We start from the raw sequence: 56,250 nt of genomic DNA, 5'->3' as shown, positions 1-56,250 counted from the left end.
GAACCTGGAAGCATACAGAAAGCAGATGGTCCAGCTGGAACATCTGGTCGACACCCAGCTCAAACAGCTGCCCAACACCCACGAAGTCGCCGGTTTGCTGGATGACATCAGCTTCATTGCCACCGACAACGGTTTGACATTGAACAGGATCAACTGGGAGCCAGAGGTGAAACACGAGTTCTCCACCGAGCTGCCCATGCGCATCGAGGTCGTGGGCACCTATCACGAACTTGGCAAGTTCACGGCGGACATGGCTGCTTTGCCGCGCATCGTGATCCTGGATTCTTTCCAGCTCAGCCAGGGGAAGGGTGGTGAGCTGATCGGTATGTCCATGCAGGCCAAGACCTACAAGTACAACGGCAAAACCGTGGAGAAAAAGCCATGAGCATGAGAGCGGGCGTACTTCTCTTGTCGGCGCTGCTGTTGACGGCCTGTGGGGGACAGGAGGACATGGATGAGTATGTCAAACAGACCAAGGCCAGAAAGCCGGTACCGATCGAATCTTTGCCGGAGATAAAGCCCTTCTCTCCCATGGTCTATCAACGCAGCGATCAACGCAGTCCGTTCATTGCACCCCAGCCGGAAACCAGTTCCAGGCTGGATGCCAAGGCCAAGCCGGACTGTGCCCAGATAGTGGCCAATCGGGAAAAGGAGGTGCTGGAACGCTACTCGCTTGCCAGCCTGAGCATGAAAGGCTCCATCGGCAAGCAGGGGCAGTTGTGGGCATTGATCAAAACCCCGGACGGGCAAGCCGTGCGCGTCGGGCTCAACCAGCACATGGGGCTGGATCAGGGCAGGGTCATCAAGATAACGAACACGCATGTTGACTTGATGGAGACGGTACCGGATGGCAAAGGATGCTGGGTCACCCGAGAAACCCAGCTGGCCATGGCCAATCTCGACGCAAAACTATGATCAGGGATGAGCAGAGATGAGAACAACAATAAGAAGGATGACCGGTGTGGCGCTGCTGTGGCTGGGCGGATGCACTCAGGTGTGGGCAGTACCCGCGTTGCAGGAGGTCAAGGTGAATCCCCTGCTGGCCGATCAACTCCTGCTGGAGCTCAGCTTCAGCGAACCGGTCAGCGGTTTTACGGACAGGTTGACCTATGAACCCAATCAGCTTCTGCTGCACGTACCCGGGGCCATCGGTGCCCTGACGGTCAATCCCCTGCCCATCAAGCAGCAAGGGGTGAACAACCTCCTGGTGGAGGGGAAGGGGCAGGGGCTCGACATCAAGATCGCCCTCGATCAGCTCACCCCCTATCAGGTCCATCAGCAGGGCAATAAATTGCTGGTGGCGCTGGGAGACAAGGCAGGGCAGCCGGTCGCTTCCTCGGCGGCGCCTGTTGCAGCCAGCCAGTCTGCGCTCGTCAGAAGCCAGCCGGTGACTCAGTCTGCGCTGATTGACACCCAGCGAGTTGCCCAGAACCAGTCCCAGTATCAGGCTCAGCCTGCCGTGGCTGCCACGCCTACTGTGGCTCCTTCGCCCGTTGCCCCCGGCAAGCCGGTGTTGTCCGTGTCTCAGGCAAACATGGGGGGCGCCTACTTCAACTCGGTCAAGGGCGTGGATTTTCGCCGTGGCAAGGAGGGGCAGGGGGAGTTCCTCGTGACGCTGGACAACAGTTCGGCGGCGGTGGATGTCAGCAGCCGTGGTCAGAAAGTGCTGGCCAAGTTCCACGGTACCCGGGTGCCTGATGATCAGCTCAACCTCATCAATGTGCAGGACTTCGCTACCCCGGTCTCCCAGGTGGAGGTGTTCCGCCAGGGCAATGACACCCTGTTCGAGCTCTCTGTGAACGGCCAGTTTGACTACCGTTACGATCAGGCCGACAAGATGTTCATCATCGAGGTGAAAAAACGGGTGGCCACCACGGCGGCGAAGCAGTACCAGGGCAAGCCCATCTCATTGAACTTCCAGGATATTCCTGTTCGTACCGTGTTGCAGATCATCGCCGATTTCAACAATCTGAACCTGGTGACCACGGACTCGGTCTCCGGCAACATCACGCTGCGTCTCGATGGCGTGCCCTGGGAGCAGGCGCTGGACATCATCCTCAAGGTCAGAGGGCTGGACAAACGGCTGGACAACAACATCCTGCTGGTGGCACCGGCGGACGAGATTGCCGCTCGCGAGAAACAGCAGATGGAGAGCCGCAACCAGGTGGCGGATCTCGCTCCCCTCTACACCGAGTATCTGCAGATCAACTATGCCAAGGCATCGGAAGTGGCGGCCCTGCTCTCCTCCGAGAGCACCAAGCTGCTCTCCCCCAGAGGGGCGGTCAGCGTGGATGAACGTACCAACGTGCTGGTAGTCAAGGACACGGCGGATGTCATCAGCAACGTCAAGCGGATGCTGGATATCCTCGATATCCCGGTCAAGCAGGTGGTGATCGAGGCGCGCATGGTGACCATTGATGATGGTTTCGATGAGGCACTGGGGGTGCGCTGGGGGGTGACCAAGACAGACGGTCATGGCAACGGCACCTCGGGCACCATAGAGGGTAATGATGGCGCCGGAAACAATGATGGCAGTTCCACCATCACTCGCCCCAACGTAGAAGACAGACTCAACGTCAACCTGCCGGTGACCAACGCGGCCGGCACCCTGGCGTTCCAGGTTGCCCGTCTTGCCAATGGCACCCTTTTGGATCTTGAACTCTCAGCGCTGGAAAAGGAGAGCAAGGCCGAGATCATCGCCAGTCCGCGTGTCACCACGGCCAACCAGAAGCCGGCCCTGATCGAGCAGGGGACCGAGATCCCCTATGTGGAGTCCTCTTCGAGCGGGGCGACCTCGGTCACCTTCAAGAAGGCGGTGCTGAGCCTCAAGGTCACACCGCAGATCACCCCGGACAACAGGGTGATCCTGGACTTGACCGTGACTCAGGATACCAAGGGGGAAACCGTGCCGACCGGGACCGGGGATGCGGTGTCCATCAACGCCCAGTCCATCACCACCCAGGTGTTGGTCAACAACGGTGAAACTCTGGTGCTTGGCGGCATCTATCAACAGACCATCAAGAGCGATGTCAGCAAGGTGCCTCTGCTGGGGGATATCCCCGGGTTGGGCTATCTGTTCAAGAAAACCACCAGTGAAAACAAGAAGCGCGAACTGCTGATCTTCGTGACCCCGAGGATAGTGACCGACGCCCTCTGAAAACTTTACTTGTGAGAGTAAAACACATATAACCTTACGCCCCGATGAGGCTGGGGCGTAAGGGCTGCGGTTGCCAGTCCTGGTTTCTACTGAGATAATCCCCCTCCTGATCCATCGCAAGATAAGGTTCATAGGTACCCCGGTCGAGTGTTTACCGGGGCCATACAGTTTGTAATTACTAACGAAAAGACATGGCTGAGAAACGCAATATTTTCCTGATAGGTCCCATGGGTGCGGGCAAGAGCACCATAGGTAGACATCTGGCAGAACAACTGCACATGGAGTTTTTCGACTCAGATCATGAGATTGAGCGCCGCAGTGGTGCCGATATCGGCTGGGTGTTCGATGTTGAAGGCGAAGAAGGTTTCCGGATCCGCGAAGAGAAGGTGATCGGTGAGCTCGCCGAACAGCAGGGTATCGTGCTGGCAACGGGTGGCGGTGCCATCAAGAGCCGTGAAACCCGCAACAAACTCTCCGCACGCGGCATCGTGGTCTACCTCGAAACCACCATTGAAAAGCAATTGGCGCGAACCCAGAGAGACAAGCGTCGTCCCTTGCTGCAAACCGAAGAGCCGCCCCGTGAAGTGCTTGAGCGTCTTGCGCAAGAGCGCAACGCCCTGTACGAAGAGGTTGCCGATTTTGTCATCCAGACGGATGACCAGAGTGCCAAAGTTGTCGCTAATCAAATCGTCAAGTTGATTGGTATGTAATTCATTAGAGGACGTCCATGGAAAGGTTGAAGGTCGAACTGGGTGAACGCAGCTACCCGATAGAGATAGCTGCCGGTCTGCTGCAACGCCCCGAGGTACTGGCGCAGACGATCAAGGGCAAGCGGGTCATGATAGTGACCAATACCGTGGTCGCGCCCCTGTATCTTGAACAGATCATTCAGTTGCTGTCCGGTTTTCAGGTGGAACACCTGATCCTGCCCGATGGCGAGGCCTACAAAACCCTGGCGACCTTCGAGCGGATCATGTCTGCTCTGCTGGAAACCAGCCATGGTCGTGATACCATTCTGATCGCTCTGGGGGGCGGTGTGATAGGTGATGTTGTCGGCTTTGCTGCGGCAAGCTACCAACGAGGCATTCCGTTTATTCAGGTGCCTACCACGCTGCTCTCCCAGGTTGACTCTTCCGTCGGCGGCAAGACCGCCGTCAACCATCCCCTCGGCAAGAACATGGTGGGTGCCTTCTATCAGCCCAAGCATGTGATCATCGATACCGACTGCCTCAAGACCCTGCCTGCCCGGGAATTTGCCGCCGGCATGGCCGAGGTGATCAAATACGGCATCATCTGGGATGCCGCCTTCTTCTCCTGGCTTGAAACCAACATGACCCGCCTGCAGCGCCTCGACGGTGATGCACTCTCCTATGCCATTCGCCGCTGCTGCGAGATCAAGGCCGATGTGGTCGGTCAGGACGAGACCGAGCACGGCGTGCGCGCCTTGCTGAACCTGGGACATACCTTCGGCCATGCCATCGAGGCGGAGAAGGGTTATGGCAACTGGCTGCACGGTGAAGCCGTGGCGGCGGGAACCATGCTGGCGGCCGAGACGGCCCTGGCCCGTGGCGACATGACGGCGCAAGAGGTGGCACGAGTCCGCGATCTGCTGTTGGCCGCCGATTTGCCGGTCAAGGCACCGTCCGATATGGATTTTGCCGCCTTCATTCGCCATATGCGCCGTGACAAGAAGGTGCTGGAAGGCAAACTGAGACTGGTGCTGCCGATCGGGATCGGACAGGCCCAGGTCGTGGCCGATGTGACAGACGAGCAATTGATGGCGGTGATCGAGTCTGGTCGTGACCACTAATAAATTGCTCAAACTGCCTTCTCAGCGGCAGTTGGTTGACCGGCTGCTGCACCTGATCGAGTTCAACCACCCCTTTGTTTTTCTCTCCGGCAAGCCAGGCAGTGGCCGTGGCACACTGTGCGAGTCGCTGCTTGCCCAACTGCCCGATGCGGTGCGGGTGGCCAGCCTCATCGGCAGCTCGTCCATGAAGATGGCGGATGTGCGCCAGTTGCTGTTGCAGCAGGTGGTGGCACGTCCCCTGTTCAACGCGCAGGATGCCCTGGCGGACAGCTTCTTTCGCATGGTGGGTGACAAGCCTGCCAGACTGCTGCTCATCATCGAACGTGCCGATACCTTGCCTGCCGAGCTGGTGGGGGAGTTGTGGGCGCTCTGTCGTCACAACGATACCCTGGCATCTCCTCATAAACTGGCCATCTTGCTCTCGGGTGATGACGCCTGGTGTCGTAACCAGAAGGCGCTCCTCAAGGGACGGGCCATGCCAGCCCTCGAGCTGGAAGTCGCGCCACTGAGCGCTCCTGAGCAACGTATCTTCTTGTATGAGAAGGCCAAAGAGCTCAAGATCCCGACTGCCCTCTTGCCCAAGCCGAAAGTGGAAGAGATCCTGAATGGGGCGGGCGGACATCCGTCAGCCATCATGCAGTTACTGGAGGATACCATGACCGACAGAAGGCCCAAGAAACGTCAGGCCGAGTTGCCCGTCAAGAAGATAGCGATCGTGCTTGCCCTGGTGGCGGGCGGGTTGCTGGCCCTGAGCTATCTGCCCCTGTTCGACAGTGCAGGCCAGGACCCCGCCCAGGCTCCGTCCCAGGGGATGGCGTTGCCCAATCCCGTCTCAAGCGATTCTGTGAACGTCGGTGCGGCGAGCGGGGCCTTGAGTACTCAGGCGAGCAGTGGCGCCGCTGCCATCCCGTCAGAGAATCAGGTTGCCCGCGATTGGCAGTCCGATGCCAAGCCCTTGCCCAAGAAGGTCGAGAGCGAGACGGTCACCACGGAGTCAACCAACTATGAGGGGCGCCGGGTCGTCATCTCCGACGAAGTGGTCGAGAAATTGATGAACCAGCCGAACGTCAGCGGCGCCTTGCCCACGGCCGTGGTGGATGAGCTGGTGGGGAGCGGTTCCCGTGCGGTCCCGACCGGAACGACGGCCCAGGTCAAGAATCCGGCCCCGAGCAGTGTCCCGGCCCGGACAGAGGCTCAACCGGCCAGTGGCGCGCAGACAGCGCCGGTCGCGGCCCCGGCGGCCAAGGTGGCGTTGACGCCGGTGGCGACTCTCAACAAGAAGCCGAAGAATCACTACAGCATCCAGTTGATGGGGGCGAGCAACACCAAGGCGGTAGACAGCTTTGTGGCCGAGCATGGCTTGGCGGGCAAGGTGTGGGTTTACAAGACCCGTTTCCGTGGCAGTCCCTGGTATGTGGTGGTGCAGGGAGACTACGCCAGCAGTGCCCAGGCCAAGGCGGCCATTCGCAAGCTGTCGCCTGCCTTGCTCAAGGGACAACCCTGGCCCAAGTCATTCGCCCAGATACAAAAAGAATTGAAGCAATAGCCAGCCACCCGAGGAAGGGGGTAGAATCACCCCCCTTTTTTGGGCATAGCCTTGTCAACACCGGACTTCCATGAAAAAAACACGCGCGTTTTTAAAATGGGCCGGGGGAAAATACTCCCTGGTCGAAGAGATCGCCGAGCGTTTGCCGGCCGGGCGTGTGTTGCTGGAGCCCTTCGTCGGGGCGGGATCCGTGTTTCTCAACACGGATTACGACGCCTATGTGCTCAACGACATCAATCCGGATCTCATTGGCCTCTACAACCACCTCAAGCAGCAGCCGGACAGCTTCATCAGCGAGGCCCGCAAGCTGTTCGTGGCCGAGCACAACCACAAGACCGCCTATTATCGGCTCCGTACCCAGTTCAACCAGACCGCGGCCGGTTTTGAACGGGCTCAGTTGTTCCTGTTTTTGAATCGCCATGGTTTCAACGGCTTGTGCCGTTACAACAAGAAGGGGGGATTCAACGTTCCCTTCGGTTCCTACAAGAAGCCCTACTTCCCGGAGAAAGAGCTGTGGGCCTTTGCCGAGAAGGCGCAGAAGGCGACGTTCATCTGCGAAAGCTATGCCGACGCCATGGCCCGTGCAGAGGAAGACTGGGTGATCTACTGCGATCCGCCCTATGCCCCCCTCTCCACCACGGCGAGTTTTACCACCTATTCGGCAGGCGGTTTCACCCTGGACGATCAGGCGCTGCTGGCCAGGCTGGCTCGCCACACCGCCGCCCATAAAGGGGTGCCCGTGCTCATCAGCAACCATGACATCGAGTTGACCCGCGAACTCTATCGCGGCGCCCGGCTCGACGAAATCCTGGTCAAGCGCACCATCAGCCGTAACGGCGGTGGTCGCAACAAGGTGGCCGAGCTGCTGGCGCTCTATCCGCCCGGCATCGAGCCCGAACAGGGCTATTATCCCGGTGAGGCGGAGCTGGTTGCCGTCGGCTGAGTGAACAACGGTCCCTGAGGGGGCCGTAGTCATTTCTGATGCTGCCGCTGGTATTCCGTGAGCCGCGCCTAGCATCGTGTGCCAGCCATGGTGCCGGAGCGGCGTGTTCTGTAGATGCGGGTCGTTTTCATCGCCCTTTTGCGATAAAATTGCGCCGTTTTTTCTGCCACGCTGCCAATGGATGACGCTGATGAAAGACTTTCTGATTGCCCCCTCTATCCTCTCCGCCGACTTTGCCCGTCTGGGTGAGGATGTGGCCAAGGTGCTGGCCGCCGGGGCCGACGTGGTCCATTTCGATGTGATGGACAACCATTATGTCCCCAACCTGACCATAGGCCCCATGGTCTGTCAGGCGCTGCGCGATTACGGTATCGAAGCGCTCATCGACGTGCACCTGATGGTCAAGCCGGTGGATCGCATCGTGCCTGATTTTGCCAAGGCCGGTGCCAGCCTGATCACCTTCCACCCGGAAGCCTCCGATCACGTGGATCGCACCCTGGGCCTCATCAAGGAGCAGGGTTGCCAGGCCGGTCTGGTGCTGAACCCCGCGACCCCGCTCAGCTGCCTGGAGTACGTGATGGACAAGCTGGACGTGATCCTGCTGATGTCGGTCAACCCGGGCTTTGGCGGTCAGAGCTTCATCCCCGGCACCCTCGACAAGCTGCGCCAGGTGCGCCGCCTGATCGACGAGAGCGGCCGCGACATTCGCCTGGAAATCGATGGCGGGGTCAAGGTCGACAACATTCGCGAGATTGCCGAGGCGGGTGCCGACATGTTCGTGGCGGGCTCTGCCATCTTCGGCAAGCCGGATTACAAGGCGGTGATCGACCAGATGCGCGCGGAGCTTGCCCATGTCCGTCGCTGATCGCCCCTTTGACCTGGTGCTGTTCGATCTGGATGGCACCCTGATTGACAGCGCCCCGCAACTGGCGCTGGCGGTCAACCGTACCCTGGCGGATCTGGGGTTGGCCGAGGCCGACGAGGCCGTGGTGCGTACCTGGGTCGGCAACGGCGCCGACAAGCTGATCCAGCGGGCTCTCGATTACCGCGACGCCCCGGAGCAGTTTGCCAAGGCCCGCCCCCTGTTCGACCGTCACTATCAGGCCTGTCTGCTGGAAGGCCTGGCCATGTATGACGGAGTGGCCCGGAGCCTGCGCCGTCTGCAGGGGCTGGGTTACCAGCAGGCCGTGGTGACCAACAAACCGAGTCACTTCGTGCAGCCCATTCTGGAGGCCCTCGGCATCAGCGACTGTTTCGCACTCTGGCTCGGGGGCAACTGCGTACCCGTCAAGAAGCCGAGCCCGGAGCCGCTGTTGCACGCCTGCCACGAGCTGGGTGTCAGCCCGTCCCGCACCCTGATGGTGGGGGATTCCGAAAATGACGTACTGGCCGCCCAGGCCGCCGGCATGAAGGTGGTGGGGCTCACCTATGGCTACAACTATGGCCGCCCTATCGCAGACTCGCGCCCCGACTGGGTTTGCGAGCAGTTTGCCGAACTCGACGCCCTGCTGGTCTGATCCAGACCGGGCTGGCGGATAACAAGGATTACTACTCTGATGACTAAACCAATCGTATTGAGCGGTGCCCAACCCTCGGGCCAGCTGACCATCGGCAACTACATGGGGGCCCTGCGTCAGTGGGTCAGCATGCAGGATGATTTCGACTGCCTCTATTGCATCGTCGATTTGCACGCCATCACCACCCGCCAGGATCCGGCCGCCTTGCGCAAGGCGTGCCTCGACGCAGCCGCCCTCTATCTGGCGGTGGGCATCGACCCGGCCAAGAGCACCGTCTTCATCCAGTCCCACGTGCCCCAGCACGCCGAGCTCGGCTGGATCCTGAACTGCTACACCCAGATGGGCGAGCTGTCGCGCATGACCCAGTTCAAGGACAAGTCTGCCCGTTTCGAGAACAACGTCAACGTCGGCCTGTTCGGTTATCCGGTGCTGATGGCGGCCGACATTCTGCTTTATCAGGCCAATCAGGTGCCGGTTGGCAATGACCAGAAGCAGCATCTGGAGCTGACCCGCGACATCTGCACCCGCTTCAACAACCTCTATGGCGAAGTCTTCACCCTGCCGGAACCCTTCATTCCGACCGAAGGGGCCCGGGTGATGAGCCTGCAGGACCCGACCAAGAAGATGTCCAAGTCCGACGACAACGAGGCCAACTTCATCGGCTTGCTGGAAGATCCCAAGCAGATCGTCAAGAAGATCAAGCGGGCGATGACCGACTCCGACGAGCCGGCCGTGGTGCGTTTCGATCCCGAAAACAAGCCGGGGGTCTCCAATCTGCTGACCCTGATGTCCGGTGTGACCGGCCGCTCCATCCCGGAGCTGGAGCAGCACTTCGAAGGCAAGATGTACGGCCACCTCAAGAGTGAAACGGCCGATGCCGTGGTCGCCTTGCTGGAACCCATCCAGGCGCGCTTCCGCGAGCTGCGTCAGGATGAGGCCCATCTGCAGGCCATTTTGGCGGCTGGCGCACAAAAGGCGCGTGAAAGGGCTGAAAAAACCCTGATCAGCGTATATGATGTCGTCGGCTTCGTTCCTCGAGCCTGACATACTGGGAAGGTGTAGTAGAAGAGAGCTGGGTGGATGCCTGGCTTTCTTTGTTTTACACCTTCCGGTTTGTCGCAACCTCCCCCAATGTCAAACACGGGCTTTGCCCCAAGAGAAAGCATGTCTGTCGAATCACAAACCCTGAGTGAAGAGTTGGGTGACAAGGGTCACTGGCTGCGCAAGTTTCGCAAGGCCAAGAGCCTCAATACCTTGCAGTTGATGGTCTCCAACGCCATCGACAAGCACCACAAGACCCCGGCCATCGCGGCTGCCATCTATCTGGCCGAGTGCCAGCGGGAACGGGAACTGGAACAGGGCCGTTATCTGGACCGCTGAGGTCCGTTGCCAGCCCTTGCCAAGGTGACTCCTTCCCATCTGCCTGTCACGTCCTGTGCCCTTTTCCCGGTCGCCTCCCGTCTCTTTTACCTTGCCATCCTGACATGGAGCGGCTGATGCTGCCCGGTCGGGGACAGGCCCACCGCCGGGTGGGGTCGACAGGCCCGGATCGGCATTGAAGAGCGGACAGACTGCACAGCAGGTGAGGTGATCGCCGGTTTATTAACTCAAAGAGACATGCCAGAATGCGCGGCGTTTGTCTGCCCGCGCTCGCAACGGGCTGTCCGCTCACCGTCTCTGTCTTATTCCCAGGGTGTTTGCATGCTGCTACTCATCGACAACTACGACTCCTTTACCTGGAACCTGGTGCAATACTTCGGCGCTCTGGGGCAAGAGGTGGTGGTCAGGCGCAACGATGAGCTGAGCCTGGAGGAGATAGCCCGGCTTGCCCCCCGCCATCTGGTGATCTCTCCCGGCCCCTGCACGCCAAACGAGGCGGGCATCTCTTTGGCCGCCATCTCCCGTTTTGCCGGCGAGATCCCCATCCTCGGCGTCTGTCTCGGCCATCAGTCGCTGGCACAGGCCTTTGGTGCCCGGGTGGTGCGTGCCCGTCAGGTGATGCACGGCAAGACTTCTCTCATCCGTCACAAAGGGGAGGGGGTGTTCAAGGGGCTCAACAACCCGCTGCGGGTGACCCGCTATCATTCTCTGGTGGTGGAGGCGGCGTCGCTGCCCGACTGTTTCGAGGTCACCGCCTGGAGCGAACATGCCGACGGCAGCCAGGACGAGATCATGGGGCTGCGGCATAAAACACTGGCGCTGGAGGGAGTGCAGTTCCATCCGGAAAGCATCTTGAGCGAACAGGGGCACCAGTTGCTGGCCAACTTTTTGGCCGTTTCCTGAAAAAAATTGCGATGTCTGTCTCAAAACCGTCATGAGGCAAAAAAAAATTTCCCTGAGACTTTATTCACCCTCCTCCCTGTCCAAATTATCTCTTGCCAACACCCCCTGAGCCGTTATGCAATGCGGTTGCCTAAAATCTCAAAGGCAATCGAACATTGTTCCTTATAGGCGGTTAAGTTACAGACTTTTTACTTTTTTTCTGTGATAATTCCGCCACGTTTACACGGATTTAACTTTTGGGCGGTGGATTATTCTGCCGCGAGATAGCAGGAGAGCAATATGTCAGAGTTGTTGGCAGTGACACGTGAAGTGTTTGATGAAGTGATGGTTCCCAACTATGCGCCGGCCAAAATCATCCCGGTGCGCGGCGAGGGGTCACGTGTCTGGGATCAGGAAGGCCGCGAGTATGTGGATTTCGCGGGCGGGATCGCGGTCAATGGCCTGGGCCATTGCCATCCCAAACTGGTCGAGGCCCTGAAATCCCAGGGTGAGAAGCTGTGGCACCTCTCCAACGTGATGACCAACGAGCCGGCCCTGCGCCTGGCCAAGAAACTGGTCGCCGCCACCTTCGCCGAGAAGGTCTATTTCTGCAACTCCGGCGCCGAAGCGAACGAAGCGGCCCTCAAGCTGGCCCGCCGCTACGCCATCGAGAAGTTCGGGGCCCACAAGACCCAGATCATCGCCTTCCACCAGGGCTTCCACGGCCGTACCTTCTTTACCGTCAGCGTCGGCGGCCAGGCTGCCTACTCCGATGGCTTCGGTCCCAAGCCTGCCGACATCACCCACGTCGCCTACAACAACCTGGAGGAGCTGGCTGCCGTCATCTCCGACAACACCTGCGCCGTGGTGATGGAGCCGCTGCAGGGCGAGGGTGGCATCATCAGCCCCACCGACGAGTTTGCCAAGGGTGTGCGCGAGTTGTGCGACAAGCACAACGCCCTGCTGGTTTATGACGAGGTGCAATCCGGTGTCGGTCGTACCGGCGAGCTGTTTGCCTATATGGGTCTGGGCATCACCCCGGACATCCTCACCAGCGCCAAGGCGCTGGGCGGCGGCTTCCCCATCGGGGCCATGCTGACCACCACCGAGATCGCCTCCCACCTGAAAGTGGGCACTCACGGCTCCACCTACGGCGGCAACCCGCTGGCGTGTGCCGTGGCCGAGGCGGTGATCGACGTGGTCAACACCCCGGCAGTGCTGAGCGGCATCAAGCAGCGCGAGCAGCTGTTCCGCGAAGGGCTGGAAGCCATCAACGCCAAGTACCACTGCTTCAGCGAAGTGCGCGGCAAGGGCCTGCTGCTGGGCGCCGTGCTCAACGATGACTTCAAGGGCCGCTCCCGCGACTTCCTGCTCGCCTCCATCGATCAGGGCCTGATGGCGCTGGTTGCCGGTACCAACGTGGTGCGTTTTGCCCCCTCCCTGGTGATCCCGGAAGCGGACATCAAGGAAGGGCTGGCACGGTTCGAGAAAGCGGTCGCTCAGGTGGTCAACGCCTGATCCAAATTGAGGTGGGGAGCCCTCCCGGCAGGAGCCGGGACCCCACCTGTCGTCAATGAAAGGGAGTTGTCATTTATGTTGGTTATCCGTCCTATCGAGCAGCGCGACTTCGCCGGCCTCAAGACCTGTGCCATCGAATCCGGCACCGGCATGACATCCTTGCCGGTCAACGACGAGCTGCTGCAACGCAAGATCGATGCCTCGACTCAGACCTTCCTGGACAAGCCCGCTGGCAAGGGCGAGTGCCTCTATTTCTTCGTGGCCGAGGATCTGGAGACCGGGGAGATGGTCGGTACCTGCGCCATCGACGCGGCGGTCGGCCTGTCCCAGGCGTTCTACAACTATCACATCGGCAAGGTGGTGCACTCCTCTCCCAAGCTCGGCATCTACAATGTCGTGGAAACCCTCACCCTCTCCAACGACTACACCGGCAATTCCGAGCTCTGCACCCTGTTTCTGCGTGAATGCGCCCGCGAGGGGCTCAACGGCCGTCTGCTATCCAAGCACCGTTTCCTGTTCATGGCCGAACACCCCGAGCTGTTTGACAGTACCGTCTTTGCCGAGATGCGTGGTGTCTCCGATGGCAACGGCCACAGCCCCTTCTACGAGTGGCTGCAAAAACATTTCTTCTCGATGGATTTTCCCACCGTCGACTATCTGACCGGCATCGGCAAGAAGCGCTTCATCGCCGAGCTGATGCCCAAGTACCCCATCTACGTCAATCTGCTAAGCAACGAGGCGCGCGCCGTCATCGGCAAGACCCACGAAAAGACCCGGCCTGCCCTCAAGATGCTGCAGGATGAGGGGTTCGTGAATCGCGGTTATGTCGACATCTTCGACGCCGGCCCCACCGTCGAATGCGAGGTGAAGAACATTCGCAGCGTGCGCCGCAGCCAGAAGCTGGCGGTGCTGGTGGGTGAGCCCATCGGCGGCCATACCTACCTCATCTGCAACACCAGATTCGAGCAATACCGCGCCTGCTACGGCAACATCCGGGTCGATCTGGACAAGCACGAAGCCATCATTCCGCCCAAGATGGCGGCCGCCCTCAAGGTGGAAAATGGCGACATGGTGCGCGTCGTCGATCTGGATTGACCCGCCCCGCAGCACAGCATTGAGACAGGCTGCCGAAGCGGCCTGCGTACCCACAGGGAGTGAATTGATGATGTCTTTAGTCCAGTTTATCGATGGCCAGTGGCTGGCCGGTGAAGGCAAGCCGTTCGAATCCATCGACCCGGCCAAAAACGAGGTGATCTGGCGTGGTGAGGCGGCAAGCCAGTCCCAGGTGGATGCGGCCGTCAAGGCGGCCCGCACGGCCTTCTACCATTGGTCCGATCTGGCCCTTGAAGAGCGCCTTGCCATCGTGCGCCGCTATGCCGACCTGCTCGGCGAGCACAAGGAGGCGCTGGCCCTGACCATCGCCCGTGAAACCGGCAAGCCGCTGTGGGAGACCCGCACCGAAGTGGCGGCCATGCAGGGCAAGATTGCCATCTCCATCCGCGCCCATGACGAGCGTACCGGCACGGTGGAAAACCCCATGCCGGGCGCCAAGGCGTTCGTGCGCCACAAGCCCCATGGCGTCGTGGCCGTGTTCGGCCCCTACAACTTCCCGGGCCACCTGCCCAACGGCCACATTGTGCCGGCGCTCATCGCCGGCAATGCGGTCGTGTTCAAGCCTTCCGAGCTGACCCCCATGGTGGCTGAAGCCATGGTCAAGGTGTGGCAGGAGGCGGGGCTGCCCAAGGGGGTGCTCAACCTGGTGCAGGGGGAGGTCGACACCGGCAAGGCGCTGGCCGGCAACCCGGACATCGACGGCCTCTTCTTCACCGGCTCCTCCCGTACCGGCCACTTCCTGCATCAGCAGTTTGCCGGCCAGCCGGGCAAGATCCTGGCACTGGAGATGGGTGGCAACAACCCGCTGATCGTGAAAGATGTGAGCGACATCGACGGCGCCGTCCATGCCATCGTGCAGTCCGCCTTCATTACCTCCGGCCAGCGTTGCACCTGCTCGCGCCGTCTGTTTGTCGAGCGCGGCGAGCGGGGCGATGCCCTGGTCAAGCGCCTGGTGGAGGTGGTCGGCCAGATCAAGGTCGGCCTCTATGACGCCGCCGAGCAGCCGTTCATGGGCGCCATGATCAGCGAGAAGGCCGCACTCGGCATGGTCGAGGCGCAAGCCAACCTGCAGCGCCTAGGTGGTGAAAGCCTGCTTGCCCTCAAGCACCTGGAAGCGGGCACCGGCTTTGTCTCCCCGGGCATCATAGACGTGACCGCGGTCAGCGCGCTGCCGGATGAAGAGTACTTCGGCCCGCTGCTGCAGCTCATTCGCTACGACGACTTCGATGTGGCCATCGAGAAGGCGAACGCCACCAGTTTCGGTCTCTCGGCCGGTCTGCTCGGTGACAACGAAGCGGACTGGAACCACTTCTTCAAGCGGATCCGTGCCGGTATCGTCAACTGGAACAAGCCCATCACCGGCGCCTCCAGTGCCGCCCCCTTCGGCGGCATCGGTGCCTCCGGCAACCACAGGGCGAGCGCCTACTACGCCGCCGACTACTGTGCTTACCCGGTCGCCTCCGTCGAAGACAGCAAGGCTGCTATGCCGGATCAGCTGTCTCCCGGTCTGACCTTCTGATAACAAGAAAATAAAAGAGGGGCACTGAACAGGTGCCCCTGTCTGTACCCGCAATCAAAGGAAAGAGAGATGCAAAAGGATATCGACACCCTGTTTGGCCATCTGTGGGACAACTACATTCAGGTCACCCCCAGTGCTCACAAGGTTCATCAACTGCTGGGCGGCGGTGCCCCCATCATCAACGATCACGTGGCGTTTCGGACCTACAACCTGCCCAAGCTCGGTCTCGAGAAACTGGCGGCCCACTTCCGTGCCCTGGGGTACGAAGAGAAGGGCGAGTATGTGTTCAAGGCCAAGAAGCTCTATGCCAAACACTTCGAGCATAAAGATCCTGATGCGCCCAAGGTGTTCATCAGCGAGCTGAAGGTGGAAGAGCTCTCCGAAGGTGCCCAGGCCATCATCCACAAGCTGGTGGATCAGGTACCCGATCACCTCACCGACACCCCGGCTTTCCTCTACGCCGGCGCGCCCTGGCAGGTCTCCCACACCGACTACCAGACCCTGCTGGCAGAGAGCGAGTATGCCGCCTGGATGGCCGCCTGGGGTTATCGTGCCAACCACTTCACCGTCAACATCAACCGCCTGAAGGACTTCGACACCATCCAGCAGGTGAATGCGGCGCTCAAGGCGGCAGGCTTCGTGCTCAACACCGTTGGCGGCGAGGTGAAGGGCGATCCCGAGGTGATGCTGGAGCAATCCTCCACCATGGCAGACAAGGCCGAGGTGCCCTTCAGCGACGGCGTGCGCACCATCCCGAGCTGCTTTTACGAGTTTGCCCTGCGCTACCCGCAGGCCGATGGCGTGCTCTACCCTGGCTTCGTCGAAGCGTCGGCCGACAAGATCTTCGAATCCACCAACGCCATGTAATGGCCGCCATGAAAACAACGCCCCGCCTGGGGCGTTTTTATTTTGGATTAAATACGGTCAAATTATTGCTGTGGTGTAGTTCCCTGTCGGGCTAAGCGCTTGCCCAAAAGAATGAATAAAGTCATTTGATATACATCATTGAAATATTCCATTAAACAGATGATACCAAAACGATATGCTGATATGTGTCTGTAGCATGTGACTGATTTTTAAGTGAGAGTATTTTATGCGTTTTTTAATTTCCCCCTTTGTGGGGGCAGGGAAAATCAAGTTTGGCATGACTCCTGACCAAGTGAGATTATTAGGGGAAGTATTTGATTCTTTTAAAAGAACGGAGGAGTCTGTGTTCCCATGTGATTACTTTGAGAATTTTGGCGTGTTCGCATATTACAACGCCTCTGGCGTTTTGGAGGCGATAGAGTTTACTGAACCAGCGGTTCCAGAGTTCGAAGAAATGGACTTGCTAAAAATTCATTTCAAGGGCTTGATCACGTATCTTTCAGATAAAGAAAAAGGCCTAGAAGTAGAGTCTGGATCGCTAACATCCCATGTGTTGGGTATAGGTGCATACGCTCCTGATGCAGATGACAATACACCATCATCTGCCGAAAGTATTATTGTCTTTGAAAATGGCTATTATGATTGATTAGAGTCAGTTGATATTTCGATAAGCATTTGTTTAATCCTATGATTATTAAGATAAGTGTAAAAGTTAGCTAGGCTGTAATCAATATGTTCATGTTACAGAATTTTACTTGGAAGATAGATGAAGAGCAGGTGGAGGAACATCGAATTAAGAACCATGAGTGGTATGCTTGCCCATTTCTCTAAAACGTATCAAACAAAATCTATCCCATTGTCATAAACAGGAACTAATTCTTTGGTAAATAATGAAAAATATTTTATCGATGAGGTTGAAAATGGAATGGAACGTTGCCTTGTCTTGGCAGCTCCTTGGTCGGATAGGTTTAAATCAATAATCGATAAAGAAAATATTTCAGTGCTCCGTTTAAGTCAATCCGCAGGCTGGAATGGAAATGACATTTCATTTATAAATTACTTGCCTTCTCTTTCTGGCGTTGAAATTTATTCTTGGGGTATCAAGGATATCACTCCATTAGAGTCTATCAGTAATCTTGAATATTTAGGATTACAGTGTGAGTTTACGAAGGCCCCTGATTTTTCCAAACTAAAAAAATTAAAAGTACTTAAGCTTTTTTGGAGGCCTGAAGCGAAGACGATTTTCGCTTGTGATGAATTGAATCTGCTAAATATTGTTAACTATCCTTCAGAAAACTTGAAAGAACTTAATAGAATGTCTTTATTAAGACGTCTACAACTAACCTCCAAAAAAATAAAATCATTGTCAGGAATAGAAGAACTTAGCTCGTTATCCATTCTAGATTTGGCCGACTGTCCTAAGCTAGAAGATCTTTCAGGCATAGATAAGTGTCAGCAGATAGAGATTGTAGAAATTGAAAACTGTAAAAGAGTTTATGATATAGCTATTTTGAGTGAGCTAAAAAACCTCAAAGAGATTGTATTAACTGACTGTGGGGCAGTTAAATCTTTGAGGCCACTTGCACACAGCCAATCATTGGAGAGTATCACCTTTATAGGGGACACAACCATTGAAGATGGAGATCTGACTTCCTTATTGGATATTCCAACGCTAAAGAAAATGTGGTTTGCTAATAAACGTCACTACACCCATACCCGAGAACAGGTGATGGAAGTGTTATCTTGAGTTATCAATCATGAATGATATTTATGCATTTTTTTTTGAGGGTAGCTTACAACCCGGAAGAAAAGTTATGTATATCAAGATTGCTCACAATCTTATCTTGCCGATTATCTGCTGAGCATGTTGCCAACACTCGAACTGGTATCAGAAATATTGTCAATGACGTTGTTCGGAAAATAAGAATAACCGTGATGATGCCAGCCCCTTCGTACCTGCTTGCTGGGGAGGCTACTAGTGTTGCAGTCAAGGAAGAGAAATCAGCTGAGTTGAAAAGAAGTACACTGAGATGCGACTATGAGTACTTAAAATCAGTTTCTCTATCTGATTCAGAATGCGGACACCGATAGTGAAAAGAAAGACATCATCGGTCAGTGACTTAATGAAAGTAGTGCTTCCCATGGAGTCAATTATCAACTTGAAGATGATGGCTCATCAACTGAATTTGGAGTAATATCCAGGGAAGGAAAAATCCACTTTGAAGAAGGCATTCGCCAACCAGAGTATGAACTGCCAGATCAAAAAAGGCCAAACAATATAGGTTTGTATGGATATGAAACTGACAGAATTTAGTTTGTGGGCATTTAAACTTGAACTTGGTTTGGCACGAAAGTTCACGCTGTTCAGCAGATGTGTTTGTGCCCATTTTGAGCGCCACTTTGATCCTATAGAAACAGATGGTGTTTATAGGGTTGTTGTAAAACTTTGTGGGCCAGATGAAAGAGTTGGTACCACTGAGTTAAGTAGCTCAGTGATTAAGTATTATAAGGCGTTCGATTTTGACTATTTTGAGGGGTTGAATATAATCGCCAAGAAAAGGTTTCTTCTTGATGCACTATACAGCTCACTTATTTCATTGTGCGATATGGAAGGATGGCCGAAGAGCCCCTTTCATGAAGCGTACGAGATGGTTGTTCGAGAAAATTTTGTCAATGTATACACAATAAAACGTAAGTTAAGTCGGAATAAAAGCATGTCAGCTGAGTTGGTTGGAAGTCATGATGAAGAAGCGTTTAACTGTTTCATTGTGATAAAAGATAATGATGGTAATGAGCTTCTTAATGAACACCTTTTCTCTGAAGAACCGGATGAGTTTTTATTTAATGCTCGTATTGGTGATATTAGATGGGTTGACAAAACGACTGTTCGGTATCAATCAAAGGATAAGCAGGAATTAGGTCTGTTTGATATTGGAGATGTAACCTCCGATTAAATGACATTGCAAAGAGTTACGATGATTGTGCAGATATAGCTATCACTAAAGTAGTTCACGAAAAGAAAGATCACTGTGATTATGGCAAGATGCCTCCGTTTCCTATTCTAGGAAGCGAGAATCGAGTTGGTTGGGTGTAGTTGAAAATCTGGTTGATGCCTGACTCTATAGCATTCAACGTGATATATGAGTCACTGCTCTTGAGTAGTATCGGCAGAGCTTCTCTCTCGCAGGGCTGGAGTCAGGAGCCAAGATGCTTCATATTGGTTTCATCGATATAAAGAAGCGCATTTAAATAATGGTGGTAAGGGGTTAATGAGTAACTATCATGAATATTAACACTATGAATAAACTTTTTTGTGATCATTGTATGGTGAGTGATGATGACTATGAGTTTAATCGGTTTGACAAGTCGTCTCTGAAAGACACTGTAAGTGTTACTAAAATCTATGTAAACGGTGAGAGTTATTCGGCATGGAAAGACTCTGCACCTATAATATTTAATTATATAGAGGATAAATATCTTTCTAAAAAAATAGATATATACTGTTTTATCGTTAGCCCTTCTTGGAAATTGGACTCTCGTATTGTGCGATACAATGGACTAAGTAGGTCGATAAATAAACTTGTTGATGGACAACCATTGAGCTTTATTCTCGAGAGAACAGTTTTTAGTGATAATTACGTAATCTTTTATGGTGTCGTTAGGCTAACACGGGAAAATGCTAAATTCATATTGAATTTTATATCTGAGAGTGAAAGTGGTATTTTGTTTTCAAAAGAAATCGTTAAAGAGACCGTTCATGATGGTGATTTTACTCTGTTGATAGATGAATTGTCGTCTCTTATATCTAGAGAAACTAAAACATCTACTTTCAACCTAAATGTAGTCGATGCCATAAAAGTAATTTTGAGTCGAGGGAGTCACGCTATTTTCCCTTATGCTTGGGAAGAAACCGGTGACTATCATCTGGATGTATTTAACAATGTTTGATACGGTCTATGTATATTATAGGTGCACATTGGTAATGTCGGATACATCATGATTTTATATATGATCCCTCATAGAGTAATATTCTATTACAGTTGATGTGAGTGTCAAAATCAACACCAAGGCTCCCGGATCAACGGCGAGTGCTGCTAACGTTGCCAGCATTACATAGGAGGTGACGAGGGTTGCAAAGAAGGTGCGTTGCAACATGAGATTTTGGCTCTGGAATAAATACCAGAACGGTAAAATCAGTGATAATACTGTAGGTCATGAACAGGACCCATGGCGATCATGACAATAGATGGCCCACTTGAATGACAAGGCTGGTGAAGACATTGATGACTATTATTAATGTTGTATGCACGTTGGACGTTTCAAGAGAAAACGAAACGTACAATCTCAGTGAAATTTCTCAAATGGTTAATTTGAAGGTAGCTGCCGTTCGATGGCAGATACCTTCTCGAAATCGCCTTGAAGCGCGAATTATAGTTTTAAGGTTTATTTTTAGTCTTATTGTTAAAAAAATACCTGGATTTAAGTTGTGGTGTGTTGTTGGTGACTCAGTTTGGCAAAGTGATACACGGATTATAAGACACAATAAACTTTTTAAGAGATTAAAAGAACGAGGGGTAGAGATAAGCCACGCAGCTCACTTTTTGGAAGAACTAGTAGAATCAGATGGAAAGTTGAAGTTATTTGGTGCTGCTCAATTATCTGAGTTGTCAATTGAATCAGTGGTGAGTTTGATGGAGGAGGAATCATGCTCCTATCTTATTGCTGTGCCAGAAGAGTTTGAAGTTCATGCGTTAATATGCCGAGGGTGGAATGCTAGTGAATTGATAGATACAAGGTTATTGTGCGAGATTGTTAAAAGTAATGGTCTGGTTCTTAAAATGGTCGGTGCCTTTGATGATCCAGAGTCAGGGTTCGTCGGAATAGGGACGCCAGAGATGGTGAAGGTGTTAGTTGCGTAACTTTATAAGAGAGTCAAGGACGAGAGCAGAGTACTGATATAATAAATAAGAAAGGTATGGTGACGGACTTCGCCTTTGTCGGTACCAGATGTGCGAGTTTTTATACAGAGATATGGGCAGATCTAAAATCTTGACCATGTGGGTAGTCGAGATTTTGTGAAGAGATTATGCAGAAGTGCATTGATTTATGGTTTAATATTTTCATAAGTATAGATAATTATCTTGAAAAATTTGAACTCTTCTTAAATGTGATGTCAGGATGTTTTGGGTGGTGTCAAAATTAGGGATTGATTATGTTATATCGTGATGCACTGAATGAGGCTATTCAGCATTGGAACTCAGGCTCTATAGAGGATGAGTGGTTTTTTGAAAAGTTTAGAGATGATGCCATCGGCAAAATGAGTCCATCTGAAGCATTTTGTTTTATAAGTGAAACTATCGAATTTTTAATCAGGGAAGATGATGAGTCTACCGCTTGCGAAATATTGCAAACGATTATTGGTCTTGCAAACAAAAGCCAAACAACTGAAGTGCCGAATGCTCTTGTCGAGAATAGGGAAATAATTGAAAGCCAGTTTTGTCAGAGAGGTGAGTACTCAAAAGGTAAGCTTGCAGAGTTGTTTAGGTATTATAGAATTTCGTGATGGAATGATGAACCATCAACCTTTCATAACGAGAAGCAGTTTTCTGAGTGGTTGACGAAAACGTAAGGGAACGTTTTGAGGTTATCTGGTTTGATGAACATTAAAATACTCATTGTTTTCCAGGGGTTTAGACGTATTTTATAGTGCGTGTGGTGGTGTGAAGTTCTTTTTTCGTCGTGACTATGTCATGGAGAAAGTTAGTCTGGATAGATTTTTTTATCTAACCCACTAATACTGCCAGAAGGATGGGGTATAAGACGTACCTAGATATGACAGTTTAGATGACTGGTATATCATCGCGAAAGCAGGGCCTTAAATAAAATGTCGATTGACCTATATAAAAGTTGTATGGGTTCAATGATCACAGGTCTAGGTATCATCCGCATCACATGGCCTTGAGAACATCAAGCTAATGATTCGAGATATAGAAGCGCCTCCTTTGTGGAGGCGTTTCTATTGGTGGTCAGGAACGTTTACCCATACTAGCGCGGGTAAAGTGCGCCCTGATCGGCCAGCAAGGTGGTCATGCCGGCGGCCTTGCCCGCCTGAATGCCTATCCGGGTGTCTTCAAACACCAGGCAGTTGGCCGGGTTGGCGCCGAGCTGCTCGGCCACTTTCAGGAAGGTGTCCGGGTGGGGCTTGTGATTGACCACATCATCGGCACTCACCAGCACGGAGATGAAGGCATCGAGCCCGGTCTGACGCAGGATGTGCGCCGCATGTTCCCGGGTTGAGCCGGTGCCTATGCCCATGGGCACCTTGCCGTGGTACTGCCTGACCAGCTCCCACATGGCGGGAAACACCCGGACGTCGTCGATCCGTGCCAGGTAGAGGGCGACCTTGCGCTGGGCAAAGGCTTCCACGTCGATGGTCATCCCGTGCTGCTCTGCCAGCATGGTCACTATCTTGCGGGTGGGGATGCCGCCGTACTCGTTGAGCTGTGCCCGATCAAACGGCAGGCCGAACTCGGCACTGGTGATTTCCCAGGCATCCAGGTGCAGAGGCATGGAGTCCACCAGGGTGCCATCCATGTCGAAGATCAGGGCGTCGTACTCGTCGAATCGGGGCTGTTCACTCTGGTGATGATCGCAGGGGGATGACTGGGGCATGGGGGGCGTCCTCTTCGGCAAAGATTCACCCTAGCAGATCCAGCGCGCAGATGTCGCGACCTTCATCATGGTTGGCAGTGGTTTTGACCATCGACTAATGATATATGAGACAATAATGTGCCTTGCACCCCCTGTGCCGATATCTCATATGAGCGAGCCTGCCTATGTCCCCCAAAACCGTCTTCTCGAGCGTGGCCCTGGTGATCGCCCTGGGCTCACTGGAAAAGAGCATCGTCACCACGCCCTTGCCCATCATAGGGGTTGAGCTGAACGCCGGTGCCGCCCTCACCTGGGTCGTGACCGCCTATCTACTGGCGGCCACTGCGGCCCTGCCCATCTATGGCAAGTTGAGCGACATGTTCGGCCGGGTACGCATGCTCAACATCGGTATCGGCCTGTTTCTGGCAGGATCCGTGGCCTGCGCCCTGGCCCAGGATCTGCCGACCCTGCTGGCCGCCCGCGTGCTGCAAGGGTTGGGGGGCGGGGGGCTGATCGCGCTCGCCTTCACCGTGATCGCCGACTGTATTCCGCCACGGGAGGTGGGCAAGTATCAGGGGTATATCTCGGCGGTCTATGCGGTCTCCAGCATCGCAGGCCCGCTGCTCGGTGGCTATTTTACCGAGCAGCTCAGCTGGCGCTGGATCTTCTGGATCAATCTGCCTCTCGGTGCCATCGCCCTCTGGCTGGTGAACCGCAATCTGGGTCACCTCAATGTGCGTCGCCACAGCCGCTTCGACTGGAAGGGAGCGGCACTGCTCATCACGGTCACCACCCTCACCCTGTTGCTGCTCTCGCCGGAGGCGGCCTTGCCCGCCGTCTGGCTCGCGGCTGCGCTGGGGGCGGCCTTGTTGCTGCTGGTCCTGACTGAGCGGCGGGCGCACGATCCCATACTGCCGGCCCACCTGGTGCGCCTGCCGGGTTATCTGGTGAGCGTGCTGCTGGCGCTGGCTTCTCAGTTGCTGATGTTTGCCGTGCTGGTCTACCTGCCGTTGCAGATGCAGTGGCAAAAGGGGATGAGTGCCAGTGACAGTGGCGAGATCATGGTGATCTTCATGGTCTTCATCACGGCGGGGGCATTCGTCGGCGGCAAGCTCATCGGTCGCACCGGTCACTACAAGCGTTTCGTGGTGGCAGGTTTTGCCCTGGCAGCGCTGGCCCTGTGGCAGATCCACTTCGACGTCTGGGCCAGAGTAGGACTGGGGTTTGCCGGTATCGGCCTTGGTCTGGTGCTGCCGGCGCTGTCGGTGGTGGTGCAAAATGCCCTGCCGCGAGAAGATCGCGGCATCGGCATGTCCCTGTTCAACTTCGGCCGGGAGCTGGGCGGGGCGGTCGGTGTCGCCATCTGCGCTGTGTTGTTCCATGCCGCCCTGCCAGCAGGCAGCAGCCCCAATCTGGCCAGCCTGAGCCCGGCCGAACTGGCACCCGGTTTCAGCGCCACCTATATCGGCATGGCGCTGATCGCCACCGCCGCCCTGCTGGTCACCTTGCTGGCATTGAAGCGCCACGAGCTGGCCAGCAAGCACGCCTGATGGTTGCTATCGGATACAAAGAGGGCTCCCCGCGGGGAGCCCTCTTCATGGGATCAGGCTGGTGCCTTTCCTTCCGTGTCGTGGCCTTGTGCCACTCAGCCCGCTCATCGGGCGTCGGGGCGGGAAGGTGACCTGACAGGCTCGGGTTGCTGGCGCTCGGCCTGGGCATCGAGCTCCTTGCCGAGGAAGTAGTTCAGGAAGGTGCGGATGACCGCGATGATGGCGAGGCGCACCAGCTCCTCCTTGCTCGGTGCCACCGTGGTGGCCAGGATGTCGGCGGCGAGCTGGAACTCCAGCGCCAGGATAAGCCAGCTGCCGAAGCAGAGGCGGATACGGGGAAAGCCGGGCTCGTGATCCCGCACTCTGGCCGCCAGCCAGAGGGTCTTGCCAAGGCCGATGACCACGCAGGCGATGGAGATGATCTCCAGCAGCAGCTGGAACAGCTCCACCCCGTGCATCATGCCCTCTTTCAGGCTCGCTATCTCGAACACTCGGGTTACCTCTCTGCTTCAAAAGAGACACTTTTAACACGGCATGGGGGCCGGTTCCAACTCAGAGTCTTCTGAGCATCATGGCTATCTGGTCGATGAGCTGACGAGCGGCAGGGCTGATGGCCGCCAGTTGGAAGTAGCCATGGATGACGCCATGCTGCCGCTGGCAAGTGGCATCGACGCCAGCCTGCACCAGCTTGCCATACAGGGCTTCCCCTTCGTCGCGCAGCGGATCATATTTCGCCGTGACGATATGGGTCGGCGGTAATCCTGACAGGGCGGGATGGTGGAGCGGACTGGCTTCGGGATGGCTGGGGGGCAGGCTGCCAAGGTAGGCGTGAAAACCGCTTGCGAGCATGTCCCGGGTGATGAGGTAGTCGTCACCGAGATCGCGGTAGCTTTGGCTCTCGCAGAGGGCATCCAGCATGGGATAGAGAAGCAGCAGGGCCTTGGGCAAGGGGGCGCTGGCAGCCTTGAGCCGCAAGGTGGTGACCAGGGCGAGATGACCCCCTGCGCTGTCGCCGGCAATGGCGAGACGTGCCGGATCTCCATGCCATTTCTCCACCTCTGCCATGATGGCCCGCGTGGCGGCCAGCGCATCGTCGTGAGCCGCAGGATAGGTGTGTTCCGGGGCGAGGCGGGTGTGTACGGCGAAGATCAGGGCACTGGCCCGGTTACACAGCATCCGCATCTGGCGATCGTGGGTCTCGAAATCCCCGCTGACAAAACAGCCGCCGTGAAAATAGATCAGCACCGGATACGCGGGGTCCGGTTTGTCTGCGGGCCGATAGCAGCGGATGGCGTGGTGATCGGCCTGCCACTCTTCAATGGTGCCCACCTCTTCCCGCTCACCCCCCAACAGGGCAGAGGCAAGGTAGCCGTCACGGCGCGCCTGCCAGCTCAGCTGGCTTGCCTTGGGACGACCTGCGGCGATGAAGTCTGCCACCATGGCTGCGATGGCCGGTTCGAGTTGTTTTTCCATAAGATACCAATGACTGTATATAAAAACAGTCATTGTGCGCTTTTGGCCCGTGAGCGCAACCGGCGTTAGCTGAGGCAGCTCACAAAATCAGGCTTCAATCAGCACGAATTCAATCACATAAAGGGGCGGCAGTGCGGGGTAGATATCGCGGATCACATCTTTAAGCTCGGGGAGGGTCATGTTCTCCTGACGGGCGTGCTCGTCGCTCAGCGCCTCAAAGGCGACCGCCTTGACCGAGATGACTTCAATGGTGCCAAAAGGCTGGTGTTCCGGGTTGGTGAACAGGGCCAGGCGCTGGCCGGGCCGCCAGTTTGCCTCGCTCTCGTCGCGGATGGTGATGGTCTTTCGGCCAGCCTGGATGTCGGCGACAAAGCGGCTGAAGAAGGTGAATGCCGGGTAGGCCGGGGTGTGCTGGGTCATGTCGTCTCCGAAGGGCAAGGGGTGAGAGGGCGGCTCAGGCCGCGGCGGGCCCATTTTAGGAGGGGCGGGGGGAGCGTGCAGCACTTTTTACCCCGACATGTGAAGGGCGACCGACTGCGTTCACGGACCGGTAAAATGGCCGCAACTGAACCTGAATGTGAGATGATGCGGTCTCCTCTTTCTTGATATGTAACAAATCAGGGGGACGGGCTCTGTGGTCTGATGGCGTCCGAGGCCGGCCGTGGTTGACGTTGAACAAAAGGAGCAAGTGTGAATTCCGAGTTGATCTGGGTGCTCAGCATGCTGGTGGGTGCCATTCTCCTGTTTATTACCAACAAGGTACGCATGGACGTGGTCGCCTTGTTGATCATCATCCTGTTCGTGTTGAGCGGCACCCTGACCCTGCCGCAGGCGCTGGCAGGATTCAGCGATCCCAACGTCATTCTGATTGCCGCCCTGTTCGTGGTGGGGGAGGGGCTGGTGCGTACCGGCATCGCCTATCAGGTGGGAGATGCCCTGGTGAAGGTGGCCGGCAGCAGCGAAACCCGCATGCTGGTGCTGCTGATGGTGGCGGTGGCGACCCTGGGTGCCGTGATGAGTTCGACCGGGGTGGTGGCCATCTTCATCCCCGTGGTGCTGAGCGTGGCGAACCGGATGGGGATCCCGGCGGGCAGACTGATGATGCCGCTCGGCTTTGCCGGCCTTATCAGCGGCATGATGACGCTGGTGGCAACCCCTCCCAACATGGTGGTGAACAGTGAGCTGATGCGGCACGAAATCCAGGGGTTCGGCTTCTTCGGCTTCACCCCCATGGGGGTCATCATTCTGGGGATGGGGATCCTCTACATGCTGCTGATACGCACCTCCCTGGTGCGTGAAGGAGAGGAGGGCAAGGGCAAGCAGATGGGACGCAGCACCATGCGGGATCTCATCCGTGACTACCGGCTGGCGGGGCGAGCACGCCGACTGGCGATCCGGCCCGACTCCCCCCTGATCGGCCAGACCCTCGACGAGCTGCAATTGCGTGCCCGCTTCGGGGCCAACGTCATCGGGATGGAGCGCTGGCGCAAGTTCAGGCGGGTGATGGTCAGTGTCACCGGGGTGACCGAGTTCCAGGCCAAGGATGTGCTGCTCATCGACATGTCGGATCCCGAGGTGGATGTGCGGGAGTTTTGCAGCGAGGCGCGGCTCGAGCCCATGATATTGCGCGGCGAATACTTCTCCGATCAGGCGCGGGAGGTGGGCATGGCGGAGGTCTCCCTCATCCCCGGCTCCCGGCTGCTCGGCAAGAGCATCCGCGAGGTGACCTTCCGTTCCCGTTACGGTCTGAGCGTGGTGGGGATCCGCCGGGATGGAGAGGCGCTGACCGGCAAGCTGGTGGACGAGGCGCTGCAGATGGGGGATACCCTGCTGGTGGTGGGGAACTGGAGCCTCATTCGTCAGTTGCAGACCCATCATCGCGATTTTCTGCTGCTGGGCCTGCCTGCGGAAGTGGACGAGATGGCGCCGGCCCGCAGCCAGGCCATCCACGCCCTGATTGCCCTCGGGGTCATGATAGTACTGATGGTGACGGATCCCGTGCCCAACGTGATCGCGGCGCTCATCGCCTGCCTGCTGATGGGCAAGTTCCGCTGCATCGATCTGGAGAGTGCCTACAAGTCCATCCACTGGCCGACCCTGATCCTCATCGTGGGCATGCTGCCCTTTGCCCTTGCATTGCAGCAGACCGGCGGGGTGGATCTCATCGTCGGCGCGCTCATCTCGGCAGTGGGGGAGATGGGCCCCAGGGTGATGCTGGCCAGCCTCTTCGTGCTCTGTGCCGTCATCGGGCTCTTTATCTCCAACACGGCGACGGCGGTGCTGATGGCGCCGATTGCACTCGGCACGGCCCATCAGATGGGGGTGTCGCCTTATCCCTTTGCCATGACCATCGCCATCGCCGCCTCGGCAGCCTTCATGACGCCGGTCTCGTCGCCGGTCAACACCCTGGTGCTGGGCCCGGGCAACTACAAGTTCATGGACTTCGTGCGCATCGGCGTGCCTTTCACCCTGCTGGTGATGGTGGTGAGCGTCATCGCCATCCCCTGGTTCTTCCCGTTCTGACGACAGCAAACGATATGGCGGCCTGCGGGCCGCCTTTTTATTGCCCGCAGTGCTCTGCGAGATGAAAAGGGCGGCATCACGCCGGAGCAGGGCATTGCGCTGTCGCAGAGGAGAGCACAAGGCTCAGCCGTTGATACATGAGGTGGCGTTGCAGGCGTGCGATGGCGTGGAGAGGGGAAGAAGAGCGGCAAACGCCGGATACAAAAAAACCAGCCTGAGCTGGTCTGTTTGGTACTGCTTTCGATGGTGCGGAAGGAGAGACTCGAACTCTCACGCCTAGGGCGCCAGAACCTAAATCTGGTGCGTCTACCAATTTCGCCACTTCCGCAAGAATAATGGTGGCTATGACGGGATTCGAACCTGTGACCCCCGCATTATGAGTGCGATGCTCTAACCAACTGAGCTACATAGCCGTCTTGTGCACGACTTGCGTCGAATACAAGCAAAAATGGCTGGGGCACTAGGATTCGAACCTAGGTATGGCGAGATCAAAACCCGCTGCCTTACCGCTTGGCGATGCCCCAACAGTGTTCTTTGCAATCGGATGATTGAAGGAACGTTTTTCAAACATGGTGGCTATGACGGGATTCGAACCTGTGACCCCCGCATTATGAGTGCGATGCTCTAACCAACTGAGCTACATAGCCGTTTGTTGTCAACCACATAGGTGGAAGAGAACAGAAAAATGGCTGGGGTACTAGGATTCGAACCTAGGGATGGCGAGATCAAAACCCGCTGCCTTACCGCTTGGCGATACCCCAACAGCGATGCCCGACAAATACTGTCAAACATCATTCAAAAATGGCTGGGGTACTAGGATTCGAACCTAGGGATGGCGAGATCAAAACCCGCTGCCTTACCGCTTGGCGATACCCCAACGACGATGCCTGACAGAGACCATCAAACATCATTCAAAAAATGGCTGGGGTACTAGGATTCGAACCTAGGGATGGCGAGATCAAAACCCGCTGCCTTACCGCTTGGCGATACCCCAACTAGAGATGGTGGCTATGACGGGATTCGAACCTGTGACCCCCGCATTATGAGTGCGATGCTCTAACCAACTGAGCTACATAGCCAACCGTGCTTCCAGTGAGTCGTTGCCTCGTCACTGTGCGGCCGGAATTATGCGTATCTGGCTCTGGGGCGTCAACCCTTTTTTTGTTTGAAAAAACGAATTTGGGTGCGTTTGGCGAGTTATTGGCCGCTGTCGTGCAAAAGCCCAACAATCTGGTTTTTTTTACGACATTCGCACCCAGATCGCGCCTCTGGCCAGATAAAAAAGAGGCCAGCAAATGCTGGCCTCTCATGGGGTTAGACGTTGAACAGGAAGTTCATGATATCGCCATCCTTGACGATGTAGTCTTTCCCTTCCGCGCGCATCTTGCCTGCTTCCTTGGCGCCTTGCTCACCCTTGTAGGTGATAAAGTCGTCGAAGGCGATGGTCTGGGCGCGAATAAAGCCTTTTTCGAAGTCGGTGTGGATCTTGCCAGCGGCCTGCGGGGCGGTGGCGCCTACCGGAATGGTCCAGGCGCGCACTTCTTTCACACCGGCGGTGAAGTAGGTCTGCAACTTGAGCAGCTCGTATCCGGAGCGGATCACCCGGTTCAGGCCCGGCTCCTCGATGCCGAGATCCGCCATGAACTCGGCGCGGTCATCGTCGTCCAGCTCGGCGATGTCCGCCTCGATGGCGCAGCAGACGACCACGACAACGGCGTTCTCGGCGGCGGCTATCTCACGGACCTGATCCAGGTAGGGGTTGTTCTCGAAGCCATCTTCCGCCACGTTGGCGATGTACATGGTGGGTTTGAGGGTCAGGAAGTTGAGGTGGCTGACGGCGTCCAGCTCATCCTTGTCCAGCTTCATGCCGCGGATCATCTGGCCGTTTTCCAGGGCAACCTTGATCTTCTCCAGCACTTCCACTTCCAGCTTGGCATCCTTGTCGCCGCCCTTGGCACGCTTGGACTGGCGATTGATGGCGCGCTCGCAGGCATCCAGGTCGGAGAGGGCCAGCTCGGTGTTGATCACCTCGATGTCGTCGGCCGGGGAGACCTTGCCCGCCACGTGGACGATGTTCTCGTCCTCGAAGCAGCGCACCACGTGACCGATGGCTTCGGTTTCACGGATGTTGGCGAGGAACTGGTTGCCAAGGCCTTCGCCCTTGGAGGCACCGGCCACCAGGCCGGCGATGTCCACGAACTCCATGGTGGTCGGCACGACACGCTGCGGATTGATGATGGCCGCCAGCTGGTCGAGGCGGGGATCCGGCATGGGGACCACACCCGTGTTCGGCTCAATGGTGCAGAACGGGAAGTTGGCGGCTTCGATGCCGGCCTTGGTCAGCGCATTGAACAGGGTGGATTTGCCTACATTGGGCAGGCCCACGATACCGCATTTAAAACCCATGGATTGTTACCTTGTTGATGGATGCTTCAAGGGGCCGCGCGGGCGGCCCGTGTCGTGTTGCTTGACCCCGAGGCGAGGGATCTCGCCAGGGGCCGGTCATCTTGAACAGCCTGGCCATGCAGGCTGAAGGCCTAGACTTTCTCGGCCTTGAAACTGTGCAGGCGATTCATGGCCTTGGTCATGTCCTGCTTGAACAGGATGTCGGTGGCGCGCAGGGATTCGTCCAGCGCGGCCTCGATCAGACTCTGCTCACTGCTGGGCGCCTTGGTCAGCACGAAGCCGGCGACCAGCTCCTTGGCGCCCGGATGGCCGATGCCAAGGCGCAGCCGGAAGAAGTTATTGTTATTGCCCATCCTGGCGATGATGTCCTTGAGGCCGTTATGGCCGCCGTGACCGCCCCCTTGCTTGAACTTGGCGATGCCGGGAGGCAGGTCCAGCTCGTCGTGGGCCACCAGGATCTCTTCCGGGGCGATCTGGTAGAAGCGCGCGAGCGCCGCCACGGCCTTGCCGGAGAGATTCATGTAGGTGTTCGGGATGAGCAGCCGCACATCCTGCCCGTCCACCAGGAAGCGGGCGGTGTGGCCGAAGAACTTGGGCTCTTCGCGCAGGCTGACATTGTGCCAGCGTGCCAGTTGCTCCACATACCAGGCGCCCGCATTGTGGCGGGTCTTGGCATATTCGGGGCCGGGATTACCCAGCCCGACAATCAGTTTGATTTGACTTGTCACGCTTGATGTCTTCACTCGCTACTTGCCATGGGCGGATGGCCCGGGGCAATGGGACGCAATATTCTAGCCGCCGAGTGGCGATCACTCAACCAAAGTGCGGCAAGGTCGGGGAAAAGCCGGACAGAAGGGCTCGGGTGGGGTGGCTCGTCCGAGGTTTTCGTCTCTTGCCGAGTGGAGGTTGGGGGCTGGCGCCAGGCACCCAAAAAACAAAAACCGCCATTCGGCGGTTTTTGTCACGACAGGGTCTATCAATGCTCGAACATGGCAGAGATGGACTCTTCGTTGCTGATGCGGCGAATCGCTTCGGCCAGCACGGAGGAGAGGGTCAGCTGCTTGACCTTGCCGACTGCCTTCATCTCCGGGGTGAGCGGGATGGAGTCGGTGATGATCAGCTCGTCGATGACCGAATTCTTGATGTTTTCAACGGCGGTGCCGGAGAAGACAGGGTGGGTCGCATAGGCGAACACGCGCTTGGCACCACGCTCTTTCAGCGCTTCGGCCGCCTTGCACAGGGTGCCGCCGGTGTCGATCATGTCGTCGACGATGACGCAGTCACGACCGGCCACGTCGCCGATCAGGTGCATGACCTGGGAGACGTTCGGACGGGGACGACGCTTGTCGATGATGGCGATGTCGGTGTCGTCCAGCAGCTTGGCGATGGCACGGGCACGGACTACGCCGCCGATGTCCGGTGACACGACCACGGGGGATTCGAGGTTCTTGGCCTTCATGTCTTCCAGCAGCACCGGGCTGCCGAACACGTTGTCGACGGGGACGTCGAAGAAGCCCTGGATCTGCTCGGCATGCAGGTCAACGGTCAGCACACGGTCCACACCCACGCTGGAGAGGAAGTCTGCGACGACCTTGGCGGTGATGGGCACACGGGCGGAGCGGACGCGGCGGTCCTGACGGGCATAACCAAAGTAGGGGATAACGGCAGTGATACGGCCAGCTGAAGCACGACGCAGTGCATCCACCATGACGATCAATTCCATCAAATTGTCGTTGGTCGGGGCACAGGTGGATTGAATGATGAAGATATCGCCACCGCGTACATTCTCGTTGATCTGTACGCTGATCTCGCCGTCGCTAAAGCGACCTACGGCAGCATTGCCGAGTTTGATAAACAGGCGATCTGCGATCTTCTGGGCTAGTTCCGGCGTTGCGTTACCAGCAAACAGCTTCATGTCAGGCACGGTTTGAAACCTCGGGGTTGCATCCAGTATGTGGGGAGTCTGATTTTAGACCCGTATCGTTTGGGGGCAAACGATTTAGCAAGATGACGGACAAGGTCTCTGGGCGATGTCGAGGATGGCGTCTCATCACCCGCAGGGTGGGTGGACGGGAATCCACCTTGAGCGCCATCGCGTCAGATTGGCCCAAGACACATCGACGAGGTCAACACCTCCCGATGCGGCCTCAACAAGGAGAGAGTTGGCTGGGGTACTAGGATTCGAACCTAGGAATGGCGAGATCAAAACCCGCTGCCTTACCGCTTGGCGATACCCCAATCACTCACTTGTTGCAAAGTGACGAAGAGTGGTGATATGTTCTCGCCCTTGGCGACAAACCCATCCCAGCCTTCCGGCACTCTTGCCAACACCTTCCGAGCAGCCATTTCGTCTTCAAATCGAGCAAAGACGCAGGCGCCAGTGCCCGTCATTCTTGACGGCGCGTATTCTAGCAACCAGCCGAGCGCATTGGCAACCTCGGGGTGGCGCTTTTTCACCAGCAGTTCGCAATCGTTTTTCCACTCTCCTGCCAGCAGATTGTCCAGGGTCATCTTGGGGGTGTTGCGGGGCAGGTCGGGATCCTGGAACACGGCGGCGGTGGCCACATGGCAATCCGGCTTGAGTACCAGGTACCAGGCATCCGGCACCTCGATCTGTTGCAACCGCTCCCCCACGCCCTCGGCGAAGGCGGCCTTGCCCCGCACGAACACCGGCACGTCGGCGCCCAGCTGCACGCCGAGCTCGGCCAGCTCGTCTTCACTCAAGCCGGCTTGCCAGAGGTGGTTCAGGGCCACGAGGGTGGTGGCCGCGTCCGACGAGCCGCCCCCGATGCCACCGCCCATGGGTAGTACCTTCTCCAGCCGGATATGGGCTCCCTGCGGACTGGCCAAGCGGCTCTGCAACAGTCGCGCAGCCCGGATGATGAGGTTTTGTTCATCGGGCACGCCGGGAATGGCCGGGCTCAAGGTGAGCTGGTCGCTGCCGGGGATCGGCTCGAATTCGAGCCAGTCGCCGTGGTTGAGGAAGATGAAGAGGGTCTGCAGTTCGTGGTAGCCATCGGGGCGGCGGCCGTTGACGTGCAGGAAGAGGTTGAGCTTGGCCGGGGCGGGCCAGCGGATCGGCGCCTGGTCGTGCATCATGGTGCCAGGGTCCACTCGTTGATCTGCAGCTTGAGACGGCTCTCCTGCCCGGTCATGGTGAGCAGGTGGGGCAGGCGATAGCCGTCCTGATCCCGATAGTCCCCGTAGACGATCTGCCACTGGCCGTCGCGCACGCTGGCGAGGCTGGCATCGGGGTTGAGCTCGAATTCGGCCTGCCCCGGCAATCCCTTGATCCACTCAGGCAGCCCGGCCACCGGAATGTGCCAGCCGGTGAGCCGATAGACCAGGAGCTCGGCATCCTGGCTCTGGTGCTGTTTTCCGTCGTTGTCGAGCAGAATCACCTCGCCGCCGGTGCGGGAGAGTTCCAGAATATGGGTGCCGATGAGGCTGGTGAGGTTGAGGCGATAGTCGTCGCCGTTTTGCTGCCAGTTGAGGCGGGCGCTGCCCTTCTGGCGGGCGGTGATGATGGCCATCTTGCCCGACAACTGCCAGTGTGTGAGGCGTTCGAGGCGGGCGCGCTCCTGCTGCCAGTTGACCTGATCCCGCTGGGGTTGGGTGGTGGTACAGCCCGCCAGCACCAGCAGGCAGGCGAGGGAGAAGATACGTAACAACAAGGTGGAGCTCCGCAGATGAGGTTTGCGACAGTATAAGGGGCGGCCGTATTGCTTTTAAAGACTTACCCTTTCTCGTACAATTGTCGGCCTCTACACCCTGTGCATGAAACGATCATCACCCACCCATGAGTCTGCTTGCCCTCGGAATCAACCACAACACCGCCAGTGTCGCCTTGCGGGAGCGGGTCGCCTTTGGCCCGGACCGCATCGATCGCGCCCTGCGTGAGCTGGTGGAGCAGCCTGGCGTCAGCGAGGCGGTGATCGTCTCCACCTGCAACCGCACCGAGCTCTATTGCAGCCTGGAGCAGGGGCAGGGGGAGCAGGTGCTGAACTGGTTGCAGCGGTTCCACGCGCTGGAGGCGAGCGAGGTGCTCTCCGCCATCTACCGGCACCAGGACGAGGAAGCGGTGCGCCACCTGATGCGGGTGGCCTGCGGCCTCGACTCCCTGGTGCTCGGGGAGCCGCAGATCCTGGGGCAGATCAAGCAATCCTACGCCCACGCCCAGCAGGCGGATGCGGTGAAAGGATCCCTGGAGCGCCTGTTCCAGAAATCCTTCTCGGTGGCCAAACGGGTGCGCACTGACACCGAGATCGGCGCCAGCGCGGTGTCGGTGGCCTTCGCCGCCGTGAGCCTGGCCCGCCGTATCTTCTCCGATCTCTCCCAGACCAAGGTGCTGCTGGTGGGCGCCGGCGAAACCATCGAACTGGTGGCCCGCCACCTGCGCGAGCAGAGCGTGACCCGGATGATGGTGGCGAACCGGACCCTGCAACGGGCCCAGTTGCTGGCAGAGGAGTTCGGTGCCCAGGTAATGACTCTGGAGGAGATCCCGGACTACCTGCACGAGGCGGACATCGTCATCAGCTCCACGGCAAGCCCCCTGCCCATCATCGGCAAGGGCATGGTGGAGCGGGCGCTCAAGGCGCGTCGCTTCAAGCCCATGTTCCTGGTGGATATCGCCGTGCCCCGCGACATCGAAGCCGAGGTGGACGAGCTCTCCGATGCCTATCTCTACACGGTGGACGATCTGCAGGGCATCATCGAGCAGAACCTGGAGACCCGCAAGCGGGCGGCCGCCGAGGCGGAACTCATCGTGCAGGAAGAGCGCGACGAGTTCATGGGCTGGTATCGCAGCCAGCACTCGGTGGATCTCATTCGCGATTATCGCTATCAGTCACAGCAGGTCGCCGACGAAGAGTTGCAGCGGGCCTTGCTGGCCCTGCAACAGGGTGAAAATGCCGAGCAGGCGCTCAAGGCCATGGCCCATCGCCTCACCAACAAGCTGATCCACGCACCGACCCAGGCCCTGCGCCAGGCCGCCGCCCAGGGGGACAGCCACAAGCTGGCCCAACTGCGTCAGGTGCTGGGATTGTCACAAGAATCATAGTGTTGGGACGGCCCTTTGCCGTCCCGTCCTCCATCGAGAATCCAAGAGTCATGAACCCCTCATTGATCAGAAAGCTGGAAGGCCTCATCGAGCGCCATGAAGAAGTACAGGCCTTGCTCGGGGAGCCCGGGGTCGCCTCGGATCAGGACAGATACCGCGCCCTGACCCGGGAGTATGCCCAGCTGGAAGATATCGTTCACGCCTTCCAGCGTTTCCGCCAGGCCGAAGAGAACCTCGACACCACCCGGCTGATGCTGGAGGAAGAGGATGCCGAGCTGCGGGAGATGGCGCAGGAGGAACTGCCGCTCGCCAAGGCGACCTTCGAGGAGCAGGAGCAGGCGCTTCAGGTGATGCTGTTGCCGCGCGACCCCAAGGATGACAACAACTGCTATCTGGAGATCCGCGCCGGTGCCGGTGGCGACGAGGCGGCCATTTTCGCGGGGGATCTGTTCCGCATGTACTCCCGCTACGCCGAGCGTCAGGGGTGGCGTGTCTCCATCGTCAGCTGCAATGACGGCGAACACGGCGGCTACAAGGAGGTGATCGCCAAGGTGGACGGCGAGCACGTCTACGGCCGCCTCAAGTTCGAGTCCGGCGGCCACCGGGTGCAGCGAGTCCCCGAGACCGAATCCCAGGGCCGGGTGCACACCTCCGCCTGTACCGTGGCCGTGCTGCCGGAAGTGCCGGAAGCCGAGCAGGTGGAGATCAACCCCTCCGAGCTGAAGATCGACACCTTCCGCGCCTCCGGTGCCGGCGGCCAGCACGTCAACAAGACCGACTCCGCCATCCGCATCACCCACCTGCCCACCGGGCTGGTGGTGGAGTGCCAGGACGAGCGCTCCCAGCACAAGAACCGCGCCAAGGCGATGTCGGTGCTCTCCGCCCGCCTGCAGGCGGCCGAGGACGAACGCCACCGCGCCGCCGAGCAGAGTACCCGCCGCAACTTGGTGGGCTCCGGGGATCGCTCCGAGCGCATCCGCACTTACAACTATCCCCAGGGGCGTCTCTCCGAGCACCGGATCAACCTCACCCTGTATCGTCTGGGCGAAATCCTGGAAGGGGATCTGGACTGCGTGATCACCCCCCTGGTGCAGGAGTATCAGGCGGATCAGCTCGCCTCCCTGGCCGAGAGCAACTGATGCAGATCCAGCAGGCCCGCGCCCATATCATGGCGACCCTGGCCTCCGGGGAATCCCCCCGTGCCGACGCCGATGCCCTGCTCTGTCATCTGCTGGATTGTCGGCGCAGCTATCTGATGACCTGGCCGGAGCACGAGCTCGATGCCGCCCAGCAGGCGACCCTGGCGGGCTGGCTTGCCCGTCGCCTCAATGGTGAGCCCATTGCCCACCTCATCGGCGAGCGGGAGTTCTGGTCGCTGCCGCTGAAAGTGAGCCCGGCCACCCTGATCCCGCGCCCCGATACCGAGGTGCTGGTGGAACAGGCGCTGGCCCGCCTGCCGGGCGGCCCCTGCGCCCTGCTGGATCTGGGCACGGGCACCGGTGCCATCGCCCTTGCACTCAAGTCTGAGCGACCGGATGCCGATGTATGGGCGGTGGACAGGATGCCGGCCGCGGCCGCGTTGGCCCGCACCAACAGCGCCGCCCTGGGGTTGCCCATCGAGGTGCGCGACGGCAGCTGGTTTGCGCCGCTCTCGGATGCACCGCGCTTTGCGATGATCGTCTCCAACCCGCCTTACATCGACGGGACGGACCCCCATCTTCACGAGGGGGACGTGCGCTTCGAGCCGCGCTCCGCCCTGGTGGCGGAGGAGCAGGGGCTGGCGGATATCCGCCTCATCGTCACCCAGGCGCCCGCCCATCTGGTGCCAGGTGGCTGGCTGTTGCTGGAACACGGCTGGGATCAGGGGGAGGCGGTGCGTCAACTCCTGCTGCAACAAGGCTACCTCCAGGTGGAAACCGTGCGCGATTACGGCGATAACGAGCGGGTGACCCTGGGGCGCCTGGCTCAGTGATATGACGGGCGGGCCCGGTCTGCCCCTGTTCAAGGAAATCTTATGTATGTTGTTCTCAAGCATCTGCACCTCACCCTGATTGCCGGGGCCGTGCTGATGTTTATCCTGCGCTTTTACTGGTTGCAGACCGGCTCCGCGTTGGCAGGGGGAGCCCGCACCCTCAAGATCAGCGGTTGGCTCAACGGCCTGGTGGTGCTCTCCGGTGTGCTGCTCTGCATGGTGCTGGGTCTCAACCCCCTCAACAACGCCATCCCCTGGCTGGCCGAGAAGCTGACATCCATCCTGGTGGTGGCGTTTCTGGCCATGATGGCGCTGCGCCTGGCCCGCAGCAACGGCATCCGCTGGTTTGCCTTCCTGGGCGCACTGGGGTGGATCTTCTTTATCGCCAAGCTTGCGGTGCAAAAGCAGGCCAGCCTGTTCGGCTAGGAAGGATGACGATGATACGTGTGGATGAGTGGACCGACTTCGAGGCTCACGATCTGGCCGAGCTGGCGCTGTCGGTGAGCGACGAGATCCGGGGCCATGGCGGCACGGGAGAGGCCGAGCTTGCCCTCCTCGATGCCTGGCTGGACGAGACGATTGCCGAGGGAGACTGCGACGAGGTGCGCCGTCAGCTGTTGCAGGGTTTCTACCAGACCCTGGGCTTTCGTGGCGACTGGCAGGATTACTTCTCGTCCGCCAACTGCGATCTGGACCAGGTGCTGGCAAGGCGCAAGGGGATCCCGGTCAGTCTCGGCATCCTCCTCATCCAGCTGGGTCGCAAGATAGGTCTGGATGTGGAGGGGATCTGCTTCCCCGGCCATTTCCTCCTGAGTTTTGCCGGTCTGGACGGGGAGGTCTATGTGGACCCCTTCAACGGTGATGAACTGAGCCGGCACCGCATCGAACTGCTGCTGCGCGGTGCCCTCGGCAACCTGGCGAGTCTGAGCGATGATCATCTGCAGCCATCGGGGCAGTGGGAGATCATCGAGCGCTTGCTCAATGTCAGCAAGGGCGCCCTGCTGCGCGAGGAGCGCATGACGGAGGCGCTGCGCTGCAGCGAGCTGCTGCTGCGCATGAAGCCCGGCGATCCGCTGGAGACGCGGGATCGGGGCTTCATCTATGAGCAACTCGATTGCCCGCGCTTTGCCGCCGACGATTTCGAATACTTTATTGAACAATGCCCTGATGATCCCGTGGCCGATGTGCTGAAAACCCAGCTGGCCACTCTGGACCTCAGTCCCAAGCCCCTCCATTAAGGATCCCTGAGATGGAACAGAAGAATATCAAGGTCAACCAGATCGACGTCGCCAACGACAAACCTTTCGTGCTGTTCGGCGGCATGAACGTGCTGGAATCCCGCGACATGGCGATGGCGGTGTGCGAGAAGTACGTGGAAGTGACCAGCAAGCTCGGCATCCCGTTCGTGTTCAAGGCGAGCTGGGACAAGGCCAACCGCTCCTCCATCCACTCCTATCGCGGCCCGGGTCTGGAAGAGGGGATGAAGATCTTCCAGGAGCTGAAAGCGACCTTCGGCATGCCGGTGATCTCCGATCTGCATGAGCCCCATCAGGCCAAACCGGTCGCCGAGGTGGTCGACGTCATCCAGCTGCCCGCCTTCCTGGCGCGCCAGACCGATCTGGTGGAGGCCATGGCCCGCACCGGCAACGTCATCAACATCAAGAAGCCGCAATTCCTGAGCCCAAGCCAGATGAAGAACATCACCGACAAGTTCGAGGAGTGTGGCAACGATCGCCTGATCCTCTGCGAGCGCGGTGCCAACTTCGGCTATGACAACCTGGTGGTGGACATGCTGGGCCTGGGCGTCATGAAGAAGAGCACTGGCGGCTATCCGGTCATCTTTGACGTCACCCACTCCCTGCAGTGCCGTGATCCCCTGGGGGCGGCCTCCGGCGGTCGCCGCGAGCAGGTGACCGAGCTGGCTCGTGCCGGCATGGCGGTGGGCCTGGCCGGTCTCTTTATCGAATCCCACCCGGATCCGAAAATTGCCCGCTGTGACGGCCCGAGCGCTCTGCCGCTGGAGAAGCTGGAAGGCTTCCTCAAGCAGATGAAGGCCATCGACGATCTCGTCAAGAGCTTCGAGCCCCTCGATACCTCCGCCTGATCGCGATTTTTACTATCAAAAATGCCCCGCCATGCGGGGCATTTTTATTTCCGTCATTTTCATTTGGTGCTCTTCGGCGTCCATTGCGACCATGTTTCCGTGGTGTTAATGATGTTAAATATGTTGTGTGATTGATGTCTCTTATTTGCTTCTTATGACATGCAAAAGTAGCGACCGTCAGGATGGCAAAAAGGTATGAAGCGGGTGAGATAACCCTATTTCTCGCCGCAGACTGCTGCATGCGTTATTTGCTGTCAGTGGAGTCACACTTATTAACAGGACGTTGAGCATGCACAAGAAAATTGTCAGTAGCCTCTATTTTCAGGTGATATTGGCAATCACCATCGGAATATGTCTGGGACATGTCTATCCGAGTCTGGGCGCAGATATGAAACCCCTTGGTGATGGCTTCGTTAAATTAATCAAGATGATCATCGCCCCCGTCATTTTTTGTACCGTGGTCACCGGCATTGCCGGCATGGAAAGCATGAAGGCGGTGGGCAAAACCGGTGCCATTGCGCTGATCTATTTTGAAGTGGTGAGCACCCTGGCCCTCATCATCGGTCTGTGCGTGGTCAACGTGCTGCAGCCCGGGGCCGGTATGAATGTGGATCCCTCCTCACTCGACGCCAGCGCCATCTCCGTCTATGCGGATCAGGCCCAGTCCCAGGGGATAATTCCCTTCCTGCTGGATGTGATACCGGCCAGCGTCATCGGTGCCTTTGCCGGCGGCAATATACTCCAGGTGTTGCTGTTTGCCGTCCTGTTCGGATTTTCCCTGCATCATATCGGGGAGAAGGGAAAACCCATCTTCAATATCATCGATGGTTTCTCCCAGGTTATTTTCGGCATCATCAACATGATCATGAAACTGGCGCCGATCGGGGCATTTGGTGCCATGGCATTCACCATAGGGAAATACGGTATTGGTTCTTTGGTTCAGCTGGGGCAATTAATTGCAAGCTTCTATCTGACCTGCCTGCTGTTTATTTTTCTGGTGCTCGGCAGTATCGCCAAAGCCAATGGCTTCAGCATTGTGCGCTTTATTGCCTATATCCGGGAAGAGCTGTTGATCGTGCTCGGAACATCCTCGTCGGAATCCGTATTGCCGCGCATGCTGGTGAAAATGGAGGCACTGGGCTGCAAGAAATCGGTGGTGGGTCTGGTGATCCCGACCGGTTACTCATTCAACCTGGACGGCACCTCCATCTATCTGACCATGGCAGCCGTCTTCATCGCCCAGGCGACCAACACCCCGCTGGACCTGTTCCATCAGCTCACCCTGCTGGTGGTGCTGCTTATCTCCTCCAAGGGGGCGGCCGGAGTCACGGGGAGTGGCTTCATCGTGCTGGCAGCCACCATCTCGGCGGTAGGGCATCTGCCGCTGGCCGGGCTGGCGCTGATCCTCGGGATTGATCGCTTCATGTCGGAGGCGCGCGCCCTGACCAACCTCATCGGCAACGGGGTGGCGACCCTGGTGGTGGCCCGTTACTGCGATCAGCTCGACGAGGCCACCATGCAGGACGCCCTGGCGAAACCCGTGGTGGCAAGGCCGGTGGACCTGCGAAGCTGACCCAGGTTCCGGCGGCGATCATCACCCATGAAAAAACGGCCCGAGGGGGCCGTTTTTTTATCTCTTTACGCAGGGGGCCTTACAGGCTCTGGGTGAAGGTGCGGGTGACCACGTCACGCTGCTGCTCCGGGGTCAGGGCGTTGAAACGCACGGCGTAACCGGAGACGCGGATGGTGAGCTGCGGGTATTTTTCCGGGTTGGCGATGGCGTCTTCCAGGGTTTCGCGGCGCAGTACGTTGACGTTCAGGTGCTGACCCCCTTCGACCACAGGCTCTTGCTGAACCGGCAGTTCACGGTATTCGAATTGACCCAGGTCGGAGAGGCTGACTTCCTGATCGGCGGCAAAGCTGTCGCCCTTGGCGCAGATGCAGCGAGCCTGTTGTTTCTCTTCGTCCAGCAGCCAGAAAGAGTTCAGCAGAGCGGCGTTGGCGGACTGGGTGATTTGGATGCCCTTGATCATGGTATGACTCCTCATAGGAAAGCGGATTCAACGGTAAGCACATTACCCTGATGTTTTTAAACCACCTCTTGGAAGGAATGATTTAACGGGGCCTTGCCTTACACCTTTACTTCGTTGGGGCCATATATACCACGACGGTAATATTACGAAAATTGATCCAAATCAATAAAACCCCATTTTGCGCGCATTGAAAGGGATTAAATCATTGAGTTGAATCAAAAACAGATCATTTTTCTGTTTTTGTAAGATATATTAATTATGCATTTTTTATTATTCATATCTAGTAATTTAACCACACCTTTAGGGTTTATTTCTGGCGTCAGCGAAAACCGGCCTGCTCATGAGGCTTGTCCGAAGGACGTCCTGTTATTCCTGTGTCGACGCAGCCTCGGTCATGGCCCATGAACGCCGCCGCCACTTCCCAGGCTGGCAAGGCTGAGCCTGACCTCCATGCGGTTGCGTCTTGGGGGCGAGGACCCTATCCTGAGCCCCTTGCTCTATTGACCGAGGAGATAGCGGTGCCAAGCTGGACAGAAGGCGGGGAGTGGGGAGAGGCTGGCATGCCAGCCAGGATGGAAGGAGTGGATTCGCAACGAGAGGAGACGGGTGTGCTGACCTGGAAAGATGTGATTGGTTCGGAGAAAGAGCAGGCGTATTTCATGGACACCCTGGCCACCGTCAGGGCCGAGCGGGAGGCGGGCAAGGTGATCTATCCCCCGGCGACCGAGGTATTCAATGCCTTCAAACTGACCGAGCTGGATGACGTCAAGGTGGTGATCCTGGGGCAGGATCCCTATCACGGCCCGGACCAGGCGCACGGCCTCTGCTTCTCCGTCTTGCCCGGAGTGCGCACGCCGCCGTCCCTCGTCAACATCTACAAGGAGATGCAACGGGATCTGCCGGGTTTTGTCACACCCCATCACGGCTTTCTGGAGTCCTGGGCCAAACAGGGGGTGCTGCTGCTCAATACTGTGCTAACGGTACAGGCGGGTATGGCGCACTCTCACGCCCACCTGGGGTGGGAGACCTTTACCGATCGGGTCATCGAGCGGATCAATGCCCATTGCCAGGGAGTCGTCTTCCTGCTGTGGGGCGCTCATGCCCAGAAGAAAGGGCGCTTCATCGACCGGTCGCGCCACCATGTGCTGAGCGCCCCCCATCCCAGCCCGCTCTCTGCCCATCGCGGTTTCATCGGTTGCGGCCACTTCTCCGAGGCCAATCGCCTGTTGGTCCTGCAGGGACGCAGTCCCATCGACTGGCTCTCGGTCTGCGCCGATCCGGCGGCCTGACGCCGTAAATGCACAGGGGAAATGGTCTCCCCTGTGCCCCCTGTGGTGAGAGACTGGTGCAGCCGCTGTCTGCATCCGACTTGATTGAGTGCAAAGTTCAGGCAATAAATGACCGTATACTCGAGACAGACGTTTTCTCATTTCAGTGCAAGGAGTGCCCATGTTATCCAGTCTGCATAAGGACCACCTCAACATCACCCGGTTGCTGACGCTGCTCAAGCAAAAGCTGGCGGCCATTCGCAATGAGCAGCCGGTGAGCTACTTCCTGCTGCGGGATGTGGTGGATTATCTGCGCGAGGTATCCGACAAGTACCACCACCCGAAGGAAGACATGATTTATGACTACTACCTGAAATACAGGGTGGTGGAGGGGGAGGTGGCCAACCGGCTGCACGAGGAGCACGCCCGTCTGCTGGATGCAGGGACCGAGCTCAAGGAGATGGTGGAGATGATCCTGATGGATGCGGTCATCCCGCTGGATCAGTTCGTGGCCCGTCTGGAGCAGTTCATCGAGCAGCAGGAGGCGCACATGAACTATGAGGAAGGGGTCATCTTCCCCCATCTGCGCGACTCCCTGACCGAGGATGACTGGCGTCATCTCGAACAGCTCTGGCAGAACCGGGCCATCAATGATCCCCTGTTCGGGGCGGAGGTGAGCCAGCACTTCCAGGCGCTGGCCAAACAGCTATCGCTGCCTGCAGCCTGACAGGAGGTTCACCCATAAAAACAGCGCCCCGATCAATCCGGGGCGCTGTTTTTATGGCTCCACTCGCTGGAGTGAAACATGGGCGACGTGGGCGTATCAGAGCTCCAGGTCGTCCGATCCTTCATAGGCGATGTCGATGGCCTGCAGCTCCTTTTGCAGGCGGTGCTTGTCTTTAAGCGCCTCAATCTCACGCCATTTGCGTTTTTTTCCCGTTGTCCCGCGGCTACGTGAACCCAGCTCAACGACCTCGTCAAAATCGAAGTTGAACATGTCCATGGCTCCCTCCTTGGTTTTATGGTTTTCACCATCCGTATAACACGACGCCTTTGAAAATAAAACGTTTTTATGACGAAGTTGTGACAACCGGAAACAGGCAGAAAAAAACCGGGCAGCCCTTTCGGGAGCCCGGTTTTTGCGGCGTCACTTCGCTCTGTGAGAGCCGTGTGGCGAGCGACCTTACAGGTGGCTTGCCAGCATGGTTTCCAGCTTGCCCTGGTCGATGGCGAACAGGCGGATGCCTTCCCCCAATTTCTCGACGGCCATGGCGTCCTGGTTCAGCTCCCAGCGGAACTCGGCTTCGGTCATCGGGGCCGGTTTGGCTGTGCGCTCGCCGGTGTAGTCCAGCTTGCGCACCACGGTTCCTTCGGCCTTGCTCAGCTCTTCCAGCAAAGCGGGGCCAATGGTCAGGCGGTCGCAGCCGGCCAGTTCCAGGATTTCGCCGGTGTTGCGGAAGCTCGCGCCCATGACCACGGTCGGGTAGTCGTGCTGCTTGTAGTAGTTGTAGATGGCGGTGACGGAGACCACGCCCGGATCTTCACTGGCGGTGTAGTCACGGCCGTTCTTGGCCTTGTACCAGTCGAGGATGCGGCCCACGAAGGGGGAGATGAGGAAGGCGCCGGCTTCGGCACAGGCACGAGCCTGGGCGAAGGAGAACAGCAGGGTCAGGTTGCACTGGATACCCTCTTTCTCCAGCACCTCGGCGGCACGGATCCCTTCCCAGGTGGAGGCCAGCTTGATGAGGATGCGATCATTGCTGATACCGGCTTCGTTGTAGAGGCGGATCAGCTTGCGGGCCTTGGCGATGCTGGCGTCGGTGTCGAAGGAGAGGCGGGCGTCCACTTCGGTGGAGATGCGACCCGGGACGATTTTCAGCACTTCGAGGCCGATGTTGACCGCCAGCTTGTCGCCTGCGTCGATGATTTGCTGTGCCTTGTCCTGGCTCTGGGATTTGGCCCAGGCAATGGCGTCCTGGATCAGGGTTGCGTACTCGGGGATCTCGGAGGCCTTGAGTACCAGAGAGGGGTTGGTGGTGGCATCGATGGGCTGGTAGCGCTTGATGGCTTCGATGTCGCCGGTATCGGCAACCACTGTGGTCAGGGCTTTCAGCTGGGTCAATTTATCGGCCATGGCAAATATCATCTCTTTATGAGGGAGCAATCCCAGGGTGGCGGGCATGAGACGGCAGTTCTGAAATTAAATTACAAGATCCCGGCGGCTCAGGCTCAGAAAGGGGCGATGGGCAGGCCCCATCGTCATTGCCTGCCTAATTAATACGGATGTGGCGCATCCTGCAATAGGGGGGCTTGTATGCGAATCAGCCAGGTGGTGAAAGCGGTACCGGCTGTCTGGTGAAAGTGTTTGATAAAAAACGAGTTTTATTCATGGTGTGGCGGCTGGCTCCGACATGGAAAAGCGCAATTATTTTGGTGAATTCATGAATTTGTGCGGTAGGTCACATAAATAGTTCTGTCAGCTACTTGAAATTTAATTACGTGTAAAACGTTTTGCGTTACAACCCCTTGCCGATGAGGCATGAGAAGCAAACGCTTGTCTCCCTGATGTCGTTTCACTCAGCGGTTTTTACCCCCATGGGATGAGTTGTAAAATGGTTCTCTATTGGCTCTAATTTGTAAGGGCGCTGGGTAGCGCATCAATTTTTGTTGATTTATTGCGTGCTAAATGAAGCTTTTTTGCATCAAATTGCTCGTTTTTTGTCTCCCCAGTGAGCCCTGTCACTATTCTGAATTCCCTCCCTATGCTAGATTCCGCCCCTTCGGCGCAATGCTGGTTCGGAAATTGACAGAGAGCGGTCAGCGCAGACTGGCCATGGATGTGATAACAACGAGAGAATTATGGACACCTTGATTGCAATGATTAACGACCTGATGTGGGGAGCCGTGCTCATTTACCTGCTGATCGGGGTCGGTATCTTCTTTACCTTCCGCCTGGGCTTTATCCAGATCCGCCACTTCGGCCACATGTTCTCGGTCCTGCGCAACAGTCGCAAATCCGACAGCGCCGGCATCTCCTCCTTCCAGGCTCTGTGTACCAGCCTGGCGGCTCGCGTCGGGACGGGCAATCTGGCCGGTGTGGCCGTCGCCATCTATCTAGGTGGCCCTGGCGCCGTCTTCTGGATGTGGCTGATTGCCTTCATCGGCATGGCCACCGCCTTCGTGGAAAGCACCCTGGCCCAGCTCTACAAGGTCAAGGACGAGGACGGCAACTACCGGGGCGGTCCCGCCTACTACATGGAGCGCGGCCTCGGCATGCGCTGGATGGGGGTGGTCTTCTCCCTCTGCCTGCTGCTGGCCTTCGGTCTGGTGTTCAACGCGGTGCAGGCCAACTCCATCAGCCTGGCCATGAACGTCGCCTTCGGCATCCCTGACTGGGTGAGCGGTCTGGCCCTGGTGGTGCTCTCCGGCCTCATCATCTTCGGCGGCATCCGCGGCATCGCCCGTTTCGCCGAGCTGGTGGTGCCCTTCATGGCGCTCGCCTACATCCTGATGGCGCTGTTCGTGGTGGCCATGAACATCAGCGAGCTGCCCGGCGTGCTGGCCCTGATCATCAAGTCTGCGTTCGGCATCGAGCAGGCGGGTTCCGGCGCCATGGGCTATGCCATCTCCCAGGCGATGATCAACGGCATCAAGCGCGGCCTCTTCTCCAACGAGGCGGGCATGGGCTCTGCCCCCAATGCTGCCGCCACCGCCACCCCCTATCCGCCGCACCCGGCCTCCCAGGGTTATGTGCAGATGCTGGGGGTCTTCCTCGATACCATCGTCATCTGTACCTGTACTGCCGCCATCATCCTGATGTCCGGCCAGTTCGAGCCGGGTTCCGGCGTGACCGGTGTCGAGCTGACCCAGCGTGCGCTCTCCTCCCAGGTGGGCGGCGGTGGCAACATCTTCATCGCAGCGGCCATCTTCTTCTTCGCCTTCACCTCCATCGTGGCGAACTACTCCTATGCGGAGACCAACCTGGTGTTCCTCGAGCACAACCACAAGGGCGGCCTGATGCTGTTCCGGATGTTCGTGCTGGGCATGGTGATGTTCGGCTCCGTGGGCGAGCTGCCGACCGTGTGGGCTCTGGCGGATGTCTCCATGGGGCTGATGGCCATCGTCAACCTGGTGGCCATCCTGCTGCTCTCCGGCGTCGCCATCAAGCTGGCCAAGGACTACAACGACCAGCTCAAGCTGGGCCGCGTGCCGACCTTCGATGCCAACAAATACCCGGAGCTGCGCAGCCAGCTGGAAGAGGGGATCTGGGACAACCCGGGCAAGAAATAAGCCCGCGTTGCAAGGTGATTGAAGGGGAGCCATGGCTCCCCTTTTTCATGGGTAAAAAGAGGGGTGGCTTCACACAGACTTCACAGAGCCTCATCGGCAGCACACCTTGCGGGACTATGCTGGGCTCATCAGTCGCCGCCATGGCGATACCTTGCTAACGACAGTCAGGAGACATGCAATGCAACAACGACAATCCATCCTGTGGGGGGCCGTGGCCACCCTGATGTGGGCCGGTCTGGCCCATGCAGGTGAGACTTCACCGGTCGATCCCCTGCGCCCCGTGGTGGATGCCAGCATCCAGCCGCTGCTCAAGGAGCACAGGATCCCGGGCATGGCGGTGGCCGTGCTCAAGGATGGCAAGGCCCACTATTTCAACTACGGTGTGGCCGATCGGGAGCGCGCGGTCGGTGTCAGCGAGCAGACCCTGTTCGAGATAGGCTCCGTGAGCAAGCCCCTGACCGCGACCCTGGGAGCCTATGCGGTGGTCAAGGGAGCGATGCAACTGGATGACAAGGCGAGCCGGCACGCCCCCTGGCTCAAGGGATCCGCCTTTGACAGCATCACCATGGGGGAGCTGGCTACCTACAGCGCGGGCGGCTTGCCGCTGCAATTCCCCGAGGAGGTGGATTCGCTCGAGAAGATGCAGGCCTACTACCGCCAGTGGACCCCAGCCTACTCGCCGGGTTCCCATCGCCAGTACTCTAACCCCAGCATAGGGCTGTTCGGCCACCTGGCGGCGAGCAGCCTGAAGCAGCCGTTTGCCCAGTTGATGGAGCAGACGCTCCTGCCGGGGCTTGGCCTGCACCACACCTATGTCAATGTGCCGAAGCAGGCCATGGCGAGTTATGCCTATGGCTATTCGAAAGAGGACAAGCCCATCAGGGTCAGCCCCGGCATGCTGGCGGACGAGGCCTACGGCATCAAGACCAGCTCGGCGGATCTGCTGCGCTTTGTGAAGGCCAACATCAGCGGGGTTGATGACAAGGCGTTGCAGCAGGCCATCTCCCTGACCCACAAAGGGCACTACTCGGTAGGCGGGATGACCCAGGGACTGGGTTGGGAGAGTTACGCCTATCCCGTCAGCGAGCAGACATTGCTGGCGGGCAATTCGGCCAAGGTGATCCTCGAAGCCAATCCGACGGCGGCGCCCCGGGAGTCGGGGAGCCAGATGCTCTTCAACAAGACCGGCTCGACCAGCGGCTTCGGCGCCTATGTGGCCTTCGTGCCGGCCAAAGGGATCGGCATCGTCATGCTGGCCAACCGCAACTATCCTATCCCGGCCAGGGTGAAAGCGGCCCACGCCATCCTGACGCAACTGGCCAGGTAATGGTGCGCCGTCGCTGAGCCTTGAGGGCACGTCGCATCACGGCGTGCCCGTTACCTCGGACCCGACCCCTCAAGGGCGACCTGGCAGGGGGCGGGTCGATGAGCATGCCAATCCGGGCCTCTCCTGCGGGAGATGTCCGGATTGGCATCCACCGAGTGCCATCTCGTCACTAGGCCCCGGCAGGCCACCCGCTCTATAGTGCCCGGCATCTTCCTCTGCTTTTGCAGGATTGAGTTGTCAATCTCGCTGACAGCGCACCTGTGATGGTGAAACCTGCTGCTATGGAGCCTTCATGGGTATGTTTCTGCTGTGTACTTTTCTGATGATCATCCTCTATCCCCTCGGGATCGATCTCTATCTGGTGGCCGTCCCCCGCATTGCGCAAACCCTGCAGGGGAGCGAGGCGCAGATCCACACCGCTTTTTCCATCTATCTGCTGGGCATGGCGGCTACCGTGCTGCCGGGGGGCATGCTGGCGGATCGCCATGGCAGGCGCCCCGTGGTGCTGGGGGGCGCCCTCATCTTCGTGGTCGCCTCCCTGGTGGCGGCGGAGGCAACCGGCATCGCCCAGTTTTATCTGGGGCGTTTCTGGCAAGGGGTGGGCGCTGGAGCGCTCTACATCATGACCTTCACCGTGCTGCGGGATGTGCTGAGCCAGGCGCGCCTCGCGATGGCTCTCTCCCTCATCAACGGCGTGATCTGCGTCATTCCGGTGCTGGCTCCCGTACTCGGTTATCTCATCCTGTCGCACTTCGAGTGGCGCGGCATCTTCGTGGGCATGGCGCTGGTGGCCGCCATCAGCGCCCTGGTCAACCTGCGACTGCTCAAGGAGACCCGCCCCACCCGCCAGCCTGCGGGGGCATCGCCGCTGGTCCTGCTGGGCATGGCCCCCTTCATGCTGCGCGCCTTGCTGACCAGCGCCAGCGTGACCGCCATCCTGGTCTATGTGAGCGTCTCGCCCCTCGTCCTGATGACCACGTTCGGCCTGCCTCCCGAGCAGTACACCCGGCTGATGATGGCGATGGCCGGGGTGAGCATGTCCGCTTCCTTCCTGACCCCCTTGCTGCTGCGCTGGTTCGGCAAGGCAAGGGTGCTGGCGCTCTCCCATCTCGCCTACCTGCTGGCCTTGCTCGCCCTGCTGTGCAGCAGCGGGCCCGAAGGTGGCCTGTCCTGGCTGCTGGCGGGGGGGGCCCTGGTCTGCATCGGGTTTTCCTGCGGGTTCGGGGTGGCGATGGGGGAGGCGCTGGATGTGTGCGGGGATCAGGTCGCATCGGCCAGTGCCCTGCTCTGCATCATACAGATAGGGTTGTCCGGGCTCTTCATCTGGGGGATGGGCCATCTGGGGATGCCTGCGCTCTGGATGCTGATCCTGGCACTCCTGCTGGCGCTGCTCGGTTACCTGGTGGTCAAGGTGCTGCTACCATGGCGTGCGGTACGGCGAGTCCGGGCTCGGGGATAGGAGAGAAGCGATGCGCAATCTGGGTGAACTCGATTTGAACCTGCTGGTGGTCTTCAGGCACCTGATGCAGGAGCGCAGCGTGGCGGGGGCGGCCAAGAAGCTGTGTGTCACTCCGTCGGCGGTGAGCAAGGCGCTCGGCAAGCTGCGGGACTGGTTCGGGGACCCCCTCTTCGTGCGCGTGCGCCAGGGCTTGCAGCCGACCAATCTCTCCCTGACCCTGGCAGAGGAGCTCAAGACCTGGTTCCAGCTCACCGAGAGCATCAGCACCCTCAACAGCGAGGCGATCCCCGAGGGGGCCCGCTTCAGTCTGGTGATGGAGTCCCCCTTTGGCATCAGCTTCCTGAGCGAGCTGCCCACGACCATCTACCAGAAGTACCCCCACTCCGTGGTCAGGATGCTGGGCTGGGATCACCACTCTCTCAACGACATCGTCAACGGGGAGGCGGATCTCGGCTTCTGTGCCCGGGAGACCCACGGCCGCTCCCATGCCAGGGTCAACCGGCTGCCCTATTACATCGATCATGAGGTGCTGTTCTGCGATCGTCCCGTGGTGTTCCTGCGCAAGGATCACCCCTTGCTCGGGCAGACGTGGTCGCTGACCCGCTTTCTGGCCTGCCCCCAGGTGAGCGTGGTGTGGGAGGCCAGCGACAGCTGGGCACTGGATGATCTGCTGGAGGACGAAGGCCACAGGCGGCAGGTGCCCATCATGGTGGCGAGCTTCGAGCAGGCGCTGCATATCGCCGCCCAAAAGAGCCACGAGCTGATCGCCGTGGTGCCTTCATATTGCGCGGACTATGCCGCCAGACATCACCCCGACCTCATCCCCATGCCGTTGCCGCTGGAAGAGTCTCTCTATGCCCAGCTGGAGATCGCCTTCATCCTGCTGTGGCACAAGCGCCACAATCAGGATGCCAAGGTGATGTGGTTGCGGGGGGAGATCCGGCGGCTCTATGGCCTGGCCGCGGCGGGGATGACGCGTTTTGCCTGGGGCGGGCCCATGGAGAGCGGGGCGGTGAAAGAGAAGCAAGGGGGAGGAGGCACCCCGGTTTAGTCGTACTGCTCTTCCATCCAGGCTTCGACGATGAGCTGGGCGGAGACGCCGTCCACGCTCCCCTTGTCCAGCGCCTTGTAGCCGCCACGTTCAAACAGGCGGGCGCGGGCATCCGTGGTGGTGAGCCGCTCGTCCTTGAACTCCACCGGCTTGCCGAAGCGACCGTGCAGGCGATTGCCGAACTTGCGAGCCCGCACCGTGATCTCCTGGTCCGTGCCATCCATGTTGAGGGGCAGACCGACGATCAGCAGATCCGGTTGCCACTCCTTGATCAGCTTCTCTATCTCGTCCCAGTTGGGGATGCCGTCGTTGGCCTTGAGGGAGCGAAGGGGGCGGGCGCTGCCCGTGAGCTCCTGGCCGATGGCGACACCGATGCTCTTGGTGCCGTAGTCAAAGCCCATGATGCTGCGTGATGACATGGGGTCTCCTCGAAATGGATGGATAAATGAAGGGGGAAGCCCCCTCCCTGTCTCCCCCTGCTCGTGGGGGGAGAGCGTGCCGTCTCCCCCGGAGGGGAGGTCCGGGGTGTCAGCTATGGCCCACCTGGCTGGAGAGGTGCAGAGGGTTGACCCCAATGCTCGCGGCGGCTTGCTGCCAGCGCAGGTGGATGGGGGTATCGAAGACCAGCTTGGGATTGGGGGGGATCACCAGCCAGGCGCCATCCACCAGCTCCTGCTCGAGCTGGCCTGCACTCCAGCCGGCGTAACCGAGCGCCACCAGCCAGTGGTCCGGCGCCTCGTCGGTGCCCAGGGTCTCCAGGATGTCCTTGGAGGTGGTGACCATCATCTCGTCGCTCACCTGCAGGGTGGAGTTGAAGCCCGGGCGGAAGCTGTGCAGCACAAAGCCGCGATCCCCGTGCACCGGTCCCCCCTGCAACACCGGCTGTTTCATCTCGGCGGTGGCGGGGGGATTGAGGTTGAGCTTGGTCAGCATGGCGTCCAGGGACATGTCAACCGGAATGTTGACCACCAGTCCCATGGCGCCTTCGCTGCTGTGTTCGCACAGATAGACCAGGGAGCGCTGGAAATAGGCGTCCGTGAGGCTCGGCATGGCGAGCAGAAAGTGATTTTGCAGTGTTTGCATGGAGCGTATGTATCTCTTAGCGTGCAAAGGTATTTGGGGTGATTATGGCAGTTGATGGCGGCGGGCAAAACCGCTTTTTGCCGGCAGTCAAAGGGGCCTTCACGGTCCCTTGTGTGTGTTTCCTCGCTGCGGCAACGGGTCGCTGGGGAAGGGGTCAGCGGCCCAGCCGGCGCTCGATGGCGTCCATCAGCATGCCGGTAATGGAGACGTCGAAGGTCGCCTCTATCTCGCGGATGCAGGTCGGGCTGGTGACGTTAATCTCGGTCAGGCGATCGCCGATGATGTCGAGGCCGACGAAGATGAGCCCCTTCTCTTTCAGGGTCGGGCCTACCGCGCGGGCGATGGCCCAGTCCGCGTCACTCAAGGGGCGGGCCTCACCACGGCCGCCGGCCGCCAGGTTGCCACGGGTCTCCCCTTGGGCCGGGATCCGGGCCAGGCAGTAGGGAACCGGTTCACCGTCCACCACCAGCACCCGCTTGTCGCCATCCTTGATGGCGGGCAGATAGGTCTGCGCCATGCAGTACTGGCTGCCGTGGGCGGTCAGGGTTTCGATGATGACGCCGACGTTGGCGTCATCCTCCTTCATGCGGAAGATGGAGGCGCCGCCCATGCCGTCCAGCGGCTTGAGGATGACGTCCTTGTGCTTGGCGTGGAAAGCCCGCAGCTTGTCTGCTCTGCGAGTGACGAGCGTGGTCGGGGTGTGCTCGGCAAACCAGGCGGTGTAGAGCTTCTCGTTGGCGTCGCGCAGGCTCTGGGGCTTGTTGACGATGAGGCAGCCCTCATCCTCGGCCCGCTCCAGCATGTAGGTGGCGTAGATGAACTCGGTGTCGAAGGGGGGATCCTTGCGCATCAGGATCACGTCCAGGCTGGAGAGCGGCTGATCCACCACCTCGCCCAGCGTGTACCAGTCGGCATAGTCATATTTGACGGTGAGCGGACGCATGGTACCGAAGGCGCGACCGGCCTCCATGTAGAGATCCTTCATCTCCAGATAGAACAGCTCGTAGCCGCGCTTTTGCGCCTCTTCGAGCATGGCGAAGCTGGAGTCCTTCTTGATGTTGATGGCCGAGATGGGGTCCATCACGATGCCGAGTTTAATGGTCATCCGAGTTTCCTTCCTAATGGCTCGATTGGATGTGATGACCCCTCCCTGCCTCCCCCTTCACAAGGGGGAGGGGCCTGTTGCTCCCTCCCCTGCGAAGGGGAGGGCCGGGGTGGGGTCGGCTGTCAGGCCAGATCGCCAAAGCGGCACTGAAGCGCAGTAATCGCCGTCAGGGCGGCGGTTTCGGTGCGCAGCACCCGCGGCCCCAGCAGCATCTCTTTGAAATCTTCCTGCACGGTACGGGCGATCTCGTCGCCGGACAAGCCCCCTTCCGGGCCGATCAGCAGGCGCACGCCGTGCTCGGGGATGGGCAGGGTGTTGATACTGTAAGGGGCGCGCGGGTGCAGGTTGAGCTTGAGCTCCTGAGTCTCTTCCGCCAGCCAGGCGTCCAGCTCCATCGGCATGCGCACCTCGGGCACGGTATTGCGGCCGCACTGCTCGCAGGCACTGATCACCACCTTCTGCCACTGCTCGCGCTTTTTCTCCAGCCGATCGGCGGGCAGCTTGACGCCGCAGCGCTCGGAGAAGAGGGGCGTGATGCAGGTGACGCCGAGCTCCACCGATTTCTGGATGGTGAAGTCCATCTTGTCGCCGCGGCTGATCACCTGACCCAGGTGGATGGCGAGCGGGGACTCCACCGAGCGGGTCTCGCAACTGTCGATGGTCACCTCAACGGACTTCTTGCCCACACTGGTGATGGTGGCGGGGTACTGGTGGCCGTCGCCGTTGAACAGCTCGAGCTGCTGGCCCGGCTGCATGCGCAGCACGCGGCCGATGTGATTGGCACCGTCTTCCGACAGGGCGAGGGTCTGGCCAACCTGCAGGCTGGCCGGTTCATAGATACGTGGAATGCGCATGGCTGATAGTCAGTCTCTTGCTTGGAAACCCTTCAATACCCTACTGCACGGCGGCGAGCAAGGCTCGCGAGACAGAGAGTGAAGGGATTCAGGAGGAGGGGGACGCTCCCCCTCCCTGGTCAAATGGGGTTATTGGCACTGCTTTTCAATGAAGGGATTGGTATTGCCCTGCAGCTTGCCGATACGGCGGTTGCGCTCGCACTCCCAGCGATCAGCCGGATACTGCCTGTCCCAGGCTTCGTAAAGCTTGCGCTGCTGGGCCGCCAGACGCAGTCCGTACTGCTGGCTCATGTAGAGGTAGGCGCGGGCGATCTGGCCACGCACCGGCCCCTTGGGCGGCTGCACCTGGCGCTCCTTGAAGTCCACCAGCATCTGGCACTTGCCGTACTGGTTCGGTTTGCCGTTCCAGTCGCTGAAGCGGAAGTTCGCCCGATCACCGTTCACCTCGCCGATGGCGGGGAAGAGGTTGTGCATGTCTCCCTCCATCCTGTTGAACTCGTCGCTCTTGCCGCAATTCTTGCGACCCCCGTCCTGCCAGCACTGGAGCTGGTGGCCGAACTCCCAGGCGGGCACCACGTGCTCCCATTCGATGCGGGAGGCCCGCTCGGCTTGCTTGCGCGGCAGGTAGCCGCAGCTCTCCCAGTCGGGGGCCATCTTTTTGCCGCTGAACTTGATGTTGCAGCCGCAGTAGAAGGTGACGGGGTGGCTCTGGTAGAGCTTGTTCAGATCCTGCTTGGCGGCGCGAAAGGTCTGGATGTTGTCGGCATGGGCCGGGGCGCTGACCAGCAGGGCCAGGCAGAGGGAGAGCAGAGGGCGAAACATGAATATCCTTGGCAATGAGACAGTTGAATGAAGTAAGCGCGCACCCTATCACAGGAGCGCGACACGGGGTGACTCAATCCGCCGTCGTGTCGCGCTGCCACACCAGGGGCTGGCGACAGCGGCGGCAGTGATAGCGGGCCTCGCCGCGTATCACCTTGTTGTGGCGGCGCACCGAGAGGGGATGCTGCTGGCAGGCGCAGGCATAAACGAAGGTGCGCTGGGCCAGCACCCCCAGATCGAAGCTGTGGGTGGTGCTGGGTTCGAGACCGAACAGCTCCCGCATCACCGACTGCCACTGGCGACCGTGGGGCAGTACCCGGCTCTTGCCGCGCCCCTCTCCCCAGAGCGCATAGACCAGCAGGTGCGCCACCTCGTGGGGCACTACTTCCCTGAGAAATGCCTGCTGATTGGCCTGATAGAGCGCCGGATTGAAACGCAGCTCCCAGGTTTGCAGCCGCGCAGACCCTGCCGCCCGGCCCCGCATGTTGCAATGGACTTGCGGGCGGGGAAAGGTGCGGCCAAGGCGCGTTTCAGCCTGCACAAAGCAGGCCTCGACGCGCGCGAGCAGCATCTCGATGAGGGCGGGGTCAAGCCGGGTAGCAGTGGCAGGCATGGGATCCTCGGGACGGACACAAAAGCAAAAGGGGAGCCAGGCTCCCCTTTTATCACAACCTCGAGCCTTACAGGCCGGCGGCAGCGCGAAGCAGCTCGGCCTTGTCGGTCTTCTCCCAGGGGAACTCGTCGCGGCCGAAGTGGCCGTAAGCGGCGGTTGCCTGGTAGATCGGGCGCTTCAGATCCAGCATCTCGATGAGACCATAGGGGCGCAGCTCGAAGAACTCGCGCACCAGCTTGACCAGCAGGGCTTCGGCCACCTTGCCGGTGCCGAAGGTTTCGACGCTGATGGAGGTGGGCTCGGCCACGCCGATGGCGTAGGAGACCTGCACTTCACAGCGATCCGCGAGACCTGC

56 protein-coding genes and 9 tRNA genes (2 of these 65 running past the window's edge) are annotated in these 56,250 nt (G+C 58.6%); 37 read left to right on the top strand and 28 right to left on the bottom strand.

The window, feature by feature from the left end; genetic code table 11:
• The 22 genes from tapO to AB5Y51_RS19415 all read left to right on the top strand — a co-directional run.
• On the top strand, window positions 1–385 hold the 3' portion of the coding sequence (gene tapO, locus AB5Y51_RS19520; protein WP_041212566.1) for a PilO family type IV pilus biogenesis protein TapO. The gene continues 212 nt to the left of window position 1, outside the view; only the last 385 of its 597 coding nucleotides appear in the window; its start codon lies beyond the left edge, outside the window; the stop codon is at window positions 383–385.
• Between the two features lie 2 nt (window positions 386–387).
• Complete coding sequence (locus tag AB5Y51_RS19515) at window positions 388–915, top strand: pilus assembly protein PilP (protein ID WP_029314119.1); 528 nt, start codon at window positions 388–390, stop codon at window positions 913–915.
• Window positions 916–931: 16 nt separating this feature from the next.
• Window positions 932–3,157 carry a type IV pilus secretin PilQ gene (locus AB5Y51_RS19510; RefSeq protein WP_039039581.1) on the top strand — a complete coding sequence of 742 codons (2,226 nt, stop codon included), beginning with the start codon at window positions 932–934 and terminating at the stop codon, window positions 3,155–3,157.
• A 191-nt stretch (window positions 3,158–3,348) separates the two neighbouring features.
• Window positions 3,349–3,867: a shikimate kinase AroK gene (gene aroK, locus AB5Y51_RS19505; protein WP_010673824.1), complete on the top strand. Its 519-nt coding sequence runs from the start codon at window positions 3,349–3,351 to the stop codon at window positions 3,865–3,867.
• Between the two features lie 17 nt (window positions 3,868–3,884).
• Window positions 3,885–4,967, top strand: coding sequence for a 3-dehydroquinate synthase (gene aroB / locus AB5Y51_RS19500; RefSeq protein WP_368179022.1), 1,083 nt, complete (start codon window positions 3,885–3,887; stop codon window positions 4,965–4,967).
• Complete coding sequence (locus AB5Y51_RS19495; protein WP_368179021.1) at window positions 4,957–6,513, top strand: SPOR domain-containing protein; 1,557 nt, start codon at window positions 4,957–4,959, stop codon at window positions 6,511–6,513. Before aroB ends, AB5Y51_RS19495 begins: the two co-directional genes overlap by 11 nt.
• Window positions 6,514–6,583: 70 nt before the next feature.
• Window positions 6,584–7,456 (top strand): Dam family site-specific DNA-(adenine-N6)-methyltransferase, encoded by an 873-nt coding sequence (locus AB5Y51_RS19490; protein WP_029314124.1) that lies wholly within the window; start codon window positions 6,584–6,586, stop codon window positions 7,454–7,456.
• Window positions 7,457–7,646: 190 nt separating this feature from the next.
• On the top strand, window positions 7,647–8,321 hold the full coding sequence (rpe, locus tag AB5Y51_RS19485; RefSeq protein ID WP_041212569.1) for a ribulose-phosphate 3-epimerase: 675 nt from the start codon (window positions 7,647–7,649) through the stop codon (window positions 8,319–8,321).
• Window positions 8,308–8,973: a phosphoglycolate phosphatase gene (locus tag AB5Y51_RS19480; RefSeq protein WP_045525578.1), complete on the top strand. Its 666-nt coding sequence runs from the start codon at window positions 8,308–8,310 to the stop codon at window positions 8,971–8,973. Before rpe ends, AB5Y51_RS19480 begins: the two co-directional genes overlap by 14 nt.
• A 39-nt stretch (window positions 8,974–9,012) precedes the next feature.
• Window positions 9,013–10,017: a tryptophan--tRNA ligase gene (gene trpS / locus AB5Y51_RS19475; RefSeq protein WP_010673830.1), complete on the top strand. Its 1,005-nt coding sequence runs from the start codon at window positions 9,013–9,015 to the stop codon at window positions 10,015–10,017.
• A gap of 120 nt (window positions 10,018–10,137) precedes the next feature.
• On the top strand, window positions 10,138–10,353 hold the full coding sequence (locus AB5Y51_RS19470) for a hypothetical protein (protein ID WP_010673831.1): 216 nt from the start codon (window positions 10,138–10,140) through the stop codon (window positions 10,351–10,353).
• Between the two features lie 321 nt (window positions 10,354–10,674).
• The gene (locus AB5Y51_RS19465; RefSeq protein WP_041215622.1) at window positions 10,675–11,256 is read left to right on the top strand and encodes an aminodeoxychorismate synthase component II; all 582 of its coding nucleotides are present in this window, start codon (window positions 10,675–10,677) and stop codon (window positions 11,254–11,256) included.
• A gap of 279 nt (window positions 11,257–11,535) precedes the next feature.
• Complete coding sequence (locus AB5Y51_RS19460; protein WP_039039586.1) at window positions 11,536–12,753, top strand: aspartate aminotransferase family protein; 1,218 nt, start codon at window positions 11,536–11,538, stop codon at window positions 12,751–12,753.
• Window positions 12,754–12,828: 75 nt separating this feature from the next.
• Complete coding sequence (gene astA, locus AB5Y51_RS19455; protein WP_039039587.1) at window positions 12,829–13,848, top strand: arginine N-succinyltransferase; 1,020 nt, start codon at window positions 12,829–12,831, stop codon at window positions 13,846–13,848.
• A 67-nt stretch (window positions 13,849–13,915) separates the two neighbouring features.
• Complete coding sequence (astD, locus tag AB5Y51_RS19450; RefSeq protein ID WP_113977798.1) at window positions 13,916–15,385, top strand: succinylglutamate-semialdehyde dehydrogenase; 1,470 nt, start codon at window positions 13,916–13,918, stop codon at window positions 15,383–15,385.
• Between the two features lie 69 nt (window positions 15,386–15,454).
• Window positions 15,455–16,252 carry a DUF1338 domain-containing protein gene (locus tag AB5Y51_RS19445; protein ID WP_039039589.1) on the top strand — a complete coding sequence of 266 codons (798 nt, stop codon included), beginning with the start codon at window positions 15,455–15,457 and terminating at the stop codon, window positions 16,250–16,252.
• A gap of 226 nt (window positions 16,253–16,478) precedes the next feature.
• Window positions 16,479–16,898 carry a hypothetical protein gene (locus tag AB5Y51_RS19440; protein ID WP_368179018.1) on the top strand — a complete coding sequence of 140 codons (420 nt, stop codon included), beginning with the start codon at window positions 16,479–16,481 and terminating at the stop codon, window positions 16,896–16,898.
• Between the two features lie 234 nt (window positions 16,899–17,132).
• The gene (locus AB5Y51_RS19435; RefSeq protein WP_368179016.1) at window positions 17,133–17,999 is read left to right on the top strand and encodes a hypothetical protein; all 867 of its coding nucleotides are present in this window, start codon (window positions 17,133–17,135) and stop codon (window positions 17,997–17,999) included.
• A gap of 547 nt (window positions 18,000–18,546) precedes the next feature.
• A complete protein-coding gene (locus AB5Y51_RS19430) occupies window positions 18,547–19,206 on the top strand; it encodes a hypothetical protein (protein ID WP_368179015.1) in 660 nt (219 codons plus the stop codon).
• Window positions 19,207–19,534: 328 nt separating this feature from the next.
• Window positions 19,535–20,200 carry a hypothetical protein gene (locus tag AB5Y51_RS19425; RefSeq protein WP_368179013.1) on the top strand — a complete coding sequence of 222 codons (666 nt, stop codon included), beginning with the start codon at window positions 19,535–19,537 and terminating at the stop codon, window positions 20,198–20,200.
• Between the two features lie 323 nt (window positions 20,201–20,523).
• Window positions 20,524–21,171 carry a hypothetical protein gene (locus AB5Y51_RS19420; RefSeq protein WP_368179011.1) on the top strand — a complete coding sequence of 216 codons (648 nt, stop codon included), beginning with the start codon at window positions 20,524–20,526 and terminating at the stop codon, window positions 21,169–21,171.
• A 293-nt stretch (window positions 21,172–21,464) separates the two neighbouring features.
• On the top strand, window positions 21,465–21,815 hold the full coding sequence (locus AB5Y51_RS19415) for a hypothetical protein (RefSeq protein ID WP_368173205.1): 351 nt from the start codon (window positions 21,465–21,467) through the stop codon (window positions 21,813–21,815).
• Between the two features lie 482 nt (window positions 21,816–22,297).
• Here the strand turns inward: AB5Y51_RS19415 and AB5Y51_RS19410 are convergent, their stop codons facing one another.
• Window positions 22,298–22,924 carry an HAD family hydrolase gene (locus AB5Y51_RS19410; RefSeq protein WP_368179009.1) on the bottom strand — a complete coding sequence of 209 codons (627 nt, stop codon included), beginning with the start codon at window positions 22,922–22,924 and terminating at the stop codon, window positions 22,298–22,300.
• A 164-nt stretch (window positions 22,925–23,088) separates the two neighbouring features.
• Between AB5Y51_RS19410 and AB5Y51_RS19405 the strand changes: the two genes are divergently transcribed.
• Window positions 23,089–24,453 carry an MDR family MFS transporter gene (locus AB5Y51_RS19405; RefSeq protein WP_368179007.1) on the top strand — a complete coding sequence of 455 codons (1,365 nt, stop codon included), beginning with the start codon at window positions 23,089–23,091 and terminating at the stop codon, window positions 24,451–24,453.
• Window positions 24,454–24,557: 104 nt separating this feature from the next.
• Here the strand turns inward: AB5Y51_RS19405 and AB5Y51_RS19400 are convergent, their stop codons facing one another.
• The 3 genes from AB5Y51_RS19400 to yqfB form a co-directional block, all read right to left on the bottom strand.
• Window positions 24,558–24,944, bottom strand: a complete 387-nt coding sequence (locus AB5Y51_RS19400; protein WP_010673839.1) for a DUF1622 domain-containing protein — start codon at window positions 24,942–24,944, stop codon at window positions 24,558–24,560.
• 61 nt (window positions 24,945–25,005) lie between these two features.
• Window positions 25,006–25,926, bottom strand: coding sequence for an alpha/beta hydrolase (locus AB5Y51_RS19395; protein ID WP_368179005.1), 921 nt, complete (start codon window positions 25,924–25,926; stop codon window positions 25,006–25,008).
• An 87-nt stretch (window positions 25,927–26,013) separates the two neighbouring features.
• Window positions 26,014–26,346 (bottom strand): N(4)-acetylcytidine aminohydrolase, encoded by a 333-nt coding sequence (gene yqfB / locus AB5Y51_RS19390; RefSeq protein ID WP_042014549.1) that lies wholly within the window; start codon window positions 26,344–26,346, stop codon window positions 26,014–26,016.
• A 270-nt stretch (window positions 26,347–26,616) separates the two neighbouring features.
• Here yqfB and AB5Y51_RS19385 point away from each other — a divergent pair, with 270 nt between their 5' ends.
• Window positions 26,617–28,449, top strand: coding sequence for an SLC13 family permease (locus AB5Y51_RS19385; protein ID WP_368179004.1), 1,833 nt, complete (start codon window positions 26,617–26,619; stop codon window positions 28,447–28,449).
• A gap of 244 nt (window positions 28,450–28,693) precedes the next feature.
• Here the strand turns inward: AB5Y51_RS19385 and AB5Y51_RS19380 are convergent.
• The 14 genes from AB5Y51_RS19380 to lolB all read right to left on the bottom strand — a co-directional run bounded on the left by AB5Y51_RS19380 (window position 28,694) and on the right by lolB (window position 34,529).
• A tRNA-Leu gene (locus tag AB5Y51_RS19380) sits at window positions 28,694–28,777 on the bottom strand.
• Window positions 28,778–28,785: 8 nt separating this feature from the next.
• Window positions 28,786–28,862: transfer RNA gene (locus tag AB5Y51_RS19375), tRNA-Met, on the bottom strand.
• Window positions 28,863–28,898: 36 nt separating this feature from the next.
• A tRNA-Gln gene (locus AB5Y51_RS19370) sits at window positions 28,899–28,973 on the bottom strand.
• 46 nt (window positions 28,974–29,019) lie between these two features.
• Window positions 29,020–29,096: transfer RNA gene (locus AB5Y51_RS19365), tRNA-Met, on the bottom strand.
• 39 nt (window positions 29,097–29,135) lie between these two features.
• Window positions 29,136–29,210 (bottom strand) — tRNA-Gln (locus AB5Y51_RS19360).
• A gap of 41 nt (window positions 29,211–29,251) precedes the next feature.
• Window positions 29,252–29,326, bottom strand: a tRNA-Gln gene (locus AB5Y51_RS19355).
• Window positions 29,327–29,368: 42 nt separating this feature from the next.
• Window positions 29,369–29,443: transfer RNA gene (locus tag AB5Y51_RS19350), tRNA-Gln, on the bottom strand.
• Between the two features lie 8 nt (window positions 29,444–29,451).
• Window positions 29,452–29,528: transfer RNA gene (locus tag AB5Y51_RS19345), tRNA-Met, on the bottom strand.
• Window positions 29,529–29,763: 235 nt separating this feature from the next.
• Window positions 29,764–30,855, bottom strand: coding sequence for a redox-regulated ATPase YchF (ychF, locus tag AB5Y51_RS19340; RefSeq protein ID WP_368179002.1), 1,092 nt, complete (start codon window positions 30,853–30,855; stop codon window positions 29,764–29,766).
• 131 nt (window positions 30,856–30,986) lie between these two features.
• Window positions 30,987–31,583 carry an aminoacyl-tRNA hydrolase gene (gene pth, locus AB5Y51_RS19335; RefSeq protein ID WP_041215615.1) on the bottom strand — a complete coding sequence of 199 codons (597 nt, stop codon included), beginning with the start codon at window positions 31,581–31,583 and terminating at the stop codon, window positions 30,987–30,989.
• 248 nt (window positions 31,584–31,831) lie between these two features.
• Entirely contained in the window at window positions 31,832–32,779 is a 948-nt protein-coding gene (locus tag AB5Y51_RS19330; protein ID WP_010673845.1) for a ribose-phosphate pyrophosphokinase, read from the bottom strand.
• Window positions 32,780–33,018: 239 nt separating this feature from the next.
• Window positions 33,019–33,093 (bottom strand) — tRNA-Gln (locus tag AB5Y51_RS19325).
• Window positions 33,073–33,951, bottom strand: a complete 879-nt coding sequence (gene ispE / locus AB5Y51_RS19320; RefSeq protein WP_103244666.1) for a 4-(cytidine 5'-diphospho)-2-C-methyl-D-erythritol kinase — start codon at window positions 33,949–33,951, stop codon at window positions 33,073–33,075. Before ispE ends, AB5Y51_RS19325 begins: the two co-directional genes overlap by 21 nt.
• On the bottom strand, window positions 33,951–34,529 hold the full coding sequence (gene lolB, locus AB5Y51_RS19315; RefSeq protein ID WP_368179000.1) for a lipoprotein insertase outer membrane protein LolB: 579 nt from the start codon (window positions 34,527–34,529) through the stop codon (window positions 33,951–33,953). Before lolB ends, ispE begins: the two co-directional genes overlap by 1 nt.
• Window positions 34,530–34,654: 125 nt before the next feature.
• Here lolB and hemA point away from each other — a divergent pair, with 125 nt between their 5' ends.
• From hemA to AB5Y51_RS19280, 7 genes are all read left to right on the top strand, one after another.
• The gene (gene hemA / locus AB5Y51_RS19310) at window positions 34,655–35,914 is read left to right on the top strand and encodes a glutamyl-tRNA reductase (protein ID WP_268453585.1); all 1,260 of its coding nucleotides are present in this window, start codon (window positions 34,655–34,657) and stop codon (window positions 35,912–35,914) included.
• Window positions 35,915–35,964: 50 nt separating this feature from the next.
• On the top strand, window positions 35,965–37,053 hold the full coding sequence (prfA, locus tag AB5Y51_RS19305; protein WP_041215613.1) for a peptide chain release factor 1: 1,089 nt from the start codon (window positions 35,965–35,967) through the stop codon (window positions 37,051–37,053).
• Window positions 37,053–37,886: a peptide chain release factor N(5)-glutamine methyltransferase gene (gene prmC / locus AB5Y51_RS19300; RefSeq protein ID WP_048207168.1), complete on the top strand. Its 834-nt coding sequence runs from the start codon at window positions 37,053–37,055 to the stop codon at window positions 37,884–37,886. Before prfA ends, prmC begins: the two co-directional genes overlap by 1 nt.
• 42 nt (window positions 37,887–37,928) lie before the next feature.
• Window positions 37,929–38,312, top strand: coding sequence for a SirB2 family protein (locus tag AB5Y51_RS19295; protein WP_039039603.1), 384 nt, complete (start codon window positions 37,929–37,931; stop codon window positions 38,310–38,312).
• 11 nt (window positions 38,313–38,323) lie between these two features.
• Window positions 38,324–39,124, top strand: coding sequence for a SirB1 family protein (locus tag AB5Y51_RS19290; protein WP_042015581.1), 801 nt, complete (start codon window positions 38,324–38,326; stop codon window positions 39,122–39,124).
• A gap of 11 nt (window positions 39,125–39,135) precedes the next feature.
• Window positions 39,136–39,990, top strand: a complete 855-nt coding sequence (gene kdsA / locus AB5Y51_RS19285; protein WP_048207171.1) for a 3-deoxy-8-phosphooctulonate synthase — start codon at window positions 39,136–39,138, stop codon at window positions 39,988–39,990.
• A 289-nt stretch (window positions 39,991–40,279) separates the two neighbouring features.
• A complete protein-coding gene (locus AB5Y51_RS19280) occupies window positions 40,280–41,563 on the top strand; it encodes a dicarboxylate/amino acid:cation symporter (RefSeq protein WP_041212586.1) in 1,284 nt (427 codons plus the stop codon).
• A gap of 79 nt (window positions 41,564–41,642) precedes the next feature.
• On the opposite strand, the gene grcA is transcribed toward AB5Y51_RS19280, so the two are convergent.
• Window positions 41,643–42,023, bottom strand: a complete 381-nt coding sequence (grcA, locus tag AB5Y51_RS19275) for an autonomous glycyl radical cofactor GrcA (RefSeq protein ID WP_010673855.1) — start codon at window positions 42,021–42,023, stop codon at window positions 41,643–41,645.
• Between the two features lie 608 nt (window positions 42,024–42,631).
• Between grcA and ung the strand changes: the two genes are divergently transcribed.
• Both ung and AB5Y51_RS19265 read left to right on the top strand, forming a co-directional pair.
• A complete protein-coding gene (gene ung, locus AB5Y51_RS19270) occupies window positions 42,632–43,312 on the top strand; it encodes a uracil-DNA glycosylase (RefSeq protein WP_368178997.1) in 681 nt (226 codons plus the stop codon).
• A gap of 160 nt (window positions 43,313–43,472) precedes the next feature.
• Window positions 43,473–44,018: a hemerythrin domain-containing protein gene (locus AB5Y51_RS19265; RefSeq protein ID WP_041212588.1), complete on the top strand. Its 546-nt coding sequence runs from the start codon at window positions 43,473–43,475 to the stop codon at window positions 44,016–44,018.
• Window positions 44,019–44,114: 96 nt separating this feature from the next.
• Here the strand turns inward: AB5Y51_RS19265 and AB5Y51_RS19260 are convergent, their stop codons facing one another.
• Together AB5Y51_RS19260 and tal are read right to left on the bottom strand one after the other, a co-directional pair.
• On the bottom strand, window positions 44,115–44,294 hold the full coding sequence (locus AB5Y51_RS19260; protein WP_010673858.1) for a DUF3545 family protein: 180 nt from the start codon (window positions 44,292–44,294) through the stop codon (window positions 44,115–44,117).
• 180 nt (window positions 44,295–44,474) lie between these two features.
• The gene (gene tal, locus AB5Y51_RS19255; protein WP_148091121.1) at window positions 44,475–45,425 is read right to left on the bottom strand and encodes a transaldolase; all 951 of its coding nucleotides are present in this window, start codon (window positions 45,423–45,425) and stop codon (window positions 44,475–44,477) included.
• Between the two features lie 725 nt (window positions 45,426–46,150).
• Here tal and AB5Y51_RS19250 point away from each other — a divergent pair.
• The 4 genes from AB5Y51_RS19250 (at window position 46,151) to yidZ (ending at window position 51,418) form a co-directional block, all read left to right on the top strand.
• Entirely contained in the window at window positions 46,151–47,581 is a 1,431-nt protein-coding gene (locus tag AB5Y51_RS19250; RefSeq protein ID WP_010673860.1) for a sodium:alanine symporter family protein, read from the top strand.
• Window positions 47,582–47,759: 178 nt separating this feature from the next.
• A complete protein-coding gene (gene blaMOX / locus AB5Y51_RS19245) occupies window positions 47,760–48,908 on the top strand; it encodes a CMY-1/MOX family class C beta-lactamase (protein ID WP_274798732.1) in 1,149 nt (382 codons plus the stop codon).
• 292 nt (window positions 48,909–49,200) lie between these two features.
• Window positions 49,201–50,367 (top strand): MdtL family multidrug efflux MFS transporter, encoded by a 1,167-nt coding sequence (locus tag AB5Y51_RS19240; RefSeq protein WP_368178996.1) that lies wholly within the window; start codon window positions 49,201–49,203, stop codon window positions 50,365–50,367.
• Window positions 50,368–50,377: 10 nt separating this feature from the next.
• Window positions 50,378–51,418 carry an HTH-type transcriptional regulator YidZ gene (gene yidZ / locus AB5Y51_RS19235; RefSeq protein ID WP_180898617.1) on the top strand — a complete coding sequence of 347 codons (1,041 nt, stop codon included), beginning with the start codon at window positions 50,378–50,380 and terminating at the stop codon, window positions 51,416–51,418.
• On the opposite strand, the gene ruvX is transcribed toward yidZ, so the two are convergent.
• The 7 genes from ruvX to metK form a co-directional block, all read right to left on the bottom strand.
• Window positions 51,415–51,837, bottom strand: coding sequence for a Holliday junction resolvase RuvX (gene ruvX / locus AB5Y51_RS19230; protein WP_010673863.1), 423 nt, complete (start codon window positions 51,835–51,837; stop codon window positions 51,415–51,417). The two genes, yidZ and ruvX, sit on opposite strands and share 4 nt — an antisense overlap.
• Before the next feature lie 109 nt (window positions 51,838–51,946).
• Window positions 51,947–52,501 carry a YqgE/AlgH family protein gene (locus AB5Y51_RS19225; RefSeq protein ID WP_010673864.1) on the bottom strand — a complete coding sequence of 185 codons (555 nt, stop codon included), beginning with the start codon at window positions 52,499–52,501 and terminating at the stop codon, window positions 51,947–51,949.
• 154 nt (window positions 52,502–52,655) lie between these two features.
• Entirely contained in the window at window positions 52,656–53,606 is a 951-nt protein-coding gene (gshB, locus tag AB5Y51_RS19220; protein ID WP_368178994.1) for a glutathione synthase, read from the bottom strand.
• A 122-nt stretch (window positions 53,607–53,728) separates the two neighbouring features.
• Window positions 53,729–54,460: a 16S rRNA (uracil(1498)-N(3))-methyltransferase gene (gene rsmE, locus AB5Y51_RS19215; protein ID WP_041212593.1), complete on the bottom strand. Its 732-nt coding sequence runs from the start codon at window positions 54,458–54,460 to the stop codon at window positions 53,729–53,731.
• 129 nt (window positions 54,461–54,589) lie between these two features.
• Complete coding sequence (locus AB5Y51_RS19210; RefSeq protein WP_039040144.1) at window positions 54,590–55,282, bottom strand: endonuclease; 693 nt, start codon at window positions 55,280–55,282, stop codon at window positions 54,590–54,592.
• A 73-nt stretch (window positions 55,283–55,355) separates the two neighbouring features.
• Window positions 55,356–55,895 (bottom strand): SprT family zinc-dependent metalloprotease, encoded by a 540-nt coding sequence (locus AB5Y51_RS19205; RefSeq protein WP_368178992.1) that lies wholly within the window; start codon window positions 55,893–55,895, stop codon window positions 55,356–55,358.
• A gap of 67 nt (window positions 55,896–55,962) precedes the next feature.
• On the bottom strand, window positions 55,963–56,250 hold the 3' end of the coding sequence (gene metK / locus AB5Y51_RS19200; protein WP_010673869.1) for a methionine adenosyltransferase. 864 nt of this gene lie beyond the right edge of the window; 288 of the gene's 1,152 nt are visible here — the last part of the coding sequence; its start codon lies beyond the right edge, outside the window — the gene reads right to left on this strand; it ends in the stop codon at window positions 55,963–55,965.

This window comes from Aeromonas sp. R7-1 (genome assembly GCF_040908115.1).
Taxonomy (GTDB): Bacteria; Pseudomonadota; Gammaproteobacteria; order Enterobacterales; family Aeromonadaceae; genus Aeromonas; species Aeromonas caviae.
The sequence above is the reverse complement of the archived record's forward strand: the minus strand, read 5'-3'. Positions and strand labels throughout refer to the sequence as shown.

Coding starts and splice junctions, on each gene's coding strand:
- AB5Y51_RS19515 (WP_029314119.1), top strand. CDS start 388: ATGAGAGCGGGCGTACTTCTCTTGTCGGCGCTGCTGTTGACGGCCTGT.
- AB5Y51_RS19510 (WP_039039581.1), top strand. CDS start 932: ATGAGAACAACAATAAGAAGGATGACCGGTGTGGCGCTGCTGTGGCTG.
- aroK (WP_010673824.1), top strand. CDS start 3,349: ATGGCTGAGAAACGCAATATTTTCCTGATAGGTCCCATGGGTGCGGGC.
- aroB (WP_368179022.1), top strand. CDS start 3,885: ATGGAAAGGTTGAAGGTCGAACTGGGTGAACGCAGCTACCCGATAGAG.
- AB5Y51_RS19490 (WP_029314124.1), top strand. CDS start 6,584: ATGAAAAAAACACGCGCGTTTTTAAAATGGGCCGGGGGAAAATACTCC.
- rpe (WP_041212569.1), top strand. CDS start 7,647: ATGAAAGACTTTCTGATTGCCCCCTCTATCCTCTCCGCCGACTTTGCC.
- AB5Y51_RS19480 (WP_045525578.1), top strand. CDS start 8,308: ATGTCCGTCGCTGATCGCCCCTTTGACCTGGTGCTGTTCGATCTGGAT.
- trpS (WP_010673830.1), top strand. CDS start 9,013: ATGACTAAACCAATCGTATTGAGCGGTGCCCAACCCTCGGGCCAGCTG.
- AB5Y51_RS19470 (WP_010673831.1), top strand. CDS start 10,138: ATGTCTGTCGAATCACAAACCCTGAGTGAAGAGTTGGGTGACAAGGGT.
- AB5Y51_RS19465 (WP_041215622.1), top strand. CDS start 10,675: ATGCTGCTACTCATCGACAACTACGACTCCTTTACCTGGAACCTGGTG.
- AB5Y51_RS19460 (WP_039039586.1), top strand. CDS start 11,536: ATGTCAGAGTTGTTGGCAGTGACACGTGAAGTGTTTGATGAAGTGATG.
- astA (WP_039039587.1), top strand. CDS start 12,829: ATGTTGGTTATCCGTCCTATCGAGCAGCGCGACTTCGCCGGCCTCAAG.
- astD (WP_113977798.1), top strand. CDS start 13,916: ATGATGTCTTTAGTCCAGTTTATCGATGGCCAGTGGCTGGCCGGTGAA.
- AB5Y51_RS19445 (WP_039039589.1), top strand. CDS start 15,455: ATGCAAAAGGATATCGACACCCTGTTTGGCCATCTGTGGGACAACTAC.
- AB5Y51_RS19440 (WP_368179018.1), top strand. CDS start 16,479: ATGCGTTTTTTAATTTCCCCCTTTGTGGGGGCAGGGAAAATCAAGTTT.
- AB5Y51_RS19430 (WP_368179015.1), top strand. CDS start 18,547: ATGAAACTGACAGAATTTAGTTTGTGGGCATTTAAACTTGAACTTGGT.
- AB5Y51_RS19425 (WP_368179013.1), top strand. CDS start 19,535: ATGAATATTAACACTATGAATAAACTTTTTTGTGATCATTGTATGGTG.
- AB5Y51_RS19415 (WP_368173205.1), top strand. CDS start 21,465: ATGTTATATCGTGATGCACTGAATGAGGCTATTCAGCATTGGAACTCA.
- AB5Y51_RS19410 (WP_368179009.1), bottom strand. CDS start 22,924: ATGCCCCAGTCATCCCCCTGCGATCATCACCAGAGTGAACAGCCCCGA.
- AB5Y51_RS19405 (WP_368179007.1), top strand. CDS start 23,089: ATGTCCCCCAAAACCGTCTTCTCGAGCGTGGCCCTGGTGATCGCCCTG.
- AB5Y51_RS19395 (WP_368179005.1), bottom strand. CDS start 25,926: ATGGAAAAACAACTCGAACCGGCCATCGCAGCCATGGTGGCAGACTTC.
- yqfB (WP_042014549.1), bottom strand. CDS start 26,346: ATGACCCAGCACACCCCGGCCTACCCGGCATTCACCTTCTTCAGCCGC.
- ychF (WP_368179002.1), bottom strand. CDS start 30,855: ATGGGTTTTAAATGCGGTATCGTGGGCCTGCCCAATGTAGGCAAATCC.
- ispE (WP_103244666.1), bottom strand. CDS start 33,951: ATGCACGACCAGGCGCCGATCCGCTGGCCCGCCCCGGCCAAGCTCAAC.
- hemA (WP_268453585.1), top strand. CDS start 34,655: ATGAGTCTGCTTGCCCTCGGAATCAACCACAACACCGCCAGTGTCGCC.
- prfA (WP_041215613.1), top strand. CDS start 35,965: ATGAACCCCTCATTGATCAGAAAGCTGGAAGGCCTCATCGAGCGCCAT.
- prmC (WP_048207168.1), top strand. CDS start 37,053: ATGCAGATCCAGCAGGCCCGCGCCCATATCATGGCGACCCTGGCCTCC.
- AB5Y51_RS19295 (WP_039039603.1), top strand. CDS start 37,929: ATGTATGTTGTTCTCAAGCATCTGCACCTCACCCTGATTGCCGGGGCC.
- AB5Y51_RS19290 (WP_042015581.1), top strand. CDS start 38,324: ATGATACGTGTGGATGAGTGGACCGACTTCGAGGCTCACGATCTGGCC.
- kdsA (WP_048207171.1), top strand. CDS start 39,136: ATGGAACAGAAGAATATCAAGGTCAACCAGATCGACGTCGCCAACGAC.
- AB5Y51_RS19280 (WP_041212586.1), top strand. CDS start 40,280: ATGCACAAGAAAATTGTCAGTAGCCTCTATTTTCAGGTGATATTGGCA.
- grcA (WP_010673855.1), bottom strand. CDS start 42,023: ATGATCAAGGGCATCCAAATCACCCAGTCCGCCAACGCCGCTCTGCTG.
- AB5Y51_RS19265 (WP_041212588.1), top strand. CDS start 43,473: ATGTTATCCAGTCTGCATAAGGACCACCTCAACATCACCCGGTTGCTG.
- AB5Y51_RS19260 (WP_010673858.1), bottom strand. CDS start 44,294: ATGGACATGTTCAACTTCGATTTTGACGAGGTCGTTGAGCTGGGTTCA.
- tal (WP_148091121.1), bottom strand. CDS start 45,425: ATGGCCGATAAATTGACCCAGCTGAAAGCCCTGACCACAGTGGTTGCC.
- AB5Y51_RS19250 (WP_010673860.1), top strand. CDS start 46,151: ATGGACACCTTGATTGCAATGATTAACGACCTGATGTGGGGAGCCGTG.
- blaMOX (WP_274798732.1), top strand. CDS start 47,760: ATGCAACAACGACAATCCATCCTGTGGGGGGCCGTGGCCACCCTGATG.
- AB5Y51_RS19240 (WP_368178996.1), top strand. CDS start 49,201: ATGGGTATGTTTCTGCTGTGTACTTTTCTGATGATCATCCTCTATCCC.
- yidZ (WP_180898617.1), top strand. CDS start 50,378: ATGCGCAATCTGGGTGAACTCGATTTGAACCTGCTGGTGGTCTTCAGG.
- ruvX (WP_010673863.1), bottom strand. CDS start 51,837: ATGTCATCACGCAGCATCATGGGCTTTGACTACGGCACCAAGAGCATC.
- AB5Y51_RS19225 (WP_010673864.1), bottom strand. CDS start 52,501: ATGCAAACACTGCAAAATCACTTTCTGCTCGCCATGCCGAGCCTCACG.
- gshB (WP_368178994.1), bottom strand. CDS start 53,606: ATGACCATTAAACTCGGCATCGTGATGGACCCCATCTCGGCCATCAAC.
- rsmE (WP_041212593.1), bottom strand. CDS start 54,460: ATGCGCATTCCACGTATCTATGAACCGGCCAGCCTGCAGGTTGGCCAG.
- AB5Y51_RS19210 (WP_039040144.1), bottom strand. CDS start 55,282: ATGTTTCGCCCTCTGCTCTCCCTCTGCCTGGCCCTGCTGGTCAGCGCC.
- AB5Y51_RS19205 (WP_368178992.1), bottom strand. CDS start 55,895: ATGCCTGCCACTGCTACCCGGCTTGACCCCGCCCTCATCGAGATGCTG.